Here is a 54828-nt window from a genome sequence, read left to right as displayed (position 1 = left end):
AGTCGAAGTTGTCCGCGATGAGCGCGGCGGTGGGCAGACCGAGGGCGCCGCCGACACCGAGGGAGGCGCTCATCAGGGCGGTGGCGGAGCCGAGCCGTTCGGCGGGCAGTTCGTCGCGCATGATGCTGATGCCGAGCGGGATCACACCGGCCGCGAGCCCTTGCAGCACTCGCCCGACGATCATCGGCACCAGCGTGCCGCTCAGCGCGCACACCACCGAGCCGATCACCAGCAGTACGACGCTGACCAGCAGCATCTTTCGCTTGCCGTACATGTCGCCGAGCCGGCCCATCACCGGCGTGGCGACGGCGGCGGCGAGCAGCGTGGCGGTGACGGCCCAGGCCGTGTCCGACGCCGGGGCGTCGAGCAGCTTCGGCAGCTCCGGGATGATCGGGATGACCAGGGTCTGCGTCAGCGCGGCGGCGATCCCGGCGAAGGCCAGCACCGCCACGACGGCGTTCGGCTTCGGCGGAGCGGCGCCTCCGGCCTCGGCGGGACGGGTCGGGGCGTCGGACATTGCTGGGCCTCCGTCGGGACACAGAAAGTGTGATTGACCCAGGCAACTTTAAGTCAGTTGATTGACTTACTCAAGCACCCAGGTCGCCGGCCCCCAGCTCACCCCCGCCTCTCCACGAACGCCCTCATCTGCTCCTCGTCCACCTCGTACGCCGTCTCGTGCGCCCTGGGATCGCGCGCGTGGAAAGTGTGGAACATGGGCCCCGTCGGCCCGCCCAGCTCCACCCATGACGCCGACGCCCCGCGCACCGCCCGTTCCGTCCCCGGTGCCGCCGTCAGGTCGACGCGGTTCACGACACCCGGCGTCACCCACACCGGAACCGACGCCAGGAAACCCAGGATCTGGAGGTGGAAGTGCCCCGTGAGGACGACCCGTACGTCGCTGTCGCGGATCACGTCCGCCAGGGCCTCGGGGTTGCGCAGGCCGAAGAGACGCTGGACCTCGACGTCGAGCGCTATCGGGGGGTGGTGGAAGGCGAGGACCGTTCCCTGCTCGGCCGGTGTGCTCAACACTCCTCGCAGCCACTCCAGTTGGAGTTCGCTCAGCTGTCCGTGCACCCCTCCCGGCACCAGCGAGTCCAGCGTGACGAAGCGATGGCCACCGACCGTGCTCACCGCCGCCCGCTCCCCCGCCGCGGACTCCAGCACGGTCTCGGCGCGCTCCTCCCCGTCGACCCCCAGATGCCCGCTGCCCAGCACCTTGGCGAAGGCTCCGCGCTCGTCGTGGTTGCCGGTCGTGAAGAACACCGCCGCCCCCAGGCTCCGCGCGAACGCGCCGATCAGCTCGCGCGCGGTCGTGTACGCCTCCACCGCCCCCTCGTCGGCGATGTCGCCGGTGACGACGACCGCGTCGACGTCCCGCTGGTGCCGCAGCTCGGCGAGCATCAGACGCAGGGACTCGGTGGCGTTGACGCCGTACGTGTTGGGGGCGTCGGTGCGGTCGATGTGGGTGTCGGAGAGATGCAGGATTCTCATCTCCCCGACGGTAGCCGGGAGTTGGGACGCCATGGCCTAGCTCAGTGACGTCAGCGAAGCCGCGTCGTACGCCGTCAGCTCCGCCGACCTCCCGTCCAGCACCTTCGCCGCCCACTCCGGATCCTGCAGCAGCGCCCGGCCGACGGCCACCAGGTCGTACTCGCCGGCCTCCACCCGGTCCAGGAGATGGTCGAGGCCCTGGAGCGGGGCGCCCTCGCCCAGGAAGGCCGCGAGGAAGTCGCCGTCGAGGCCGATCGAGCCGACGGTGATGACGGGTTTGCCGGTGAGCTTCTTCGTCCAGCCGGCCAGGTTCAGTTCCGAGCCGTCGAACTCGGGGATCCAGTAGCGGCGGGTGGAGGCATGGAAGGCGTCCACTCCGGCCTCCGACAGCGGCGCCAGGATCGCCTCCAGCTCCGCGGGCGTCTCGGCGATCCGCGCCTCCCACCCCCACAGCTTCCACTGCGAGAAACGGAACACGACGGGGAACGACGGCGAGACCGACTCCCGTACGGCCGTCACGATCTCCGCCGCGAACCTCGTACGGGAGAGCAGGTCACCGCCGTACGCGTCGGTGCGGCGGTTGGTGCCCGCCCACAGGAACTGGTCGATCAAGTAGCCGTGCGCGCCGTGCAGTTCGACCCCGTCGAAGCCGAGCTGCTCCGCGGTCGCCGCCGCCCGCCCGAACGCCGCGACCACGTCGTCCACGTCCTGGAGCGTCATCGCCTTGCCGGTGCCCTCGGTGCCGTCGATGCGGATGCCCGAGGGGCCGATGTCCGGTGCCGTGGCGTAGCTGCCTTCCGGCTTGTCGCGGATCATGCCGACGTGCCAGAGCTGCGGCATGATCCGTCCGCCCGCTGTGTGCACGGCCTCGACGACTCCCGCCCAGCCGGCCTGCCGTTCCGCCCCGTGCAGGCGCGGGATGCGGTCCGACTCTCCGGCCGACGCGTGATCGACGTACACCCCCTCGGTGACGATCAGCCCCACCCCGGCGGCGGCCCGCCGCGCGTAGTACGCCGCGACGTCCTCGCCGGGCACACCGTCCGGGGAGAATCTGCGTGTCATCGGCGCCATCACGATCCGGTTGGGGAGCGTGAGCCCGTTCAGGCCGAGGGGGCGGGACAGGACCTGGGCGGCGCGGGTGGCGGAGGGGGTGACAGTCACGCGAGGGCTCCTGAGGAGGGGGGACCAGTACGGTCGTACCGTCGCTTTCAACTGCCGCTCCCCGCAAGGAGTTCCCGCGCCAACGCCCGAGGGCGGCACCCCGGTCGGAACAGGGGTGCCGCCCTCGTCGTACAGCTGTGAACTCGCGATCCTCGGGAGGATCAGAAGTCCATGTCACCGCCCGGCATACCGCCACCGGCGGGCGCGGCGGTCTTCTCCGGCTTGTCGGCGATGACGGCCTCGGTGGTGAGGAACAGCGCGGCGATGGAGGCGGCGTTCTGCAGGGCAGAGCGGGTCACCTTCGCCGGGTCGATGATGCCCTCGGCGATCATGTCGACGTACTCACCGGTCGCGGCGTTCAGGCCGTGGCCGACCTGGAGGTTGCGGACCTTCTCCACGACGACGCCACCCTCGAGACCACCGTTGACGGCGATCTGCTTGAGCGGGGCCTCCAGGGCGAGCTTCACGGCGTTGGCGCCGGTCGCCTCGTCACCCTCGAGCTCGAGCTTCTCGAAGACCGCGGAGGCCTGGATGAGCGCCACGCCACCACCGGCGACGATGCCCTCCTCGACGGCCGCCTTGGCGTTGCGGACGGCGTCCTCGATGCGGTGCTTGCGCTCCTTGAGCTCGACCTCGGTGGCGGCACCGGCCTTGATGACCGCGACACCGCCGGCGAGCTTCGCCAGGCGCTCCTGGAGCTTCTCGCGGTCGTAGTCCGAGTCGCTGTTCTCGATCTCGGCGCGGATCTGGTTGACGCGGCCCGCGACCTGCTCGGAGGAGCCGGCACCGTCGACGATGGTGGTCTCGTCCTTGGTGATGACGACCTTGCGGGCCTTGCCCAGGAGGTCGATGGAGGTGTTCTCGAGCTTGAGACCGACCTCCTCGGAGATGACCTCGCCACCGGTGAGGATGGCGATGTCGTTCAGCATCGCCTTGCGGCGGTCACCGAAGCCCGGGGCCTTGACCGCGACGGACTTGAAGGTGCCGCGGATCTTGTTGACGACCAGGGTCGACAGGGCCTCGCCCTCGACGTCCTCGGCGATGATCAGCAGCGGCTTGCCCGACTGCATGACCTTCTCGAGGAGCGGGAGCAGGTCCTTGACCGAGGAGATCTTGGAGTTGGCGATCAGGATGTACGGGTCGTCGAGGACGGCCTCCATACGCTCCATGTCGGTGGCGAAGTACGCCGAGATGTAGCCCTTGTCGAAGCGCATGCCCTCGGTGAGCTCCAGCTCCAGACCGAAGGTCTGGGACTCCTCGACGGTGATGACGCCTTCCTTGCCGACCTTGTCCATCGCCTCGGCGATGAGCTCGCCGATCTGGGTGTCGGCGGCGGAGATGGAGGCCGTGGAGGCGATCTGCTCCTTGGTCTCGACGTCCTTCGCCTGCTCGAGCAGGGCGGCGGAGACGGCCTCGACGGCCTTCTCGATACCGCGCTTGAGGGCCATCGGGTTGGCGCCGGCGGCTACGTTGCGCAGACCCTCGCGCACGAGCGCCTGGGCGAGCACGGTCGCCGTGGTCGTACCGTCACCGGCGACGTCGTCCGTCTTCTTGGCGACTTCCTTGACCAGCTCGGCGCCGATCTTCTCGTACGGGTCCTCGAGCTCGATCTCCTTGGCGATGGACACACCATCGTTGGTGATCGTGGGGGCGCCCCACTTCTTCTCGAGGACGACGTTCCGGCCCTTGGGGCCGAGCGTCACCTTGACGGCGTCCGCGAGCTGGTTCATGCCGCGCTCGAGGCCGCGCCGCGCCTCCTCGTCGAACGCGATGATCTTGGCCATGTGAAGTGGTCCCTCCAGGACTGGGGGTGATTCCTTCGGACCGCGCCCGCGCCCGCGACGGACGGCTCGCATGCCCCGTGGTTCCTTGCCCCACTTGGCCTGCGGGCCTCACCGACCCGGTCCTTCGTTGTCACTCTCACCTTCAGAGTGCTAACGCAATGATTAGCACTCGACCCCGTCGAGTGCAAGGTGCGCCCGCGGAGCGGGCTCGTTGAGGGGCACAGCGAAGGGCCCGCACCCCGGGGGTGCGGGCCCTTCGAAGAAGAACGTCGCTGCAGTCAGTCGGCGCGTGCTTCAGCCGGCCGCCAGCCGGACCATGTCCGCCTGCGGCCCCTTCTGGCCCTGCGAGATCTCGAAATCGACCCGCTGACCTTCTTCCAGGGTGCGGTAGCCGTCCATCTGAATCGCGCTGTAGTGGACGAAAACATCCGCACCACCGTCGACCGCGATGAAGCCGTACCCCTTCTCCGCGTTGAACCACTTGACGGTGCCCTGAGCCATGCCTAACTCCCCTATTACTGGCCCTTGCACAGATCCACACTTCGCGGATCCGGGTCAGACCTCACCCCCCACGGTTTGGGGGCGTGCGCCGGAACGCGTCGACCGCGGCCGAATGTATCTGCCCAACTGCCGTCTGCAACAGGTCAATCGGACGAGAATTCCGGGCACGACCGGTCGGGAATGTATGGACAATTCCCCTGAATTCCGGTCAAGTCGGGCCCCATAAAGGGAGCAAAAGACTTAAAAGACCTGCACACTTTGGCTACTTCTCATCGCAAGCGGAGCCGGAACTCATATGCATCCGGCATGCCGGGCGCAGCAGGTTCCCCAACTGTACCTCGCTCAACCATGCAGAATTGCCCCCTCCGTTTCTCTCACGGAGGGGGCAATTCGATGAACTCTCAGTAATCGACGTTACCGACGGTTACTACCGGCGGGTATCAACCACCGGCGACGGCCGGAATGATGGAAACGCCGGCACCGTCCGGGGTGGCGGTCTCCAGCCCCTGCTCAAAGCGGACGTCGTCGTCGTTGACGTACACGTTGACGAACCGACGCAGCTTGCCCTGGTCGTCGAGAACCCGGGCGGCGATCCCGGTGTGGTTCTTCTCCAGGTCGGAGATGACCTCGGCGAGGGTGCCGCCTTCGGCGCTCACTTCGGCCTGGCCACCCGTGTAGGTGCGCAGGATGGTCGGGATGCGGACGGTGACGCTCACGGTTGAAACCTCCGGTCAGGTAACGGGCTCAGGGGCGCGGGGCTGTGTTGAATCTGCGGCTACCGCCGCGTGGGCGCGACCAGCCCCCACCGGCCCGCAGACGAGAACGACTAGACGAGACCAGCCTCGCGGAACGACTCAAGGTTGGGGCGAATGGTCGCAGTAAGCCCGGTCCCGGCCACCGCATCCAGCGTCTTCAGACCATCCCCGGTGTTGAACACGACGGTGGTCCTGGTCGGGTCGAGCAGCCCGTTCTCGATCAGCTTCTTCGTGACACCGACGGTCACCCCACCCGCGGTCTCCGCAAAGATGCCCTCGGTCCGCGCAAGCAACTTGATCGCATCGACGACCTGCTCATCGGTCACGTCCTCCACCGCACCGCCGGTACGACGCGCGATGTCGAGCACATACGGACCGTCGGCCGGGTTACCGATGGCCAGCGACTTGGCGATGGTGTTCGGCTTCTGCGGCCGGACGACATCGTGGCCGCCCTTGTAGGCCACCGACACCGGCGAGCACCCCTCGGCCTGCGCACCGAAGATCTTGTACGGCTTGTCCTCGACGAGCCCCAGCTTGATCAGCTCCTGCAGGCCCTTGTCGACCTTGGTGAGCTGCGAGCCGGAGGCGATGGGGATGACGATCTGGTCCGGCAGCTGCCAGCCGAGCTGCTCGCACACCTCGTACGCCAGGGTCTTGGAGCCCTCGGCGTAGTAGGGCCGCAGGTTGACGTTGACGAAGCCCCAGCCCTCGCCGGCCGGGTCGCCGATGAGCTCGGAGCAGAAGCGGTTCACGTCGTCGTAGTTGCCCTCGATGCCGACGAGCTCACCGCCGTAGACGGCGGCCATGACGACCTTGCCCTGCTCCAGGTCGTGCGGGATGAACACGCAGGAGCGGAAGCCGGCCCGGGCGGCGGCGGCGCCGACGGCGCCGGCGAGGTTGCCGGTGGAGGAGCAGGAGAGGGTGGTGAAGCCGAAGGCGCGCGCGGCCTCCAGGGCCTGGGCGACGACGCGGTCCTTGAAGGAGTGCGTCGGGTTGCCGGAGTCGTCCTTCACGTACAGGCCGCCGGTCACGCCCAGCTCGCGGGCGAGGTTGTCGGCCTTGACGAGCTTGGTCCAGCCCGGGTTGATGTTCGGCTTCTCGGCGACGTCGGCCGGGACGGGCAGGAGCGGCGCGTAACGCCAGATGTTCGCGGGGCCCGCTTCGATGCGCTTGCGGAGCTCCTCGGTGTCGTAGGCCGAGAAGTCGTACGCGATCTCCAGCGGGCCGAAACACTCCTCGCAGGCGAAGACCGGTCCGAGGGGAACCCGGTGGCCGCACTCGCGGCAGGAAAGCGCCGCGGCCGGGCCGAGGTCTACGGTGGAGTCGGTGGTGCTTGCAACAGTCTGCGCAGCCATGTGAGGCGAGGCCCTTTCTCCTCATCTTCCTCACGACGCATCTCGCCGTGAGACGGATTTGGCACCTTCCCTAGCCGGGAGCCTCGCGGTGCGATCGTCAGTGATCGCTACGAGACCGGCTGGAGGGTTGCCGGGGCTTCATCGGGCCGTATCCCTCTGCCCCTCTGGATGAGCGCTATGTGGTTGTAAACGGATGACGACCCCCGACATGCGATGGTCATCAGCGTTGTTCAAGACTGTAACCGACGGCCAGGACAGTTGAGATAGCCGTCCGAACCGCGAGATGGATCACAGTGATCAGTGATCCGCCGAGTCTCGCCGAAAGTACGCAGAGGAGCCGCGCACTGTGCTGAACGAAGTCGAGCGCTGGCTGACCACCCGCTCCTGGTCCGTGACAGATCGCCCGCTCCACAAGATCCTGGCCGCGAAACGCGCCTCGGGCCAGTCGGTCAGTGTGGTGCTGCCCGCGCTCAACGAGGAGGAGACGGTCGGTGACATCGTCGCCGTGATCCGTCACGACCTCATGATGCAGGTCCCGCTGGTCGACGAGATCGTCGTCGTCGACTCCGGGTCGACCGACCGTACGTCGGAGGTCGCCGCGGCGGCCGGGGCACGGGTCGTCCACCGTGACGACATCCTGCCCCGCATCCCGACGGTCCCCGGCAAGGGCGAGGTGCTGTGGCGCTCGCTGCTGGTGACGAGCGGTGACATCGTCGCGTTCATCGACGCGGACCTGAAGGAGTTCAAGTCGGAGTTCGTCTCCGGGATCGTGGGGCCGCTGCTCACCGATCCGGAGGTCGACCTGGTCAAGGCGATGTACGACCGTCCGCTCGGCGCCGAGTTGAATTCGCTCGCCTCCGGCAAGACCGCCGGCCAGGGCGGGAGGGTCACCGAGCTGATGGCCCGCCCGCTGCTGAACATGCACTGGCCGCAGCTGGCCGGTTTCGTACAGCCGCTCGGCGGCGAGTACGCGGCCCGCCGTTCACTGCTGGAACAGCTGCCGTTCCCGGTCGGATACGGCGTCGAGCTCGGCATGCTGGTCGACGCCCTCCACCTGGTGGGGCTCGACGCACTGGCCCAGGTCGACGTCGGCGTCCGTAAGCACCGGCACCAGGACGGACAGGCCCTGGGCCGGATGTCCGCCGCGATCTACCGCACGGCCCAGCTGAGGCTGGCCCGCGGGCACCTGATCCGCCCGTCGCTCACGCAGTTCGAGCGGGGCGAGGACGGCTTCGAGCCGCGGACGTACTCCGTGGACACGGAGGAGCGGCCGCCGATGGCGGAGATCACGGAGTACCAGTCACGCAAGGTGGCGTAAACGCCCTGTACTGGCCGTATACGGACCACCCACGGAGCGGAACCGTACGTTTGAGCGTTTCCGGGCCTGGCTAGGGTGAGGCGTATGGCGTCAACGAGTGGTGCTGCACAGGTGCTGGTCGCGTCCAATCGCGGCCCGGTCTCCTACGAGGTACGAGAGGACGGCTCGCTGCGGGCCAAACGCGGCGGCGGCGGGCTGGTCTCCGGACTGTCGGCGATCGGGCCGGACGCGGGTGCCCTGTGGGTGTGCTCGGCGCTGGGCGACGGCGACCGGGAGGCGGTGCGGCGCGGCGTCGGCGAGACCGGCGTCCGCATGCTCGCCATCCCGGCCGACGTGCACGCCGACGCGTACAACGGCATCGCCAACTCGGTCCTCTGGTTCGTGCACCACATGCTGTACCAGACGCCGCTGGAGCCGGTCTTCGACGCGGAGTTCCGGCGCCAGTGGGCGTCGTACGAGACGTACAACCGCGCCTTCGCGGAGGCGCTGGCGGAGGAGGCGGCCGAGGGCGCGGCGGTGATCGTCCAGGACTATCACCTCGCCCTGGTCCCCGGAATGCTCCGCGACCTGCGACCGGACCTCCGCATCGGCCACTTCTCCCACACCCCCTGGGCACCGCCGGAGTACTTCCGGATGCTGCCGGACGACATCGCCGGCCAGCTGCTGCGCGGCATGCTGGGCGCCGACCGGCTCGGCTTCCTCACGCACCGCTGGGCGGACGCCTTCACGGCGTGCTGCGCGGAGTTCGCCGGCGGCCTCGGGGACACCCGGATCGGTGTGCACGGGCTGGGCGCGGACGCGGACTTCCTGCGCAGGCGGTCGCACGAGGCGGACGTGACCGAGCGGATGGCGGCGCTGCGGCAGGAGATCGGCGAGGGTCGGAGGGCGATCGTCCGGGTCGACCGCACCGAGCTGTCGAAGAACATCGTCCGGGGCCTGCTGGCGTACGGGCAGCTGCTCGACGACCACCCCGAGTGGCGTGAGCGGGTGGCGCACGTGGCGTTCGCGTACCCGTCGCGGCAGGACCTCGCGGTGTACCGGGACTACACGGCCGAGGTGCAGCGGGTCGCCGAGGAGATCAACGAGCGGTACGGGACGCCGGGCTGGACCCCGGTCGTACTCCACGTGAAGGACGACTTCGCCCGCTCCCTGGCGGCCTACCGCCTCGCGGACGTGGCCTTGGTCAACCCCATCCGGGACGGCATGAACCTGGTCGCGAAGGAGGTGCCGGTGGTCTCCGACGAGGGGTGCGTGCTGGTGCTGTCGCGGGAGGCCGGGGCGTACGAGGAGCTGGGCGAGGACGCGATCGCCGTGAACCCGTACGACGTGACCGCGACGGCGCGGGCGCTGCACGCGGCGCTGACCATGGGCCCGGAGGAGCGGGCGGAGCGGACGAAGAGGCTGGTCGCGGCGGCCACGGCGCTCCCTCCGGCCCAGTGGTTCCTGGAGCAGCTGCAGTCGCTACGGGCGGCGGTTTAGCGTTTAACGGCGTTTAACGGACCTGATCCGCGAGCCCTCGCATCAGCTGTACGACACCGGCGGGCCCGTCCACGACGAGGTCCGCGCGTTCGGCGAGCTCGGTCACCTCGGTGCTGCCGCTGCATACGAGGAGCCCCGGGACACCTTCGGAACGAAGCTTGTCGACGGCGGCGAAGGCGGGCAGATCACCGAGATCGTCCCCGGCGTAGAGGACGGCCTCGGCACCGACACCCCGCACGTACTCAATCAGGGCGACACCCTTGTCCATCCCCGGCGGCCGGAGTTCCAGCACCATCCGGCCGGGTTCGACGATGAGTCCGTGGCGGGCGGCGAGGTCGGTGAGAGGTCCGCGGAGGGCGTCGAAGGCGGCCTGGGGATCCTCGGCCCGCCGGGTATGCACGGCAACGGCCCGCCCCTTTTCCTCGACCCAGGTCCCTTGCGAGGCCCCGACCCGATCGAGAACCCCGGGGAGTTCGGCCCGGACAGCCGCAACGCCGGGATGCGGCGCCGGCGCGGTGATGCTCCCGCTCCTCGCATCCCACCGCTCGGCCCCGTAATGCCCGAGCACGACGAGATGCTCCAGCCCGTCGGCCCCTGCGAACCCTCCATACCGCACGGCCACCTCGGCCGGCCGGCCGGTGACCACGGCGACGGCGGCCACCTTGGGGGCGAGGGCGGCGAGCGCGGGTACGGCGTCCGGGTGGGCCCGGGCCTGCTCGGGGTCGGCCACGATCGGTGCGAGGGTCCCGTCGAAGTCGAGGCCGATCACGGCGTGCGCCGACCGCGTGAGGATGGCGTCGAGGCCGTCTCTGCCGGCCGGGGTGACGGGGGTCGGGAGGGGATGGTGGGAGTACGAATGGCTGCCCATGCCCCGACCTTACCGAGGGAACGTCACCGTCCCCGGCCGGGTCAGCGCTCACCCCGCCGCGCGTCCCTCACCCGCCGCAGCCGATTGACCGTCACCGGATCATGAGCCAACGCCCGCGGATCATCCAGCAGCGCGTTGAGCAGCTGGTAGTAGCGCACAGGAGCCAGCCCCAGTTCCTCACGTATCGCCCGCTCCTTCGCACCAGGCCCGGAAAAGCCCCGGCGTTCGAGCGCGAGGATCACCTGTTCCCTGTACGGCAGCCGGCCCCCGTACGCCTCATCCATGCCCCGCACGGTAACGCCCACCACCGACAACCGGACAACCGGACAGCCGGCGACTACTCGTCCGCGTTCTCCTCCCGCACCGCCGTCGTCTGCAGCTGATCCAGAACCGTCGCCGGACTGGTCCCGGACGTGACCGCCTGCCCGATGCGCTTCTTGATGTCCGCGCTGACCGAGGCCCAGGAGGTCTTCGAGACGGGATACAGCTCGGAGAACGGCAGCTCCTCCAGGAACGGCTTCAGGTCCGCGTCCTGCTTCGCCGTACTCATCACCGCGGACGCGGAGTCGGTGACGGGCAGCAGCTCGTACTCCCGGGAGAAGGCCAGGACGTTCTTCTCGGAGTACACGAAGTTGAGGAACTCACCGACCTGCTCGGCGTGACCGTTCTGCTTGAAGGCCATCATCCAGTCGGCCACCCCCATGGAGATCTTGCTCTTGCCGTCGATCCCGGGCATCGGCACCATGCCGAACTCGACGCCTTTCTTGGCGGCGATCTTCATCAGCGAGGGATGCCCGTTCAGCATCCCCACGTCCCCGGACGCGAACGCCGCGAACGCGTCCGCCCGGTTCAGCTTCCCCGGCGCCACCGGCCCGGTCAGCCCCTTGCCGACCAGGTCGTCCTTGAGCCAGTCGAAGGTCGCGACGTTCTGCGGCGAGTCGAGGCCGTACGTCCCGAGGTTGGCGTCGGTGTAACCGCCCCCGCCGCTGAGCAGCCACTGCATCGTCTCGGCCTGCGCCTCCTCCGCCCCGAGGGGCAGGGCGTACGGGTACTTCACCCCGTCCGCCTTGAGTGCCTCCGCGTCCTCGGCGAGCTCCTCCCAGGTGGTCGGCGGGGTGATACCGGCGTCCTCGAACAGGGCCTTGTTGTAGAAGAGCAGGCGCGTGGACGCGGCGAACGGCATCCCGTACTGCACCCCGTTCACCTGCCCCGCGTCCGCGAGCTGCCCGGGGAAGTCGGCCTGGACGGGGATGGAGAGGAGGTCGTCGGCCTTGTAGAGCAGGTCCTTCGCGGCGTAGTCGGCGTACGCGCCGATCTGTGCCAGGTCGGGCGCCTCCCCGGCGTCGACCATGGCCTTGACCTTGGCGTCCACGTCGTTCCAGGAGTACACGGTGACGTCGACCTGCACGCCGGGATGCTTCCCCTCGTACTCCTTGACGAGCTTGTCCCAGTACTTCTGGGAGCTGTTCGCCGCGCTGTCGCCGTAGTCGGCGGCGACCAGCTTCAGAGTCACGTCACCCGAGTCGCCGGCCGGCCCGCAGCCGCCGAGGGCCGCCGTCAGGCCCAGTGCGGACACCACCGCGATCGTTACCGTCCTACGCCGCTGCACTGCTCTTCGCCCCAAACCGGTGCTCGAAAACTTTTCGAAACGTCATACATAACGCCCGAAGATAAGGTCTACACCACGTAAGTGGACTAGACCTCTCGAGGGTACGCGGGCCACACTGTCTTTGTGAGACATGTCATCGCCCTCGATGTGGGCGGCACCGGGATGAAGGCCGCCCTGATCGGCGAGAACGGCGAGCTGCTCCACCAGGCCCGCCGTCCGACCGGACGGGAACGCGGCCCGGACGCGGTAGTCGACGCCATCCTCGACTTCGCCGCCGAGCTGCGCGCACACGGCGCCGAACACCTGGGCGAACCCGCGTCCGCCGCCGGCGTCGCCGTTCCCGGCATAGTCGACGAGCAGCAGGGCATCGCCGCCTACGCCGCCAACCTCGGCTGGCGCGACGTACCCCTGCGCGACCGTCTCACCACCCGCCTCGACGGCATCCCCGTCGCCCTCGGCCACGACGTCCGCACCGGCGGACTGGCGGAGGGCCGGATCGGCGCGGGCAAGGGCGCCGACCGGTTCCTCTTCGTCGCCCTCGGCACCGGCATCGCGGGCGCCATCGGCGTCGACGGCCGGGTGGAGGCGGGCGCGCACGGCTTCGCGGGCGAGATCGGCCACATCGTCGTACGCCCCGGAGGGACCCCCTGCCCCTGCGGACAGCGCGGCTGCCTGGAACGGTTCGCGTCCGCGGCGGCGGTGAGCGAGGCGTGGGCGGTGGCGACCGGCGACCCGGAGGCGGACGCGGCGGACTGCGCGAAAGCCGTCACGTCCGGAGACCCGAACGCCGTACGAGTCTGGCAACAGGCGGTGGACACCCTCGCCGACGGCCTGGTCACCGCCCTCACCCTGCTGGACCCGCGCACACTGATCATCGGTGGCGGCCTGGCCGAGGCGGGGGAAACCTTGTTCACACCGCTACGGGACGCCGTCCGGCGGCGGGTCACGTTCCAGAAGCTGCCGTTGATCGTCCCCGCGGCGCTGGGGGACACGGCAGGATGCCTCGGTGCCGGCCTCCTGGCCTGGGACCTCCTAGACAACACCGACCGTACGGAGGTAACCGCCTGATGGCCAACGCCCCAGGGGCGCGGGGAACTGCGCGACCAGCCACGACGCACCCGCACCCCGCGACCGGCACAGCGCCCCTGATCCTCTCCGGCGCCGACGTGGTCATGCCCACAGGAACCGTCAAACAGGGCCAAGTGATCGTCGACGGCACCCGAATCGCCGGCACAGCTCCAGAAAACGCCCAGGTCATCGACGTAACCGGCCACTACCTGGTCCCCGGTTTCGTGGACATCCACAACCACGGTGGCGGTGGAGCCTCGTTCACTTCGGGCACCGCAGACGACGTGGTCAAGGGCATCCACACCCACCGCCTGCACGGCACCACCACCCTGGTCGCCTCAACCGTCACCGGCGACATGGACTTCCTCGCCCAGCGCGCCGGCCTCCTCTCCGAGCTGGCCGAGCAGGGCGACCTCGCCGGCATCCACTTCGAGGGCCCGTTCATCTCCCCGTGCCGCAAGGGCGCACACTCCGAGGAGCTGCTGCGCGACCCGGACCCGGCGGAGGTCCGCAAGCTGATCGACGCGGCACGCGGCACGGCGAAGATGGTCACCCTCGCCACCGAACTGCCGGGCGGCATCGACTCCGTACGCCTCCTCGCCGAGCACGGCGTCATCGCGGCGGTCGGCCACACGGACGCGACGTACGAGCAGACGGTCGAGGCCATCGCCGCGGGCGCCACGGTCGCCACCCACCTCTTCAACGCGATGCCACACCTCGGCCACCGCGCCCCGGGCCCGATCGCCGCGCTGCTGGAGGACGAGCGGGTGACGGTCGAGCTGATCAACGACGGCACGCATCTCCACCCGGCGGCCCTGGAGCTGGCGTTCCACCGTGCGGGCGCGGGCCGGGTCGCCTTCGTCACGGACGCGATGGACGCGGCGGGCTTCGGCGACGGGCGTTACATGCTCGGCCCGCTGGAGGTGGAGGTCGCGGACGGCGTGGCCCGCCTCGTCGAGGGCGGCTCGATCGCGGGCTCCACCCTCACCCTGGACCGCGCTTTCAAGCGGGCGGTGACGATCGACAGGCTGCCGGTCGAGGACGCGGTGGCGGCCCTGTCGGCGAATCCGGCGAAGCTGCTGGGCATGTCGGACACGATCGGATCGCTCGAACCCGGCAAGGACGCGGACCTGGTGCTGCTGGACTCCGACTTCGACCTCAAGGGCGTGATGCGCCGCGGCGAATGGGTGGTTGAGCCCCAACTGGGGTGAAGTGTCCTGCTGTTGAGGGCGGCGGTTGTCCTGCGAGACTGGGACGACCGCCGCCCGTTTGGCATGATCGGCCCTCCGGAAAGCCGGACGGCAAGCGCATTCAGAGAATTTCTGCGGGGGAGGTCGGCCCAGGTGATCCTCACGGTCACGCTGAACACCGCTCTCGACATCACCTATCGCGTACGGGGCCTGCGCCCGCACGCCTCCCACCGCGTCTCCGAGGTGACCGAACGCCCCGGCGGCAAGGGCGTGAACGTCGCCCGCGTCCTCGCGGCCCTCGGCCACGAGGTGACGGTGACGGGCTTCACGGGCGGCGCGACGGGCCGCGTCGTCCAGGACCAGCTCACGGCGACACCGCGCGTGGTGGACGCGCTGGTCCCGGTGACGGGCGCGACACGGCGCACGATCGCGGTGGTCGACGAACACACCGGCGACACGACCCAGCTCAACGAACCCGGCCCGACCGTCACCCCCGCCGAGTGGTTCGCCTTCCAGGAGGCCTACGAGGGCCTGCTCACGTCGGCGACGGCGGTGGCCCTGTGCGGCAGCCTGCCGCCGGGGGTGCCGGTGGGGGCGTACGCGGGCCTGGTCCGTACGGCGAAGGCGGCGGGCGTCCCGGTGCTGCTGGACACCAGCGGCGAACCCCTGCGCCGCGCGGTCGCCGCCCGCCCGGACCTGATCAAACCCAACGCCGACGAACTGGCCGAACTCACCGGCTCCCACGAGCCACTGCGCGCCACCCAGGACGCGCGTCGCCGGGGCGCCCGCTCAGTGGTCGCCTCCCTGGGCACGGAAGGCCTCTTGGCGGCGACCCCCGAGGGCCGCTGGCGCGCCGTCCCCCCGGCCCGCCTGCACGGCAACCCGACGGGCGCCGGCGACTCGGCGGTCGCGGGCCTGCTGTCGGGACTGGTGGAACAACTGCCGTGGCCGGACCGGCTGGTACGGGCGGCGGCCCTGTCGGCGGCGAGTGTGCTGGCGCCGGTGGCCGGGGAGTTCGACGCGGGGACGTACGAGGAGTTGGTGGGGCGGGTGGCGGTGACGGGGGAGGTCAGCGCGGCGTGATCTAGCTGTCCACGTCCTCGGTGATCGAGAACTGGTCAAGATTCGCGTTGCACTGATTGCCGTCGTTACAGGCGAGCTCGATGGTGTTCGTGCCCTTGGTCAGGTTCACGTTGGCCCACGTGGTCTGCCAGCCCTTTTCCCAGTCCCCCTCGGGCGTCTTGCCGAAGTTCTCCATGTTCAGCGGCCGCGAGTTGGCCGTGCCGTTGACCACCAGCGTCGCGTTGGCGTCCACGCCCGGGATGCCGTAGCGCACATAGAGCCGGTAGGTGCCCTTCTTCTCGATGCCGTCGACGGTCCAGGTGACCTTGGCACCGACCTGGTTGAAACCCGCTACGTAGACGCCGCCGTCCGCCTTCGCGCCCTTCACGTCCGACGCCGTGACGGGACCGCCCTGAAGGCGCAGCGCCTTCGCGTCGATCGCCGGCAGGTCCGTCTCGCTCTCCGCACTACTGCTCGCCGACGGACTCGACTCCGCGCTCTGCTCGACCGACGGCGTGCTGGACGGGTCGCTACCGGCGGAGTCCTTGTCGCCGTCGCCGCCCAGCATGGCCACGCCGATGCCGATCACGACGGCCGCGACCACCGCGATCGCGCCGATCAGCAGCCCCTTGGTGTTGGGCCCAGGGCCACGACCGTTGCCGTTGCCCCCGCTGTACGCCGGCTGCTGGGGAGCCGTCGGTGCCCCGCCGGGGAACGTCTCCGGCGCCGCGTAGTGGGTGTTCGACTGACCGTACGTGCCCTGCTGCGGCGGGACCTGCCCATGCGGCGCCGCCGGCTGCTGCTGGCCGTACTGGCGCTCCCCGACCGCACGCACCCGGTTGACGGACCCGGGATAGCCGTAGCCACCGGACGGCGGCTGGGCCCCGTTGGCCTGGCCGTCCGCGTAGAGATAGCCGAACGGGTCGTCGTCCTCGGGCGGCGTGCTCGCGCCGTTGTTACCGGACGTCATCCCAGGTACTCCTAGCAGGTGCGGATCACAGGTGGCGATCGGATGCGGTACGTATGGGTGGTGAGAAGGGCGAGCCTACCCGCTCCTGCTGGCCCAAACAGGTGACTCGGATCGCATCACATCGCTGACCTGCGGGTTACCCCGCGCGTCGGTGTTGTTTGGGACGAGATCGTTTCTCTATGTACATCCGCTCGTCAGCGGACTTCAACACTTCGTCCGCCGTCATCCCGCAGTGTGCCCATCCGATGCCGAAGCTGGCGCCGACCCGCATGCCGCGGCCGTCGACGCGGATGGGCTGGATGATCTCGTTGCGCAGCCGTACGGCGAGATCCTGGGCGTCGGCGCGGCCGAGCCCGTCGGCGAGGACGACGAACTCGTCGCCGCCGAGCCGGGCCACCGTGTCGCCGTCGCGGACGCCGCGGGTGAGCCGTCGGGCGACCTCGATGAGGACCGCGTCCCCGGCGTTGTGCCCGAACCGGTCGTTGATCGACTTGAAGCCGTCGAGGTCGCAGAAGAGGACCGCGAGCCCCTTGGTGCCGTCGTCGCGCTCGCCCTCGGGGGCGACGGTGTGCACATGGTGGTCGTAGGCGTCGAAGGCCTCGATAACGCCCGGCCGGAAGTCGAAGCCGTGGCCGTTGGCGTCGAAGGCGGGGTGGCCGTAGGCGGTGTCGATCGACTCGAGGACGCCGGGCTGGGTCTGGCGCCGGCACAGCCGGGAGGAGAGGCGGGCGCGCAGTTCGGCGGAGTTCGGCAGGCCGGTCAGGGAGTCGTGGGAGGCACGGTGGGCGAGCTGGAGCTCGCGGCGCTTGCGGTCCTCTATGTCCTCGACGTGGGTGAGGAGGAAGCGGGGCCCGTCGGCGGCGTCGGCGACGACGGAGTTACGCAGGGACACCCAGACGTAGGTGCCGTCGCGGCGGCCGAGGCGGAGTTCCGCGCGGCCGCCTTCCGCCGAGGTGCGCAGCAGTGTGCCAATGTCCTCGGGGTGGACGAGGTCGGAGAAGGAGTAGCGGCGCATCGCGGAGGCGGGGCGGCCGAGGAGGCGGCACAGGGCGTCGTTGGTGCGCAGGATGCGGCCGTGCTGGTCGCCGCCCATCTCGGCGATGGCCATGCCGGAGGGGGCGTACTCGAAGGCCTGCCGGAAGCTTTCCTCGCTCGCCCGCAGGGCCTGCTGTTCCCTTTCGAGCCTGACCAGTGCGCGCTGCATGTTGGCACGTAGACGCGCGTTGCTGATCGCGATGGCGGCCTGGAACGCGTACATCTGGAGGGCCTCACGCCCCCACGCGCCCGGCATCCGGCCGTTGCGCGGCCGGTCCACGGACAGGACGCCGATCAGCTCGCCGCACGCGCCGCCCGGCACGCCGGGTGTGTACATCGGCGCGAAGAGCCGGTCCGAGGGGTGCCACTCGTCCTCGAAGCGGGGTGCGGGCCCGTCGGTGTACCACTGCGGGACGTCGTCGTCGTCGAGGACCCAGCCCTCGGTGTGCGGTATGAAGCGCAGGTCGCCCCAGGCCTCGCCCATGCCGAGCCGGCGCTCCCAGGACTCGCGCGAGCCGACGCGGCCGGTGATGAGGGCCTCGGCGGCGGGGTTCCCGGCGAAGGCGGCGACGACGAGGTCGCCGTCCGGCCGTACGAGGTTGACGCATGCCAGCTCGTACCCGAGGCCGTTGACCACGCCGTCGGCGACGGTCTGCAGTGTGTCCGCGAGGCTGCGGGCCGTGTTCATGTCGGCCATGACCTGGTGCAGCTGTCGCAGGGTCGCAAGACGGACGTAGGGTTCCGACTCGGTCTCCATGCTCGCCCTCCCCCCGAGACCTCGCAGCGAATCAAGGGTTCTCTTCGGCGTATCGTCCTAGCAGCTTCCCTGCCACTGAATCACAGCGCGCTGCCCACTCGGTACACAGGGTCAACAATTAATGCCCCTTGTGACTCAAGTCACAACGAAACGTGAACAATTGAGCAGTGTTTCTGCGTTTTTCCTGTGCGTTCACTGAACGCAAACTTTGTGCGCGTGTCGAGATCATGCCCGCCGACAGGCCGGGAGACGGATAGGCCGGGAGACCTAGGTCCGTTCTCGGCCCGAGGGCCGATGTGGTGCGTGCGCACCGGAGATTAGCGTTTCCGGCGTGCCGAACACTCCCCCCGCCGCGCCGCCCCTGTCCAGTCCCCGGTCCCCCGCCGGGCATGCTGAGGGGGTGAGCAACGACGAGTTCCGCGCCGCCATGACCCGGCTGGCCGCGGGCGTGGTCCTGGTGACGGCCCGAGAAGCCTCGCTCGACCCGGACGACCCGCGGGCGCCGGTGGGCGAGGACGTCGGCATGACGGCGACGGCGTTCATGTCAGTCTCCCTCGACCCGCCCCTGGTCCTGGTCAGCCTGCGCAACGGCTCCCGCATGGACGACCTGCTCGACGAGCAGCCCCTGTGGGCGGTGTCGGTGCTCTCCGAGAGCCAGCGGCACATCGCCGGCCGCTTCTCGATGAAGGGCCGCATCAGCGACCGGCTGCTGTTCGAGGACATCCCGTACGTCCGCGGCGAGGCGTCCGGCGCTCCCCTGCTCGGCGGCGCCCTGGCGACCCTGGAGTGCCGGACCGAGCAGCGGGTGGTCGCCGGGGACCACACCCTGGTGATCGGGCGCGTGCTGACGGCCACTCTGCCGAGCGCGGACGGGGGACCGCTGGCGTATTTCCGGGGCAGATACCGGCAGTTGGGCTGACCCGAAATCGTTGGCGAACCACTGACGGCCGTCCTACGGTGCGCGGATGACGTCGACTTCCGCACTCCGCCTCGAAGACATCACGCCTGAGAACTTCGAGGCCGCGACCGGTATACGGGTTCGCCCCGAGCAGGAATTCGCGGTCTCCCCGGTGATGCAGTCCCTAGCCGAGGCGTACGTCCACCCCGCCGGCGTCGCCTGGCCGCGCCTGATCGTCGACGGCGACCGTCCCGTCGGCTTCCTGATGGCCTTCTTCGACATCGACTGGCGCGACGACGGCACCCTCTTCCGCTCCGGCCTGTGGCGGTTGAACATCGCGGCGGACGAACAGGGCCGCGGATACGGCCGGTTCGCGGTCGAGTCGGTCGCCGCGGAGATCCGCCGCCGGGGCGGCAAGGAGCTCTACGTCACCTGGCATCCCGGCCCGGACGGCCCCGAGGGCTTCTACCTCGGGCTCGGTTTCCGCGCGACGGGGGAGCTGGCCGAGGGCGAGAGGGTGGGCGTACTGGACGTCTCCTAGTCACGAGTTGCGGAGATCTCCGGTCACGGTCTACCAGGTTCATCGGTAGTGCTCCGCCGTTCACGGCGGAGGTGAAGCCGACCCGGTCGTAGCGGCGCGGAGCGCCGCGGCATCTGGTGCTGTCATGAACCGGCGCGGAGCGTCGGGGCGGCATTCCGGCGGAGCCGGAGTGAGCGTGGTCAGGTCGGGCGTTGCTGCTGCCGGATGTACTGCTTGACGACGGTGAGGGGTGCTCCGCCGCAGGACGCGGCGAGGTAGGAGCCGGACCAGAAGCGACCGCCCCACAGATAGCGGCGCACGTGGGGTTCGAACTCCTGGCGCAGGCGGCGTGAGGAGACTCCCTTGAGGGAGTTCACCAGCTTCGACAGGGCGACCTTGGGCGGATAGTGCACCAGGAGATGGACATGGTCGTGTTCGCCATTGAACTCACGCAGTTCGGCCTCGAAGTCCGCGCAGACTTCCCGCATGATCTCCTCGCACCGGTCCAGCATCGCCTCCGTGAACACTCCACGACGGTATTTGGTCACAAACACCAAGTGGGCATGGAGGTTGTAGACCACATGACGACCGGTTCTGACATCTCTGTTCGGCTTCCAACGAGGTGACATAAACCAAATGCTAGCGTCGACGCCCATGGGGCAACAGGACAGCCGGCAAGGGCTGGTGAAGCGGCAGTTCGGGCATCGTGCCCGGCTGGCGCTCGACCCTGCCCAGGTGGCGGTCCTGGACACACAAGGGCATGCGGCGCGTACCACCTGGAACCTGCTGCACGACTGGTGGACGATGCTCCCGAAGGCGAAGCGGACCCTGGCGGCGGCCGACGCGGTCATCCGCCAGGGCCGCAGGGAGCTGGACTGGCTCGGCGCGCTGCCCGCGCAGGCCGCCCAGGCGGTGCTGAAAACCTACTTCCAGGCGTGGAAGAACTGCTGGGAGGGCCGGGCTCAGGCACCTGAGTTCAAGGCCCGCTTCCGCACGAGGATGAGCATCGACATCCCGCAGGGCCGCGACCTGCACGTGGTGCGGGTGCACCGCCGGTGGGGCATGGTCGACATCCCCGAGCTCGGCCGGGTCCGCTTCTGCTGGACCAAAGACCTCCCCGTCGGCAGGCACGCGGACAAGGACAACAAGATCACCGGGGCGCGGCTGGTCAAGGACGCCCTGGGCTGGCACATCGCCTTCCGCGTCACCACCCTGGCCCCCGCCCCCGGCCCGCATCCCGGCCCGGAGGCCGGCATCGGCGCCGGCATCACCGTCCCGCTGGCCCTGTCCGACGGCGAAACCGCCGAACACGGCCCTTGGCTCAGCAAGAAGGAAGAAGCCCGCCTGCTCCACCACGAGCAGCGAGCGGCCCGCCGCAAGAGCCACCGTAAGAAGGGCGAGCGCACCAGCCGCCGCCTGAGCAAGACCTATGACCGGATCGCTCGTATCCGCGCGACAGCCAAACGCCGACGCGAGGACTGGCAGCACAAAACCACCACCGCCATCGCCGACACGTACGGCACGGTGGTCGTCGAAGCACTGCACATCACGAACATGACCAAGTCCGCGAAGGGCACCGTCGAGCAGCCGGGCAGGCAGGTCGCGCAGAAGGCCGGCCTGAACCGCTCCATCCTCGGCGAAGCCTGGGGACGGACCGTGCACCTCCTGGCCTACAAGCTCGCCCGCCGGGGCGGACTCCTGGCCGAGGTCTCCGCCCCGGGCACCTCCCAGGAATGCGCCCAGTGCCACACGGTGACCCCGGGCAGCCGGAGGAACCAGGCCGAGTTCGTGTGCAACAACCCCGCGTGCGGCTGGGAAGGCAACGCCGACACCAACGCCGCCCGCACCGTGCTTCACCGATACCGGACGGGCCACGCGCTCGTCCCGGCTGCCGGGAGGGCAGTCGTCAGGCGCGCTTCGAACGGCGTCAAACCCGCCACCGCAAGGTAGGCAGGAATCTCCCGGATTCATCCGGGAGAGAGCTTCAACCCCAGTCCCGGCCGGACCGCCCCCGCTTGGTCTGGGACCGCTGCTTCTTCACCCGAAGCCGCCGTTCGTTGATCCCCCGGGGGATCCGGGTCGGCTTGCGGGGCTTGGGCGGGGGTGCGGTGGCCTCGGCGAGGAGGGCCGCGAGGCGTACGGCGGCGGTCTCGCGGTTGCGCCACTGGGAGCGGTGCTCGGAGGAGCGGACGGTGACGACGCCGTCGACGAGCCGCGACGCGAGCCGCTCCAGCGCCCGCTGCTTCCACACCTCGGGGAGCGCCTCGGTGTTCGCGAGGTCGAAGCGCAGCTCCACCTGCGAGTCGCTGGTGTTGACGTGCTGCCCACCGGGCCCCGACGACCGCGAGAAACGCCACATGAGCTCGGCCTCGGGGAGCGAGACGGAGCCGCGGATGACATGGGGACCGGACATGTCCCCCATGGTCGCGCGGATGTCCGGTCCACGTCACGCGAATATCGCCCGGGCGGCCCGTTTGCCGACGCATCCGAGTAAAGAAAGTAAAGAGAGCAGGAACCTCTGGTGCCCCCCTTCGCGTTCATAGGGGTAGCTGTAGCTTCTAGCCGTAGCTTGTATGCCGTACTGCCGTACCGAAACGAGGGAAGGGACTCCCAATGGCTGTAAGCCTGTCCAAGGGTGGCAACGTCTCGCTCACCAAGGAGGCTCCGGGCCTGACCGCCGTCACCGTGGGCCTCGGCTGGGACGTCCGCACCACCACCGGCACGGACTTCGACCTCGACGCCTCCGCGATCGCGGTCAACCCGCAGGGCAAGGTCTACTCCGACGGTCACTTCGTGTTCTTCAACAACAAGCAGACCCCGGACCAGACCATCGTCCACACCGGTGACAACCGCACCGGCGAGGGCGCGGGCGACGACGAGGCGATCAACGTCAACCTGGCGGGCCTCCCCGCCGACGTCGACAAGATCGTCTTCCCGGTCTCGATCTACGACGCGGAGAACCGCTCGCAGAACTTCGGCCAGGTCCGCAACGCCTACATCCGCATCGTCAACCAGGCCGGCGGCACCGAGATCGCCCGCTACGACCTCTCCGAGGACGCGGCCACGGAAACGGCCATGGTCTTCGGCGAGCTCTACCGCAACGGCGCGGAGTGGAAGTTCCGCGCGGTGGGCCAGGGCTATGCGTCGGGGCTGGTGGGGATCGCGCAGGACTTCGGTGTGAACGTCTGACGTCCACCTGCGTTTGCTTCACGGGAGCCCCTCGCCGCGGTGCGGCGGGGGGCTCCGGCTCATCGGTCCCACCCCGTGGGGCATCAGGGCACGGGCGTGGGTGAGTACTCCGCCTGCGGGACGGCTCGCTCCCACACCGCTTCGAATGCGCTGACGCAGAGACGGAGCAGCTCTGCGTCCTTCGTGAGTTCCCACCAGTCCTCCGGGCTTTCACCGTCCCCGGTGAAGTGAAGGACCAGAACAAGCTCGTCGTCGAACACCCAGAAGTCGTTGCCCGGGAAGGCGATGTCCGTCGCCCGCCGCCGCGACAGCCGGCGGATCTGCTCGCCCGCCTGCACGTTGGCGTCCGACACGTGGTGCTCGAAGCGGATGTACTCCGACTCGGGGACAGAGAAGACGCGGGCCCGGCGGATCGTGACACTGCGGTCTGTGGCGTCTCGGACCCACCTGAGCCAGGGCCGGGCTGCGGGGGCATTGTCCTCAGGAGCATTGCGTACGCCATTCCGCCAGGCGACGTAGCGGGGATCGGAAGTCATATAGCCGTCCCGCATCTCCAAGTGCACGGCAGAGCGACGGGTCTTGCCCAGCAAGTCCTCGAACGACGGCTCCGTTGTCAACCTTCACCTCCATGGCGACAAGGACAGTGCAGCTCGGGCTTCGCACGGTTCGGCGAACACGTCACCAGAGCCAGGGACAGGTACGCGGGGCGTTCCAGATAGAAACCGAGCGACACGTCCCCGCCCCACCCCAGCCGCTCCACAGCGGCGTTGGTCAGGGAAGCCAGGTGAGTGGTGTCCCACTCCCTCTCGGCAGTGAAGCGGGGCGCGTACTCCGCCAACCGTTCTCCGAGCCACGCCGCCGCTTCCTTCGGCTCGTCCCATGTCCCCCGAACCAGCGTCCTGGGCTTGACCAACCAGTAGGCCGTCTCCAGAGGCGGCAGGTCCACCACGGAGAACTCCGCCGCCACCTCGCGATACCGCTGGATCACTTCCGGCTTGCTTCCGGCCGGTGGAGGTTCGGGGTGCGGGGGCCGCCGTAGGGCGTCATCGTCGAAACGCCGTTTCGGGCCCGCCCACAGATAGCCGTGATGGTGCAACGTGCGTCCCGTTCCTACGCAATGGGGATGGGAAATGGCCGGCCCCGACCCGATGGACAGAGCAGGTCGGGGCCGCCGACGAGCAATGACCGTCAGGCCGAGAGCCCGAACCTCGCCGGATCGATACCGGCCGCCGTCAGCTCTGCCGACGTGAAGCGCAGTGGCTCCATGTCCGGTCGTTTGCTGTCGCCGAGAGCCCAGGCGTCCGCTCCGATCCGGGCGAGGACCACGCACCCTTCGGTGCACGGGCCGCCACACGCCTGGACGAAGTCGACCGCGTTGAGGTCGAGTGCGTACAGGTCGGTTCCGTTCTGCATCGTTGTGCCTCCTGATCGCTGTAGCGGCCATGGACAGGCCGCCAACCGCCCCCGGATGGGCGGAAGTTCATGAGGAGTGGCAGTGGATCCGATGCGGAGTGCTACGCCCCTGTATCCGAAGCGGTAGCGGTCGGGCGCCGCCCTTCGGCGGCAGTGCGAAGCGCCTCCGCGATCTGTTCCGCATGTTCGGCGCCGAGTATTCCCACGTGTACGAGCGGCTTGCCTGAATGGGTGACCACTGGCCGCAGCCGCTCCGGTACCCGTGCCGAGATGCCGAGGGCGGCCAGCGCCTTGCAGAGTGCCTCGGTGGCGTCATCTGCCCTACTGCGACTGTGCCGCCACGTCTGCATGTCCATCAGTGCGCTGCTGCCTGGTGATGACGCAGTTCCACATTGCGGTCCGACGCAGCGCTGTGATCACCGCTGGAGCGGGCGTTGCGTCTGGCGACCACGAGGGACAGGCACTCGGCACAGCCCGGCTCGGCGGCAGGCTCGGCCGGGAGCTCGGTCAGGGCGTAATCCTGCGGCTTCTGCGTCTCCATACGTGACCTCCCGGCATGCTCAGCTCGTCCCAACGACCGTAGGAAGGCGGGAAGTCAGTGGTCCACGACGTTGCATGAGATTGCACGGCAATCACCCGAGCGAGTCCATGGCTCCCGTGATCAGAGCGCGAGCACTCGCACCGTAGACGGCCAGTTCAGCCAGTTCCGCGAAGGTGTCGGCGTACGCACCCACCTCGCTGGGCTGAGTGATCGTGAGATAGCCAGAAACCAACTCGACGTTCACCTGCTCCGCATCGAAGATCCAGAACCCCTCTACCGGCATCCGCGAACGATCGGGGCGCATGGGCACCACACCCAAGCTGACGTTGGGCAACGACCCGACCGTGAGCAAGTGGCCAAGCTGTCCGATCAGAGCGTCTGCTCCACAGAGTCCGTTGCGCAGGACCGATTCCTCGATCAAGAACGCGAACTGCCTGCCGCCCTCGTACAGCACACGCTGACGCTCCATACGGGCAGTCACCGCCTCCCCCACGTCGTCCACCTCGACCCTGCGGCGCTGAACAGCGCGCAGCACGGCTTCGGTGTAGCCGTACGTCTGGATCAAGCCCGGAACGAGCCAGGACGAGTACGAGCGGAAGCGGTGCGTGCGCTCGAAAAGAGGCGAGCGGGCTTCTTGCGCCTGCTTGAGACCGGTGCGCTCCATACGGCGCCAACCGATCCACATACCCTCGGCAGTCCGCAGCGAGGCAATCAGATCGGCCATCTGATTCTCCGCCCCGCACGCCCGGCACCATGCCTGAATGTCGTCCGCCGATGGGGGCGTGCGGCCATTCATAATCCGTGACGACTTGGACGGATGCCAGCCACAGCGCTCTGCGATTTCACGTCCGGTCAGCCCAGCATCCCGACAGAGATCAGCGAGACGATCCGCTAGAACCTGCCGGGCCTGCTGGGCACTGGAAGACGGAGAGACAGCCATGGTCGCGACAGTCAGCGAGGCCGGTACTCCTCGTGAGGAATCGCGCGTTGCCACACGGCCTCAAAGGCATCGGCGCACAGTTTCACCCGCGCAGGATCGTCCGTGTACTCCCGACCGTCTTCGTCCAACTGCCCATCCCCTGTGAAGTGGTGGAAGAGCGCCTGCGCGTCGTCGAATACCCAAAAGTCCGTACCGGGCAACGCAAGATCGGTCACCTTCCGCCTCGGTAGCCAACGGACCAGTTCACCTGCCGCGATGTTGGTGAACGTGCCGTCGTACTCGTACCGCACATAGTCGCTGACCGGCTCGGAAACAATGCGAGCACGTCGGACGACGACGCCACGGGCGACCGCATCACGCACCGCGTCATGCCAGCCGCCCCACCACGAAGAGCGGTCAGCGGGGTTGGGCCGCTTGCCCTGCTGCCACGCGATGAATTCGGGGTCATCCAGCATGTAGCCGTCACGCATCTCAAGGTGCACCGCTGAGCGTTGGGCTTTCGCCAGGGCGTTACGCGCTGGTGGCTGCACGTGCAGTCTCTCCGGTCTCGTCGTCCGGGCGGGGGATGTACTTCAGCATGACCGCCGGCAACCTGATGATCGTCTCGTGGTCCGGGACGTCCGTGGAGTGGCCGGGGATCGAACCGACTTCCTGGCACTGCTTCACTTCGTCTTCAGTCGCCTTGTACGACTGGACGAGAAGGTCTCCCGTCTCCTCATGAAGCCAGATCGTCGGAGACTCGTCGGTCGGCGTATTGGGGATGATGCCGAGGAACTTCAGCGTCACGGTCGCTCCCGCTGTCGAGTGGCTTGCACCAGCTTGCACGAGCCTTGGCTTTGCGGGGTATCAGCGTCAAGGGAGGCCAGTAGGGCGCACGGGAGCACGGTGGCCGGAACCATCGGACTGCCGACCACTCACTGGTACTTGCTTCTGTAATGACGTATCAGGCCCAGCACGCCTTGAGGTGCCATGTTGAGTACGTCCTCAGGTGCGTCGCTCTCGCGGAGCAGGAGGCGGGTTTCGGCTCGGGCGAGTTCGACGCAGTTCTCGCCCCCCGCGCCCGAGAAGGAAGACTTCTGCCACTGGATCGGCGTCGGCTGGGGCATGCTCACAGCTCTCTGGTGATGGTGTGGATGAGTTGACGGGAATCCGCCGCGTCGAGGGACGAGCCTTCCGCGGTGTCAAGCAGTTGCCGGTACTTCTTGAGCTCGACACCGCCGCCCAGAAAGAAGCCGCCGACCACGGTGTCCACCTGGACGGTGTCGAGCTGCGGGACGACTCCCTCGGCGTAGAGCACAGGTTGATTCGCCTCGATGAAGTTCTCGCTGGCGAAGGGGATGACCCGCAGAGTGACGGACGGCGACTCCGAGACCTCCAGCAGGAATTCAAGCTGGTCCTTGGTGACTTTGCGGCCCCCGAAGCGCATACGCAACGCCGCCTCGTGGAGGATCACCTCAAACGGTGGAGGTACATCCCGTTCGAAAATCCGGCGTCGCTTCAACCGGAACTCCACCCGCACGTCTGTCTCTTCGCTCGGCAGCGCAGGGATGTGACCGGCATAGATGGCCCGTGCGTAGTCCTCGGTCTGGAAGATGCCCGGCAGGTTGACTGCTTGGACGGAACGCATGCGTGTGGCGTGGTGCTCCAGTTCGGCCATGTCGAGGAAACCGGGAGCGAGTACCCCTCGGTACTCGTCCCACCATCCCTGCCCGCGGTGTTCTCGGGCGATCGCGCAGAGTGCGTCGACCAACGCCGAGTCGTCGCAGGAGTAGAAGACCGCCAGCCGCCGAATGCGTTCCTCACTGATACCGATCCGGCCGGCCTCCATGTGGCTGATCTTGGCCTGGTCGCTGGAGATCAGTCCGGCGGCCTCGCGCGCCGTCTTACCTGCTGCTTCACGCAGCTTTCGCAGCTCGGCGCCAAGGCGGGCCTGCCGTGCGGTCGGGTTCTCTCTGGGCGGCATGTTTCCTTCCTCTGTTCACCTTGAGTCTGCCGTTCGGCAGCGACCCGGGTCCACTCACCCAACAGCAGGCTATGGCCCAACATTGCCACGGGGCATACATGCCACTACCTTCGATCGGGCAACAAGCTGCGCACCAGTAAGACCGCAGTGCAGCCAAGCCAGTTGGCGCGGCCGAGCCATGGCGGTGTGCAGCACAGAGCCTCGTACGACCACGCCTGATGAAGGAGCCCCCATGGACCCCAGCCCACTCGCCACCCACCCCCCGCAGCTCTACCGCCTCCGCGCCCCCAACACCGCCACCAGCCCCAAGATCTGCCGAGACATGGTCGCCCTGCTCCTTGAGGCCACCGGGCACGGCGAACTCGCCGACACCGCCCGCCTGTTGGTCTCCGAGATGGTCACGAATGTCGGCCTGCACACCGCCTCCCTCGACGTCCGGCTGGAAGCAGTCGTCCGGCATGACCGCGTACGCGTCGCCGTGTACGACGACGCCCCCGACGCCGAGCCTCACCCGAAGAGCCCCGGCCCACAGGCAGAAGACGGACGAGGCTTACTCCTGCTCGCCGGGCTCGCACAGGACTGGGGCGTGGCCCGGGCCGACAGCTGTCGCATGGGCGGCAAGGAGGTCTGGTTCGAGTTGCACGCGCCATCCCCCAACTGACCTGCGCGCATGCGCGGCCTTCGTATGCTGCCGGAACAGTCGGAATCGAAGACTCCCCTCCCCTTCGGGAGCGCCGCCGGCCGAAGGAACACCGTCGAGTCAGCCTCGTCAACCTCCAACTCTCCAGCATGACACCGCATTTGGGCGTGGCTAGCGTGAGAGCGTCAGAAGAAACCACGACGAACCACGAGACGATCACATCGGGGGATAGATCATGAGTTCACGTATGCGAGCAATCGGCCTGGCGGTGGCCACAGCGGCGTTGGTCGGGGGAGGTGTCGCGGCGGCACCTTCGGCCGGTGCCGCGGCCCAGTGCGAGACCGGCGAACTCTGCCTGTACACCGGGGCGAACTACACCGGCGCCACCCTCAAGCTCACCAAGTGCGAGTACGTAGACCTGGGAGACAAGGGCTGGGCCGGAGCGATCCGCTCCTTCGACAACAACCAGACCGGCGGACAGGTGGCCACCTTCTACACCACCACCCCGCTGGGCCGGACGATCGTCGCCACGTCCACGGCACCCGAGCAGATGCCCGTCTTCGCACAAGGCTCCCTCGTGGACGGCGTCGACGTCTGCTGACCGGATCCTGGCTGAAGCCTCCGGCGCCGAAAGCGCCGGGGGCTTCGGCGTACCCCGCGATAAGTTGCCCCGCGTGATCCTCACCCCCCTCCCCCTCACCCCCGACCACGACATCCCCGCCCCCCTCCTCACCGAACTCACCGCCCTCTACACCTCCAACCGCCACTTCCACGCCCTCAGCGGCGACTTCGCCGACCCGGATGACATCCGCCCGGAGCAGGTGGCGGCCGCGCTGGCGGAGGACCTCGCGCATCCGGACGCGGACGTGCTGCTCGCCCGTAGCGAGGGGCGGCTCGTCGGGATCGCGGTCACGCTTGCATCCCGACCCCGGCGACCCGGATCCGTGGATCGGCCTGCTGATGGTGGACGCGGCGGCGCAACGCCGGGGATACGGGAAGCAGATCGCGTCCCTTGTGGAGCATCGCTTCCGGGGCGCGGGGCGTGGTGCCGTGCGTCTCGCCGTTCTCGGCAACAACCCCAGGGGCCTGGCCTTCTGGACCGCGCTCGGGTACGAGGTCATCGATCAACGCGAGGATCGTCAACTCGGCCGACCGTGCGCCGTGCTGCGCAAGGAACTGTGAGGGGGCGTCAGGGCCTCTCCGGCTTCCCGTCCCCGTACAACCACGCCTCCCACACCGCCCCGAAGTCCTCGTCCGGCGCCATCTCCTCCACGTACGCCGTGAAGTCGTCGGTGTCCGCGTTGCCGTGGCGGTGGGTGGCTGCCCAGCCCTGGACGATGTCGTAGAAGGTGTCGTCGCCGACGGTCTGGCGGATCTTGTGGAGGACCATCGCGCCGCGCAGATAGACGGGGTTGTCGGAGATGTGCGCTGCGCTCGTCGGGTCGGCCGGCGGGAAGGACCAGAGGTCCTCGTGGTCGTCCTCGCCGTGGTCGTAGAGCGCGTCGAAGGTCTCCTGGGCGGTGTCGCCGCCGTGGTCCTCCTGCCACAGCCACTCCGCGTACGTCGCGAAGCCCTCGTTGAGCCACATGTCCCGCCAGGTCCTGGGCGTGACGGAGTTGCCGTACCACTGGTGGACGAGTTCGTGGACGAGGAGCTCGGTGTCGGGGATGCCGGGGAAGACGGGGCGGTTCTGGGTCTCCAGGGCGTAGCCGGCGGCGTCGGCGGGGGCGATGACGGCGCCCGTGGAGGCGAAGGGGTACGGGCCGAAGTTGTACTCCGCCCATTCGATGACCTCGGGGATCCTGGCAAGGACCGTGCGGCTCGCCTCGGCCTGTTCCGGGGTGACGGCGGTGTACACGGGCAGGCCGTCGGCGGTGGTGGAGCGGTGGATGTCGTACGTCCCGATGGCGAGTGCGGTGACGTAGCTCGCCATGGGCTCGGGGGTGTGCCAGTGGTAGGTCGTGCGGCCGTCTCGGGTGGACTGGTCGGTCAACTCGCCGTTGGAGACGGCCTGGACGCCCTCCGGCACGGTGACGTCGATGTCGTACGACGCCTTGTCGGACGGGTGGTGGTTGCCTGGGAACCATGCCATGGACCCCGTCGGCTCCCCGAGCGCGAGCGCGCCGTCCCCGGTGGGCAGCCAGCCCTCTTCGGAGCCGTCCGGGTCGGTGATCGTCTCCGGGGTGCCGGAGTAGCGGACGGTGGTGCGGAAGGTGTCCCCGTCGTCGAGGTCGTCGTGCGGGCGGACGGTCAGCTCCTGGCCGGTGCGGTTCCAGCGGGCGCGTTCGCCGTCGACGGTGACGCTGCCGACGTCCAGCCCTTCCAGGTCGAGGTCGAAGGCGGAGAGGTCCTTGGTGGCGCGGGCCGTGATCGTCGTGGTCGCGGTGAGGTGGCGGTCGTCGGGGGTGTAGGTGAGGTTCAGGTCGTAGTGGGTGACGTCGTAGCCGCCGTTGCCGGCCTTGGGGAAGTACGGGTCGCGCAGGCCGGGGCCGCCGGGGGTGCCGTGGACGCCGGTGGTGCAGGCGGTGAGGGTGAGGGCAAGCAGGACGGTCGGGACAACGGGCGCGGAACGGGACACGCCGGTGATCCTACGAGGCCGGGCGTGACACCATCCCTACGTGCTCGACATCGGCTACGCCCTCTCCAACCGCTTCCCGGACCCCCCGCAGACGGATTACCGCCGGGCTGACGTCCGCGCCCTTCGCCATGATCTGTTCTGCGGGGACGTCTACCTCGCCGACAGCAAGGCGGACCGGGAGTTGTCCACAGCCTGGGGATGGGTGCCGGTGCTCGACTTCGCGTGGGCGCTGTGCGACATCGTGGAGCAGTTGGACCGCGACCCGGCCGGTTCCCGCGCCGCCCGCCCCCAGCGCGCGGAACTGGACTTCACCGAGTCCACCGACCGGATGCTCTTCGAACGCCGCTTCGGCTGGGTCGACATCGAGGCCGACTGGATGCCGGCGGAGGAGGCTCCGCTGAGCTTCTCGCATGCGGAGCTTCGACGGGAGGCGCGGGACTTTCTGCACGATCTGATCGCCGACCTGGTCGATCTGCATGAGTCGCTGGGCGAGAACCCGGCGATCTGGACGCTGCAGGCACGGTTTCCCCGGGTCTCCTAGGAGGCAACAAAGGAGCCCCTCCCGTGTCGTACGGGAGGGGCTCCTTGCCAGAGCGCCGGGCAGGCCTTGCACCTACATCTCCCCGCAGGAAGCGGGGCGTCTTTCCTTGGACCACCAACGCAGCACCGGTTGCCGGGAGTTCCGGCGTCGGCGACAAGATCAATCGTAGCGGATCCGGCGGGGCGCTTGCGCCGCCCTACTCCTCCGCCTCCACCCGCACCCCCAACTCCGCCGCCAACACCGGTGCCAGATCCAGCAGTTGCCCCGGACTGATCACCGCCCCCCTCAGCCGCTCCACCCCCCGCGCGATCTCCAGCTCCGCCGCTCCCCGCAGGTCCACGTCCGTGAGGGTCACGCCGGTGAGGTCCGCGCCCTTCAGGGTGCAGTCCGTGAACGCGACCCGCTCCAGCCGCGCACCCCCGAAGTCCGGCTCGGCCAGGACGCAGCCCTCGAAGACGACGTCCCTGAGCCTGGCCTTGCGGAGGTTCAGGTAGTCGATCTTGCCGCCGCGGATCAGGACCCGTTCCAGTACGGCGCCGTGCAGTTGGACCCCGCCGAGGCGGGCGTCGACGATCTCGACGTCACGCAGCGTCGACTCGGCGAGGTCGGTGCCCACACCCCGCAGCCCCGTCAGGACCGAGTCGAGGAAACGGGCGTGATGCAGACGTGTCTCGTCCACCGCGCACCCCGTCAGCGCGCAGTCCATGAAGCGGGCGCCTCCGCCGTCCTGCCCGGCGAAGTCCTCGTCCTGGAACCGCAGCCCGTCATAGTCACCGTCCGGCTCCAGTCCCCCGCCCCTGTACGCCTCCAGCGGCGGCAGCCGCACCTCCGGACGCCGCGCGCCCTTCGCCCCCGCCCTCACCCCGGCCTTGCCTGCCGCCCCGCCTGTCGCCCGTGCTCCGCCCACCGCTCTCCTCGCCATGCCCCCATGCTGCCCCCCGCCACTGACAATCGACCTGACCTGCGAAGTCGCGCCCGATGTCACATTCCGGGCCGCTCAGGCCGTCGTACTGGCAGAAAGGCGACCCCAATCCGAGGGAGACCCCCAGCCATGCACCACATCACCGTCATCGGCGGCGGCTTCGCCGGGCTCACCGCCGCCGTCACCGCCGCCGAGGCGGGCGCCAAGGTCACCGTCCACGAAGCCCATCACACCCTCGGCGGGCGGGCGCGGACCGCCGAGGGACCGTACAGGACGAACGAGGGACCGCACGCCCTCTACAGCGGCGGCCCGCACTGGTCCTGGCTCAAGCAGCGTGACCTCATCGGCCCGCTCGCCCCGATCCCGCCCCTGGAGGCGGCCCGGCTGCGGCTCCGGCACCATGGCGTCCTGCGGCGCACCCCGCCCTTCGCCATGCTGAAGCTGCTGCGCCGCGGGCTTCCACAGGCGCCGGCGGACGCCGACTTCCTCACCTGGGCCACCGGCATCGCCGGCGAGGAAGGCGCCCGCGCCGCCGCCCACTACTCCGCCGTAGCGCTCTTCCACCACGACCCGGGTGCCCTGTCCGCCGCGTTCGTGCAGGAACGCCTGCGCCGTGCCACCAAGCTCCCGCCCGAGGCGCACTACCCGCGCGGCGGCTGGGCGAGCGTCATCGACCGCATGGCCGCCCGTGCCTGGAATCTGGGCGTCCGGATGGAGACCCTGTCCCGGGTCGACCGTCTCCCCGCCGACACCCCCGTCATAGTCGCCACCTCCCTCGACGCCGCCCGGCGACTCCTCGGGGACGACTCCCTGACCTGGACCAGCGGGCGTACGACACTCATCGACCTCGCCGTGCGCACGCGGCGCGGCGACGCCTTCGCGGTGTCCGACCTCGACTCGCCGGGCTGGATCGAGCGGTTCACCGCGCAGGACCGCAGCCTCGCCCCGGCCGGCGAGCAGCTCATCCAGGGGCAGATCCCGATCGCCCCGCACGAGTCGAAGGCCGACGGCGTCGCGCGCGCCGAGCGGCTTCTCGACCTCGCGTTCGACGGCTGGCGCTCGCGCGTCACCTGGCGGCGCGAGGCCGTCGCGAGCGGGCGTACCGGGGCCGTGGACCTGCCGGGTACGAGCTGGCGTGACCGGCCCGCCGTCGATCGCGGCGACGGCGTCTATCTCGCGGGCGACCAGGTCGCGGCGCCCGGCGTCCTGTCCGAGGTGTCCTTCAACAGCGCCCTCACAGCGGTGTCGTTGGCCCTGGGCAGGCGGACCCTTGACCTCAAGCATGCTTGAGGTTGAAAAGTGGGTGCCCAGCCACCGAGTTCACCGCCGATCACCAATAGGGGACCCCGCATGCACGCCATCCGGCTCCACACCTTCGGCCCCGCCGACCACCTCACCCTCGAGGAGGTCGACGCCCCGGTCCCCGGCCCCGGCCAGGTCCGCATCGCCGTGGAAGCGGCCGGCGTCCACCTCCTCGACACCGCCCTGCGCGAGGGCATCCAGGGCCCGCTGCCCGCACCGGTGACCCTGCCGACCACCCCGGGCCGCGAGGTCGCCGGCGTCGTCGAGTCCCTCGGCGAGGGCGTCGCCGCGCTCTGGCTCGGCAAGCGCGTCGTCGCCCACCTCGGCTTCGCCCCGGGCGGGTACGCCGAGCTCGCCGTCACCGATGTCGACCGCGTCCATGAGATCCCCGCCAACCTCGATGCCGCCCAGGCCGTCGCCATGATCGGCACGGGGCGTACGACGATGGGGATCCTGCAGTTCGCCGAGCTGGGGCCCGACTCGGTGGTCGTCGTCCCGGCGGCCGCCGGCGGCATCGGCACCCTCCTCGTGCAGTACGCCAGGAACGCCGGCGCCGACGTCATCGGGCTGGCGGGCGGTCCCGAGAAGGTGGCCCGGGTGCGGGAGAACGGCGCCGACCTCGCCGTCGACTACAAGGACCCCGACTGGGCGGAGAAGGTCCGCGCCCACCTCGGCGGGCGTACCGCCACCGTCGTCTTCGACGGGGTGGGCGGCGACGTGGCCCGCGAGGCCGTGGCCATGCTCGGCCCCGGCGGCAGTCACATCGTCTTCGGCTGGTCGGCCGAGGGCATCAAGGGCGGCCAGCCCTACCTCGTCGACGGCGTCTCCGAGCAGGTGCTCGGGCCGGTGATGATGCAGAAGACCGGCGGCCCCGACCCCGTACACACCCTTGAGCTCCGCGCCCTCGCCGAAGCCGCAGAAGGACGCCTCGTCCCGGCCGTGCAGCGCTTCCCACTCGCCGAGGCCGCGGCCGCGCACCGCGCCCTGGAGACACGCGGGACCACGGGGAAGGTGGTGCTGGAGCCATGAGCCAGCCGGACCCGTACCGCGGTGAATCCGCCGGGTGAATCCGCCGTCGGCGCCGACCCCCGCCGCTGGTGGGGCCTGGTGTTCATCGCCACCATTGGCAGCGCCTCCTACCTCACCGCCCACCTCTTGCACATCATGTGCAAAGGCTTCGTCAGTGACGTCCCGGGAGCGCTGCGCGCATACGCGGCCATCGCCGCCGGACAGGCCCTGATTGGCATGAGCCGATTCGCCCACGCCGGTATCGTCCGGATCGTGATCGACATCCCGGACGAACTGGCCGCATCACAGACGGAGTACAACGGCGAGGCGGGACGCGCCTTCATCGCCGGACTCCCGGAACTGACCGCCGAGTTCCTGGACCGCTGGGACCTGACAGCCGACGGACACCCCATGCACGGCGTCTGCGCCCTGGTCCTGCCCGTCGTCCGCGCGGACGACACACCGGCCGTACTGAAACTCCAACTCCTGGACGAGGAGAGCGAGGGCGAACCGGTCGCCCTGCGCATCTGGGACGGCGACGGAGCGGTCCGCCTCCTCGACCACGACGAGCAGACCGGCACCATGCTCCTCGAACGCCTCGACCCGTCCCGCATGCTCTCCCACCTCCCCGACACCCGCGAGGCCGTCCAGGTCATCGCCCACCTGCTCGCCCACCTCACCACCACCCCCGCCCCACCATGCATGCGCCGCCTCGGCGACATCGCACAGGCCATGCTCGACCAGACACCCCTGGCCCTGGAACACATCCCGGACCCGGAGACCCGCCGCCTCGTCGCCGACTGCGCCGCCGCCGTACGCGAAGTCGCCGCCGAACCCGGCGACCGCCTCCTCCACTGGGACCTCCACGACGAGAACGTCCTCGCCTCCGACCGCGCCCCCTGGCTCGCCATCGACCCCAAACCCCTCGCCGGCGACCCCGGCTTCGAGCTCTGGCCCGCCCTCGCCAACCGCTTCGACGCCGGCGAGATCACCTGGCGCTTCGACGCCATGACGGACGTCCTCGCCCTGGACCGCGCACGCGCGCGTGCCTGGACCCTCGGCCGGCTCCTCCAGAACGCCCTGTGGGACATCGAGGACGGCCGCCCGCTGGAACCCCGCCAACTGGAAATCGCCCACCGCCTGCGCACCCACAGGAGCTAACCCCCACCCAACGCCTCGCCGAGGTCACCGCCGGCGCCGTCTTCCACGACGGCCTCCACACCCTCGGCCCCTTACGCACCACCCTGAGATGGTCCCGCCGGGTGCGAACCAACCCGCCTTCCTTCGGACCGCCGGGCTCGGGTCATGGGCGTGGGATGCCTCCAAGGCGGCGATGGCGCGGGCATCGGTGTGGACGAACTTCCCGACGAGTTCGGCGGCCGTCTCCGGACATGCGGGTCAGGGTCGGAGGACAGATGCCGCAGCGCGGGCTGAAGGACCCGGTCCGGGCCCGGTGCACAGGTGTCGCCCTTACACCGGTCGCAGGCCAGGGCGTGAAAGGCGGAGATCCTGCCCCGGGCGTCGGGATCGTCGGCCATGGCGACGAGCACGTCCATGGAATCGGTGTCGACCAGGTGGTCGAGGAGGCGGCATCAGCCCTCACGGACCGCCGGATCCCCGCCTGACGCAGGCCGACGCGGATGGCGCTCAGCGCACCCTCGCCACGCCGCAACAATGCGCGGTAGGCCGCAACCGCGCACTGTGGGTCACCCAAGCAGGAGACGAGGGCCTTGTTGCCGGTCCTGACGAATCCAAGCATGACCTCGGTGTCGAGCCACGTCAGGAGGCCCGGCAGAAGGGATTTCCCATCCGCAGCGGGCAACGAAAAACCCCAGGTCAGAGGCGTCTGACCTGGGGTAGCGGAGCCCCCTGTCGGATTCGAACCGACGACCTTCGCTTTACAAGAGCGGCGCTCTGGCCATCTGAGCTAAGGAGGCATCGCGCACGACAACGCCGTACGCGAAGGCGGCTCCACTGTACACAGAGCCCGTTTCCCCAAGCCACGAAGTTCCCCACTCCACACGATCGCAAAACCGTGCGTAACCATCCGTGCACCCGTTCGTTGATCGGTCTGACGTGCTGTTCCGAAGATCGGTTCGTCGGGGAGGGGTCCATGGGGGAATCGGTGGAGAAGCCGAAAGCGCAGGGTGCGCCGCGCGGCGAAGAACCGCGCCGCCCGAGCGGTCGCCGCTGCGACCGGAGAGGGCCCTGAGCCCTGATCGGCACGTTCTGCCCGAACAGGACCGCGTACGCCGTGCTCGCACCCGTCCCGAACTGAGAGAGGAGGTCCAGTGCGATGAAGAAGTTCAAGCCGCAGCCCGGGTTCGTGGTCCAGGCGTACCGGTTCGCTCTGGACCCGAACGCCGCTCAGGAACGTGCGCTGCGTTCGCACTGCGGTGCCGCGCGTGCCGCGTACAACTGGGCCGTGGCCCGGGTCGAGGCGTCGTGGTGGCAGCGCCGCGCGGAGGAGTCCTACGGGATTCCCGAGGCGGAGCTGACGCAGTGGCGGCCGTGGTCGCTGCCCGCGCTGCGGAAGGCGTTCAACGAGGGCAAGCACAGCGACCCGCGGTGCGCGCACTGGTAGGAGGAGAACTCCAAGGAGGCGTACAGCACCGGTCTCGCGAATGCGGCTGCCGCGTTCGACAACTACGCCAAGTCCAAGCAGGGAGTTCGGTGCGGCGGGGGTGCGGGCGCTGGAGAGTGCGGGGCCGCCGGACGGCGAGGGGTGGGTCGAAGTGGAGATGTCGGTCGAGGCGGAGGCCGTCGCTGTGAGCGATCTGCTGAGGCTCGGTACGGAGGCGGAGGCGCTGGGTCCGGCCGGGCTGAGGCGGGCCGTCGCGGGGGCGGTGGCGGTGCTGGCGGAGCGTTACGCCGTGGGGTTCTGACCTGGCCGTAACATCGCCCGTCGAAAATTTCCGCGAAGTTCACAGGGGTCCGGGTACTGACAGACCAGGTGAACGCCAGGTACCGTCCTGACCCAGTTCACCCTCGTGGACTACACCATCGCGGATACGTCCGTGATGGCCCACCACCTTCCTACAACGGATCGTCCGGCACGTTCCTGCCGGTAGAAGGGGGCCCTTTCACCATGGCCACTGTTTCGTTCGACAAGGCGACCCGGATCTACCCGGGTTCCGACAAGCCCGCCGTCGACGGCCTGGACATCGAGATCGAGGACGGCGAGTTCCTCGTCCTCGTCGGTCCGTCCGGCTGCGGCAAGTCCACCTCGCTCCGCATGCTCGCGGGGCTCGAGGACGTGAACGCCGGCGCCATCCGCATCGGTGACCGCGACGTCACGCACCTGCCGCCGAAGGACCGGGACATCGCCATGGTGTTCCAGAACTACGCGCTCTACCCGCACATGACGGTCGCCGACAACATGGGCTTCGCGCTCAAGATCGCCGGCGTGCCGAAGGCGGAGATCCGCCAGAAGGTCGAGGACGCGGCGAAGATCCTCGACCTCACCGACTACCTGGCCCGCAAGCCGAAGGCGCTCTCCGGTGGTCAGCGTCAGCGTGTCGCCATGGGGCGCGCCATCGTGCGTGAGCCGCAGGTGTTCCTCATGGACGAGCCGCTGTCCAACCTGGACGCCAAGCTCCGTGTGTCCACGCGTACGCAGATCGCGTCGCTGCAGCGCCGTCTCGGCATCACCACCGTCTACGTCACCCACGACCAGGTCGAGGCCATGACGATGGGCGACCGGGTGGCCGTGCTGAAGGACGGTCTGCTCCAGCAGGTCGACTCGCCGCGCAACATGTACGACCGCCCGGCCAACCTCTTCGTCGCCGGCTTCATCGGCTCCCCGGCCATGAACCTGGTCGAGGTCCCGATCACCGACGGCGGTGTGAAGTTCGGCAACAGCGTGGTGCCCGTCAACCGCGAGGCGCTCAAGGCCGCCTCCGACAAGGGTGACCGTACGGTCACGGTCGGCGTGCGTCCCGAGCACTTCGACATCGTCGAGCAGAACGGCGACGCCGCCTCGTCCCTGTCGAAGGAGTCCGAGGACGCCCCGGCCGGTCTCGCCGTGTCCGTCAACGTCGTCGAGGAGCTCGGCGCCGACGGTTACGTGTACGGCAGCGCCAAGGTCGACGGCGAGCTCAAGGACCTGGTCGTCCGTGTCAGCGGCCGCGCGGTCCCGGAGAAGGGCGCCACGCTGCACGTCGTCCCGCGTCCGGGCGAGACCCACGTGTTCTCGACCTCCACGGGCGAGCGGCTCTCCGACTGACGCTCCGGAACAGGCAGTACAACCCGGGTAATTCACCCGGGTTGATGAGAAGGGCCCCGCAGGCTGCTGCGGGGCCCTTCTCGTTGTCGACAAATACCCCGGCAGACCGGTCATTTCGAGCAGTGTGCGTCAACCCACTACCCAAAAAGAGGCACTACTTCATCCCCCGAACCGGTGACTAAATGTCGCCAAATCATTACCCCGCGCTACCCTCACTCGCGTGAAGCACTCCACTACCCAACAGACGCGACGCGGCCGGGGCCCCGCCCGCCGAATCGGCCGTACCCTCGCTTTCGTCCTGCCCGTCGTCCTGGTTCTCTCCGGGACCCTCGCGGTCACCCGAGTCAACTGGTCGGGGAACCCCTCGAACTCGGTGCTCACCGCGGCGGACGCCGCAACGGCGTCCGGTGCCTCCTCGCGCGCCGTACGCCGGGCGCCACAGGACGTGCTGCGCGACACGCTCCTGACCGAGTTGCAGGAGCGGGACCCGGGCGTCGCCCTCACCCACCTCCAGCAGGCCGTCCACGACCGCCCGTCGCTCACCAGTCACTGCGTGTCCATCGCCCGCGCCCTGGGCCGCGCCGCGGTCCGTGTGTACGGTCCGACGCGCGCCCAGGCGTACTCCAGGCCCGTCTGCGACACGTCCTTCGCCTCGGGGGTCGCCGCGGCACACCGCTGAGCAATGACCGACGGCACAAGGCCGTGAGCGGGGCGCCGCGTACAGTTCGGGCATGACCGATCCGAGCGCCGCGTCCCGTCCTTCGCCTCGGGGGTCGCCGCGGCACACCGCTGAGCAATGACCGACGGCACAAGGCCGTGAGCGGGGCGCCGCGTACAGTTCGGGCATGACCGATCCGAGCGCCGCGTCCCGCCCCGTTCAAGCCGTCATCCTGGCCGGTGGCCAGGGCTCCAGGTTGCGCCCGTACACCGACGACCGGCCCAAGCCGATGGTCGAGATCCCCGGCACGGGGACACCGATCATCGGCCATCAGCTTGCCTGGCTCGCCGAGGAAGGCGTCACGGACGTGGTGGTCAGCTGCGGCCATCTCGCGGACGTCCTGACGAAGTGGCTGGAGACGGCCGACCTGCCGGTCCGTGTGCAGACGGTCGTCGAATCGGAACCGCTCGGCCGAGGCGGCGGCCTCAAGTACGCCGCCACGCATCTCCCCCACCCCGACCGCCCCTGGTACGCCACGAACGGTGACATCTGGACCCGTTTCTCGCTGCGCGACATGGCGGACTTCCACACCGAGCGGGACGCGGTCGCGACCCTCGCGCTGGCGCGGCCGCGGATTCCGTGGGGTGCGGTGAAGACCGACGGGTTCGGGCACATCACGGACTTCATCGAGGCGCCGCCCACGACGTACGAGATCAATGCGGGCGTCTACGTCTTCTCCCCTGCGTTTGCGGGGCTGTTGCCGGCGCGGGGGGACCATGAGCGCACCACGTTCCCTCACCTGGCCCGTGAGCGGCGTCTGGCGGGGTTTCCGATTCCGCAGGGGGCGTATTGGCGGGCCATCGACACCGCCAAGGATCTGACTGAGGCGGCTAAGGAGTTGGCGGCGCTGGGGCGCTGAAGGCCGCGCACGTCAAAAGATGGGCCCCGCACGGTAGGTACCGTGCGGGGCCCATCTCATCGTCGGAGTCAGCCGGTGGACGACGGGTTGCCCAAGAGGCCGCCCACCGGCTCAGTTACCCCAACAGGCCGCCTACCAGGCCCGGTTCGGAGGAGCCTTCGCCTGAGCCGCCTGTGGAGCCGGTGCCGCCGGAGGGGCCGCCGGACGTCGGGCCGGAGCTGGTGCTGGGGGCCTGGTCGGCCGGGGTGGACTGCTGCGGCGGGGCCTGGCCGGCCGTGCCCTGCGTCTGGCTGGGCGTGCCGACGCCCGCGGTGGCGGTGTCGCGGGTCGCGCCCGGCGTGCTCGCGGCGCCCGCGCTGGGCGTCGTGGACGCTCCCGACGTGGCGCCCTGCGTGGGCGAGGTGACGGCCGACGGCGTCCGCTTCTGCCGCTGGCGGGGCTCCTCGGGGAGCGGCGAGCCCGGCAGTTCGTTGCGCGGGGCCTCGCCGGGGCCGGGGACGACGATCCGGTCGGCGTCGCGGACGGCGCCGCCGAGGAGCGAGCCGACGAGCAGCGTGAGCCCGGCGACGACGGCGCTGACGAGGGCGCCGCGGCGCAGGACGTAGCGGCGCAGGTCCCAGATGTCGGCGCGGGGGCCGAGCCGCCGCCAGGCCATGCCGGCGAGGCGGCCGTCGATGGAGTAGACGGGGGCGCCGGCGATGATCAGCGGGGACCAGGCGGCGAGGTAGATGATGTCGGGGGCGTCGTAGGCGGGGACGCTCTTCCAGCTGACGGTGACGAGCAGTGCGGCCGAGAGCAGCGCGCCGAGGATCGCGGCGACCCGCTGCCAGCAGCCCAGGACCGTGAGGACGCCCACGATGACCTGGAAGAAGGCGATGACGAGTCCGGCGCCGACGGGGTGTTCGAGGGCGAACTGCCGCAGTGGCTCGGCGACTTCCCAGGGGTGCAGGGTGTTGAGCCACTTGACCATGGAGCCGCGCTTGCCGCCGTCGAAGTAGACGGGGTCGCAGAGCTTGCCCATGCCGGCGTAGATGGAGATGAAGCCGAGGAAGATGCGCAGGGGGAGGAGGACGACGCCGAGGTTCATCCGGCGGCCGGGGTAGTAGGCGTGCCGGGCCGGGTCGTCGCCGTGGCTCCTGCCGGGCGCCCCGTACACGTCCGTCTGCTGGGAGTCCTCGAACTCCTCGTCGCCGTAGGCGAGTTCCTCGTCGTAGGCGCTGCCGACGGTGGGCATGTCGGGCAGCAGCCGGGCCTGGTCGTGGGTGCGCTGGGCGCCGACGACGGGCGTCTGCATGGTCTGGGCCAGCGCGTCGTCGTAGCCGCCGTAACCGGCGTCGATGCGCGGAATGACCTGGGTGGCTCCGGCGTTGGCAGTCGGCTCCTCGCCGTGCAGGACGCTGCCGCCCCGCACGGCCTGGAGGAGCCGGTGGGCGCCGGTGTCGTCGGGCGCGGACTTGCCGCTCCAGACGACGGGCCGGCGGCGCGCGCCGGAAGCCGTGCCGGTCATGCCTGCTCTGTTCGCCGCACCCACGAGGGGGATGCGCGCGGTGTCCTCGGTGGCGGTCAGGTGCGGTGCGATCCGCCGGGACGGGGTGCGCCTCGTCGACGCGCCCAACTGCACGCGGAAACTCGCATGATTGACGATGACCTGCGCCGGATCGCTCGGCACCTTCACCATGCTCAGCGCGGGAGCGTCGTCGAATCCCGACGAGCGGTCCCCCGTGGGTGTGCGGGGTGTTCTGGTGTCCACACTCATCTAACCGAGTGACGTGTGTTTAGGACACTGCTATGACTGGGCGGATCTGTCCGGACCGCGTCAAGCTCGCCCTGTACGCCAGGATTGGCCCGTACGGGTGAAGAAGTGGACGCGTGTTCAGCGGCGTCGGCGCGCCGCCTCGTACAGCACGATGCCCGCGGCCACACCGGCGTTCAGCGACTCGGCGCCACCCGGCATCGGGATCCGCACCCGGTGGTCGCAGGTCTCCCCGACGAGCCGGGACAGCCCCTTGCCCTCACTCCCGACGACGATGACGACGGGCCCGCCGAGCGCCGGCAGCTCCCCGAGCTCGACCTCCCCGTCGGCGGCGAGCCCGACGACGACGATCCCGGCCTTCTTGTACGCCTCCAGGGCGCGCGTCAGGTTGGTGGCGCGGGCGACGGGCGTACGGGCGGCGGCGCCGGCGGACGTCTTCCACGCACCGGCGGTCATGCCGGCCGCGCGCCGCTCGGGTACGACGACGCCGTGGCCGCCGAACGCGGAGACGGACCGCACGACGGCACCGAGGTTGCGCGGGTCGGTGACGCCGTCGAGGGCGACGATGAGGGGGTCCACGCCGTCGTCGTAGGCGGCGTTGGCGAGATCCTCGGGATGGGCGTACTCGTACGGCGGGACCTGCAGCACAAGCCCCTGGTGGTTGAGCCCGTTGGTCATCCGGTCGAGCTCGGGGCGGGGCGCCTCCATGAGGTTGATCCCACCGCGCTCGGCGGCGAGCTGCAGCGCCTCGCGCACCCGCTCGTCGTTGTCGATGAACTGCTGGACGTAGAGCGTGGAGGCGGGCACGCCCTCGCGCAGCGCCTCGACGACGGGGTTGCGCCCGACGACGAACTCGGAGGTCCCCTTGCCGCCGCGGCCCCGGGGTGCCGGCCGGCGCATGGTCTGCTTCGCCTTGGCGCCGGCGATGCGGTTCTTCTTGTGTCCCTTGCGCATCTCGGCGGGCGGGGTCGGGCCCTTGCCCTCCAGGCCCTTGCGCCGCTGGCCGCCACTGCCGACCTGCGCGCCCTTCTTGCCGGACATGCGGCGGTTGTTAGCGGCCATGACCTACCTGTCTGTGTGGAGCGGTGGAGTGCGTACGTCTTTGTTATGTCTATGCAGTGTGCCGCCCGGAGGCCCGGGCGGCACAATCGATCACGCGGATCGTGGGTGTTTCAGCGCGGCCCGAGGCTCCAGCGCGGCCCCTGCGGGCTGTCCTCGATGACGAGGCCCGACTGCTTGAGCTGGTCGCGGATGGCGTCGGCGGTCGCCCAGTCCTTGCGGGAGCGGGCGGCCTCACGCTGGTCGAGGACGAGGTGCACGAGGCTGTCGACGACGCCGTGCAGGTCCTCGCCCTTGCCCGCCTCGCCGGCCCAGTGCGGGTCGAGCGGGTCGAGCCCGAGGACGCCGAGCATGGCCCGCACCTCTGCGAGCCGCGCGACGGCGGCTTCCTTGTCGTCGGCGGCGAGGGCGGAGTTGCCCTGCCGGACGGTGGTGTGGATGACGGCGAGCGCCTGCGGGACGCCCAGGTCGTCGTCCATGGCCTCGGCGAAGGAGAGCGGCACCTCGGGGGCGGGCTCGACGACACAGCCGGCCATCTCGACGACGCGCTGGGCGAAGCCCTCGATGCGCGTGAACGCCGACTCGGCCTCGCGCAGGGCCTCCTCGCTGTACTCGATCATCGAGCGGTAGTGCGGCGTACCGAGGTAGTACCGCAGCACGATGGGCCGCCAGTGCTTGACCATCTCGGAGACGAGGACGCTGTTGCCCAGCGACTTCGACATCTTCTCGCCGCTCATGGTGACCCAGGCGTTGTGCACCCAGTATCGGGCGAACTCGTCGCCGTAGGCCTTGGCCTGGGCGATCTCGTTCTCGTGGTGCGGGAAGATGAGATCGAGCCCGCCGCCGTGGATGTCAAAGGCGGAGCCCAGGTACTTGTGAGCCATGGCGGAGCACTCGAGATGCCACCCGGGCCGTCCACGCCCCCACGGCGTCTCCCAGCTGGGCTCGCCCGGCTTCACGGCCTTCCACATGGCGAAGTCACGCGGGTCCCGCTTGCCGGTCTCGCCCGCTCCGGAGGGCTGCTGGAGGTTCTCCAGCTCCTGGTTGGACAGCCGCAGGTACTCCGGGAACGACTTCACGTCGAAGTACACGTTCCCGTCGGACTCGTAGGCGTGCCCGCGCTCGATGAGCCCGCGCATCATCTCGACCATCTCGGTCACATGCCCGGTGGCACGCGGCTCGTAGGTGGGCGGCAGGCAGCCGAGCGCGCGGTAGCCGTCGGTGAAGGCCCGCTCGTTCTCGTACCCGATGGACCACCACGGGCGGCCCTGCTCGGCGGACTTGGCGATGATCTTGTCGTCGATGTCGGTGACGTTCCGGACGAACGTCACGTCGTATCCGCGGTACGCGAACCATCGGCGCATGATGTCGAAGTTGAGGCCGGAGCGGATGTGCCCGATGTGCGGTGCGGCCTGCACGGTGGCACCACACAGGTAGATCGAGACACAGCCCTGCGTGAGCGGGACGAAGTCACGGATCTGCCGGGCGCTGGTGTCGTACAGGCGAATAGTCACGGGTCCAGGGTAGTAGGCGGAGGAGGGTGCCTCGCGACCTTCGGCCGATCGGGTCGGGGCAGCGGCCATCAGCGGGTCTCCTCAGACCCGCGCACCGGCACCCCGGGCGAGGCCCACCGCTCTCCCGACCGTAAACGGGTGGTGGGTGGGCAAAAGGGAGGCTCAGACCACCCGCACCACCAGCGCCGTCGCCACCGCCATCAGGCCTTCGTCCCGCCCCGGGAACCCCAGCCCATCCGTCGTCGCCCCCGACACCGACACCGGCGCTCCGGCCGCCTCCGACAGAACCTTCTGCGCCTCGTCACGCCGCTTGCCGATCTTCGGTCGCGGCCCGACGACCTGCACCGCGATGTTGCCGATCCGGAAGCCCGCCTCGCGGACGATACGGGCCGCCTCCGTCAGCAACACGACCCCCGACGCCCCCGACCACTCAGGACGCCCCGTACCGAAGTGCTGGCCCAGATCCCCCAGCCCCGCCGCCGAGAACAACGCGTTGCACGCGGCGTGCGCGACCACGTCCGCGTCGGAGTGGCCGGCCAGCCCCGGCCCCTCACCCTCCCATTTGAGTCCCGCGCACCACAGTTCACGGCCTTCCTCGAAGGCGTGGACGTCGGTACCGATACCGACCTGCGGCAGCGGCGGAAGCGCGTCGAAAGCCTCAGAAACCTCAGAAGCCATCGTTCAGCCTCCTCCGCGCCAGGACCGCCTCCGCAAGGACCAGGTCCAAGGGCCGCGTCACCTTGAACGCCTCCTCATGCCCCGGCACGACCACGACCGTCAGCCCGAGCTGCTCCACCATGCTGGCGTCGTCCGTGACATCGTCCGTCACCGTCTCGTGCGCCCGGATCAGCGTCGCCCGGTCAAAGCCCTGCGGCGTCTGCACCGCCCGCAGTCGCGCCCGCTCCGGCGTAGCCACCACCGGCTCCGGAGCCCCCGGCTCCGCTGCCGCCGCGACCTCCTTCACCGTGTCCGCGAGCGGCAGCGCCGGCACCACGGCCGGCGCTCCCTCCCGTACCGCCTCGATCACCGCGTCCACGGTGTCCACCGGCACCAGCGGCCGCGCGGCGTCATGCACCAGCACGATGTCGAAGTCGGGCGGCAGCGCGTCCAGGCCGAGCTTCACGGACTCCTGCCGGGACTCACCGCCGGGGACGACCAGGAAGTCGGTCCGTTCGGGCAGCGCGTGCGCGTCGAGCAGGGACTTGACCTCGGCGGCCCCGTCGGGCGGCGCCACGACGACGACCAGGGACACGGCACGGGACGCGGCCATCGCGCGTACCGCGTGGATGAGCATGGGAGTGCCGTTCAGCGCACGAAGCGCTTTGGGGGCGCCCGGACCGAGCCGCACGCCCCGGCCGGCGGCCGGGATGACGACGGCCGTACGGGCTGCCGTACGGGCTGCCGTACGGGCTGCCGTACGGCTTTCAGTGCGGGCCTCCGCGGGCGAAGGGCGCGAATCGTCAGACATCGGTTCCTGTCAGGTTTGTGTGCTCGGCCTACGTGGGTATGGCCTCAGCGTGCCGGGTGCGACGGCTTGACCGGACCCTTCCGTGACATGGTCGAGCCAGCAACCCGGACCCGGCACACCAAGTATTCCGGGGGCTCCCCGGAAGATGAACACGCGTACGGCGTCGAAACGCGAACATGCCGCAGCGCCCGGCGACAGAAAATACGTCATCGGGCACCGCGGCATTTCAGTGTGCTGAGCTTGAGCGGGCTGGCTGCCTGCCGTCTGCGTCAGGACGCGAGAACCTCGTCGAGCAGGGCCTCGGCCTTGTCCTCGTTGGTGTTCTCCGCGAGAGCGAGTTCGCTCACCAGGATCTGGCGTGCCTTGGCGAGCATGCGCTTCTCACCGGCGGAGAGTCCGCGCTCGCGCTCACGACGCCACAGGTCACGCACGACTTCCGCGACCTTGATGACATCGCCGGAGGCGAGCTTCTCCAGATTTGCCTTGTAACGACGCGACCAGTTCGTGGGCTCCTCGGCGTACGGCGCGCGCAGCACCTCGAAGACCCGGTCCAGCCCGTCCTGACCGACCACATCACGCACGCCGACGAACTCCGCATTGTCCGCTGGCACACGCACCGTCAGGTCACCCTGGGCGACCTTCAGCACCAAGTAGGTCTTGTCCACGCCTTTGATCTGGCGAGTTTCGATGGCCTCGATCAGCGCGGCCCCGTGATGGGGATAGACCACGGTGTCGCCAACCTTGAACGTCATGTGACAGGTACCCCTTCCGTGGCTATCCAGGGTAACACGGATACGGCGTCTTCTGAATGGCGTTTTCGCAGGTCAGGGCATATCTCGGGGCTTGACAACAGCAACAGGAACGTGCTTCGCGGGCCGACCGGAAGAAGGTATTCGCAGGTCGGAGCCGCTCTCCGGGGCAGGTGAAACCCGCACGTTACACACATCCGGAGGCCCGTCCAGATGGCTGAACGTCCCCATATGTCTGGTTCCATGCGTGCGACTTCCGCTACTCCGTTCGATGTCCGGAAGTCGAGTGCCGGACGATTCCGGAATTGATCACGAGCGTCCGTCGGATCGACTGCCGGATCGACTGCCGGATCGGCTGTTGATCAATTCCGGGGACGGACGCGCATTCCTTCACGGAAAATCTGCGTGCGGATGCCAGACACACTCCGGGGACTCTTATGTGAATGCCGGACGAGTGCACGGCCAAAGTGACGCGCGGATCACCTGTTCCCCCGGAGTGCCCCGGAGTACCTCCGGAGCCACACCCCGCTGAACGAAGACGGCCTCTTGGGGAGGGTCGGGTGCGGCCGCGCGGGAACGGCTCGGTAACCTGAGGCCGCTGACAGACACTTAGGGCGGCTTTATGCGCCCGCCCCGTTCGAGTCAAGGAGTTGCCGCCGCCGTGAGCAGCAGCCTTCGACGCGGTGGCCTCGCCGCCGCCGCCATCGTGTTCTCGATCGCCTCGCTCGCCGCGTGCGGCGCCGGCAACAACAGCCAGACTCTGGAGATCAAGCCGGACAACGCCGCGACCTCGGTCGGCGACATCAAGATCCAGAACGCGGTCGTCATCACCCAGCCCGACCTGGAGTCCACCGGCCCGGCGGTGATCTCCGCGACCCTGTTCAACTCGGGCAGCACCGCCCAGACGCTGGAGTCCATCACCGTGGACGGCGTCGGCAAGGCCGCCGAGCTCACCCCCGCCAAGGGCCAGAGCATGTCCATCCCGGCCGGCGGCTCGCTCGTCCTCGGCGGCAAGGACAACGCCTCCGCGGTGCTGGCCGGCAGCCGTGAGGCCCTCCAGGACGGCAACGCGCAGAAGGTCACCTTCACCTTCAGCAAGACCGGCGACGTGAGCCTGCGCGCCTTCGTCGTCCCGGCCGAGGGCTACTTCGAGGGCTGGGGCCCGACCGAGGTCCCGACGGCGCCGCGTGCCACGCCGACCCAGGAGCCGGGCACCACCACCGAGCCCACCGACCCGGCCGCGACCACGTCGCCGACGCCGACCGACGGGACCGGGACCGAGGCCGGTACGGAGGCGGGTACGGAGGCCGACGCCGGTGCCGCGACCGCCTCGCCCGCCGCCGGCCACTGAGCAGCCGTACGGCGACCTGACAGTCGTGGAAGACGAAGGGCGGGACCCCCGGAAACGGAGGTCCCGCCCTTCGGCGTAGGAGCGATGGTGTTTACGGCTCGAACTTGTAGCCGAGACCGCGCACCGTCACCAGATACCGCGGTGCGCCCGGGTCCGGCTCGATCTTGGCGCGCAGGCGCTTCACGTGGACGTCCAGGGTCTTGGTGTCGCCGACGTAGTCGGCGCCCCAGACGCGGTCGATGAGCTGCATACGGGTCAGGACGCGGCCGGCGTTGCGCAGCAGCATCTCCAGGAGGTCGAACTCCTTGAGAGGGAGGTCGACCTTGGAGCCGGAGACCGTCACCACGTGGCGGTCGACGTCCATGCGGACCGGGCCGGCCTCGAGGGCGGCCGGGGTGACCTCCTCGGGCTCCCCGCGGCGGCGGAGCACGGCGCGGATGCGGGCGACCAGTTCGCGAGAGGAGAAGGGCTTGGTGACGTAGTCATCGGCTCCTATCTCCAGCCCGACGACCTTGTCGATCTCGCTGTCCTTGGCGGTCACCATGATGACGGGGACGTTGGAACGGCCGCGCAGCTGACGGCACACCTCGGTGCCCGGCAGGCCGGGCAGCATCAGGTCGAGGAGGACGAGGTCGGCGCCGTTGCGCTCGAACTCGTCGAGTCCGTCGGGCCCGGTGGTCGCGACCGCGACCTCGAAGCCCTCCTTGCGGAGCATGTACGACAGGGCGTCGGAGAAGGACTCCTCGTCCTCGACGACGAGCACTCGGGTCACGGAAGGACCTCCGGGGCGGAAAGCGTTTCGTACGCGGATGAGTCGGGGCGTGTGTCGTGGTGGGACGGTTGGTCGGACTGTCCGGCCTGGTCGTCGAGGGCGGCGTGCTGCTGTGCGCGGTCGCGGGCCGCACCCGCCTCCGGCAGTCTCAGGGTGAACGTGGAGCCCTGTCCCTCGGAGCTCCACACCGTGACCTCCCCGCCGTGCGAGGCGGCCACGTGCTTGACGATCGCCAGGCCGAGGCCCGTACCACCGGTGGCACGGGAGCGGGCCGGGTCGACGCGGTAGAAGCGCTCGAAGATGCGCTCCTTGTCCTTGTCGGAGATGCCGATGCCCTGGTCGGTGACGGCGATCTCGATCAGGTCACCGCCGGGGGCGGTCACCCGGCGGGCGGCGATGCCGACGCGGGTGCGGGCGGGCGAGTAGTTGACGGCGTTCTCGACGAGGTTGCCGAGAGCGGCGGCCAGCTGGCCGCGGTTACCCCAGAGTCGCAGATCGGCGGTGCCGCCCGCCCGTCTCGCACCACCCCCCTGATCGAGCCCTTCGGGCGCCCATACATTCGAAGCCATGGTGATCTGCTTGCTGGCGGCGGGCTGGCGGCAGCGGTCGACGGCTTCGGCGACGAGTTCGTCGACTCGGACCGGTTCGGCGTCCTCCAGCGGGTTGTCGTTCTGGACCCGGGAGAGGTCGATGAGCTCCTGGACCAGGTTGGTCAGGCGGGTCGCCTCGATCTGCATGCGTCCGGCGAAGCGCTCCACGGCCTCGGGGTCGTCGGAGGCGTCCATGACGGCTTCGGAGAGGAGGGAGAGCGCGCCGACCGGGGTCTTCAGCTCGTGGCTCACGTTCGCGACGAAGTCGCGCCGTACCGCCTCGATGCGCCGGGCTTCGGTGAGATCCTCGACGAGGAGCAGCACCAGCCGGGAGCCGAGGGGCGCGACACGTGCGGAGACGGCGAGAGCCTCCCCACGCCCGGTTCCGCGCCTGGGGAGGTCCAGCTCGACCTGCCGTATCTCGCCGTCCCGTCTCGTGTCCCGCGCCATCTGGAGCATGGGATCCACGGAGAGCTTGCCGCCCCGGACCAGGCCGAGGGCGTACGCCGCCGAGCTGGCCTTGACCACCGCGTCCGCCTCGTCGAGGACGACGGCCGAGGACCGGAGCACCGACAGGACCGTGTCCACGCCGGGCGGCAGGACCGGGTCGGTGTGCAGGGAGGTGCGGGTGGGCCGCTTCAGGTCGCGTTCGCTCCAGCGGAACGCCAGCATGGCGATGACGCCGGTGAGTGCACCGGCAATCGCAGCCACTGCGGCGACCGCCGCGTTCACGTCCATGCATCCAGGTTAGGCACGGGATCGCTCCTGGCCACAGCCATCGATGTGCGACCTCGAACACTCGTCGCCCAGAGTTCACCTTGGAGCCAGTAGTGGTTCATTTGGGGTGACGGAAACGGACGCGTACGGGCCGGAACGTGGGAGCGTGGGGTTCACACCGCCGGTTTTGCGACCGTCTTCCGCCGGTTGTACGACGGTCTTCCGGCCCCTGGAACTCCCAAGGCTGCAGTAAAGAGAGGGACCCCTGATGCGGGACGCGTACCACGAGGAACTTGATTCGATCGGCGACGGTCTGGTGGAGATGGCCCGGCTGGTCGGGTCGGCGATCGGGCGCGCCACGACGGCCATACTCGACTCCGACCTGAAGCTCGCCGAGAGCGTGATCGAGGCCGACCAGAAGGTCGACGATCTCCAGCACGACCTGGAGGCCCGGGCGATAGCCCTGCTGGCCCGCCAGCAGCCGGTGGCGACCGACCTGCGGATCGTCGTCACCTCGCTCCGAATGTCCGCCGACCTCGAACGCTCGGGCGACCTGGCCCAACACGTGGCCAAGCTCACGCGGCTGCGTTACCCCGAGCGGGCGATCCCGCACGACCTGCACGCGACCATCCTGGAGATGGGCCAGCTCGCGCAGCGCCTGATGGCGAAGGCGGCCGAGGTGATCGTGACGAAGGACGTCGACCTGGCTCTCCAGCTGGAGCAGGACGACGACGAGATGGACCTGCTGCACCGCACCCTCTTCCAGCACCTGATGGACGACCGCTGGAAGCACGGCATCGAGACGGCCGTCGACGTGACGCTGCTCGGCCGCTACTACGAGCGGTTCGCCGACCACGCGGTGTCGGTGGCGAAGCGTGTGGTGTACCTGGTGACGGGTGAGCACGCGGACGAGATCCAGGCCGACCTCCAGCCGGAGATCCAGCCGGCGGAGGGCGTCTGACCCAGTCCCTTCATGGGGTCTGACTCAGTCCCTCCATGGGGGTACGGGCCCTGTCCGGGGTGTGCGCAAGCCTCTGTGCGCCGTTGATGCGCCCAGCTGGGCGGGCATCCAATGGGCACAGGCATCCAGCCTCGAGGAGGGACCCATGGCCGAATCCCCCATGACCACGCCCGACCCCACACAGGACCACGACACCGACCAGCCCGCCGAGATCAGGAGCCTCCCGCTCTCCGGCGCGTGCGGCTGCGGCTCGGGCTGCGGCTGCGGGTGCCAGTCCGGCAGTCCCTGTCAGTGCGGGTGAGGACGTACGACGCCGTAGACCGCGTACGACGGTGAGGGGCCCCGGCGGGATGCCGGGGCCCCTCGTCGTGCGCTAGCCCGGGCGCCCGCAGAGGCGCAGCATGGAAGCAGAAGCAGAGGTAGGAGTAGCAGGGGAGGTGCGAGGCCATGGCTCAGTACATGGACGTACACCACGGGATGAAGGGCATCACCCGCGAGCAGCTGGAGGAGGCCCACAAGGCGGGCCTCGCGGTCGAAGGGGACGAGGGCGTGCACTTCGAGCGGGCGTGGGCGGACCCGGACTCCGGCGTCGTCTACTGCCTCTCCGAGGCCCCCTCGGCCGACGCGGTCAAGCGCATCCACGAACGCACCGGCCATCCGGCCGACGAGATCCATCCGGTTCCGCTGTCGATCTGGTGACCTGGTGACGTGACCCGGCCCACCCTCTCCGAGGGGGACCAGCGGTTCTCTCGGGGTGCAGTCACCTGCACCCTCGATCCGGTGGGGCACTCCATGGTTCCGGCGAGCCGGCGACGGCATCGTTGAGCCATCGGATCCCAGAGGTTCACAGTCCCCCTCCGGAAGGAAACCTCATGAAGTCGCAGCTTTCCTCACAGACGAGCCCCTCTCCGGACGAACTGACCGAGACCCCCGGCGAGAGCAGCCTCGACCCGCTGCTCACCGCCTGGGACCTGACCCACCCGGCTCTCGCCGACCCCGAGTGGCGACACCTGCTGGACGAGATCGCCCACCCGCGCACCACACGGGCGTTCCAGCGCCTGGCCCAGGCTGGGGCGTGAGCAACGACGGGCCGATGGCAAGACTTCTACGCGCCAGGAGCCCGGTACTGGACTTGCTCGGCTGTGCGCAGGGCCTCCATCGTTTCATCGACGGTCAGGAGAACAGTCGTCTCAAACAAGCTGAGCGCGCCGCCTCCGCTGATCGCCAGCGCAACCGAGGCCATGGACACGTTGTCCGGAGCTTCCCACAGGTTGTAACCGTCGTGCGTGCCGAAGGCGTACCAGAAGCCATGGAGGTTCCCGCCGACGGACTCGATGTACGACTGAGCGGCCTGCGCACGGTCCTCCGGATGGCCGATCAGCCTGGCCCAAGTCTCCGGCGTGTAGCTGAACCTCGATAGATAGAGCGGCATCGTGTCTCCCTTTCGTTCCGTCAAGGGATGCCCCCGCGGGGCGGGAAACGCGTCGGCGGCGGCCCGCATATCCCCGAACGGCCGGGACGATGACCGGCACTACGGCAGGCGGCGGGTGGGCGACCCCACCCGGGCGGTGTGACGGCCCAGAGACGGCCCCAGCACAGCGACAAGCCCCCTACCTACGGGAAACCGCAGGCAGGGGGCTTGATCAGTACGGATTACTTCTTCTTGCCCTGGTTCTTGACCGCCTCGATCGCCGCCGCGGCCGCCTCGGGATCGAGGTACGTGCCGCCGGGGTTGACCGGCTTGAAGTCCGCGTCCAGTTCGTACGACAGCGGAATGCCCGTCGGGATGTTCAGCCCCGCGATGTCGGCGTCGGAGATGCCGTCCAGGTGCTTGACCAGGGCGCGGAGGCTGTTGCCGTGGGCCGCGACCAGGACCGTGCGGCCGGCCAGGAGGTCGGGGACGATGCCGTCGTACCAGTACGGGAGCATGCGGATGACGACGTCCTTGAGGCACTCCGTGCGGGGGCGGAGCTCCGGGGGGATCGTCGCGTAGCGCGGGTCGCCGGACTGGGAGAACTCCGTGCCGTCCTCGAGCGGGGGCGGCGGCGTGTCGTAGGAGCGGCGCCACAGCATGAACTGCTCCTCGCCGAACTCGGCGAGGGTCTGGGCCTTGTCCTTGCCCTGGAGGGCGCCGTAGTGGCGCTCGTTCAGGCGCCAGCTGCGATGGACCGGGATCCAGTGGCGGTCCGCGGACTCCAGCGCGAGCTGGGCCGTGCGGATCGCGCGCTTCTGGAGGGACGTGTGGACCACGTCGGGCAGCAGGCCGGCGTCCTTGAGCAGCTCACCGCCGCGGACTGCCTCCTTCTCGCCCTTCTCGTTGAGGTTGACGTCCACCCAGCCGGTGAACAGGTTCTTCGCGTTCCATTCGCTCTCGCCGTGGCGGAGGAGGATCAGCTTGTACGGTGCGTCGGCCATGCGTATGAGCGTAATCCAAGCCGTTGATCCCTTGTGCGTCCGCTCGGCAGCCGGACAGTTGACTGGATCTGTTAATTGGGTGGCCTGCGGCGACGCCCGAATCGTAAGTCACACGTACCGCATGAGCCACTTACATCCAGACGCATCCGTGGGGGATCCCGTATGTCCGTCGCCGCCCTGAGACGTGCCGTCCGAGAGTCCGTCTCCGGGCTTCCCCGCGAGTTCTGGTGGCTGTGGACCAGCACGCTGGTCAACCGGCTGGGTGCCTTCGTCGCCACCTTCGTGGCGCTGTATCTGACCCTCGACCGCGGCTACTCCGCCTCCCACGCTGGCCTCGTCGCCGCGCTGCACGGGCTCGGTGGTGTCATCTCGTCCCTCGGCGCCGGTGTCATGACCGACCGGTTCGGGCGGCGGCCCACGCTCCTGGTCGCGCAGGCCTCGACCGCGCCGTCCGTGGCGCTGCTCGGGTTCATGCGCGACCCCGTCGCCATCGCCGCCGTCGCCTTCCCGGTCGGCATGGCGTCCAACGCCTCGAGGCCCGCCGTGCAGGCAATGATGACCGACATCGTCCGGCCCGAGGACCGCGCACGGGCCTTCTCCCTCAACTACTGGGCCATCAACCTCGGTTTCGCCGTCTCCGCCATGACCGCCGGCTTCATCACCGAGTACACCTATCTCGCCGGGTTCCTGATCGAAGCCGGGATGACGATGGCGTGCGCGGTCGTCGTGTTCCTGAAGCTGCCCGAGTCGCGGCCGGAACAGGCCCTGACGGAGAAGGCCATCGAGCAGGTCGGCCTCGACACCGTGCTGCGCGACGAG

General features: G+C 69.4%; 61 protein-coding genes, 1 tRNA gene, 1 pseudogene and 1 riboswitch (1 of these 64 only partly in view). Of the genes and pseudogenes, 27 read left to right on the top strand and 36 right to left on the bottom strand.

The window, feature by feature from the left end; translation table 11 throughout:
- From AQJ91_RS14250 to thrC, 7 genes are all read right to left on the bottom strand, one after another.
- A protein-coding gene (locus AQJ91_RS14250; RefSeq protein WP_067020699.1) for an MFS transporter crosses the window boundary here: on the bottom strand, positions 1-517 show its 5' portion. Its footprint begins 962 nt before the window's first position; 517 of the gene's 1479 nt are visible here — the first part of the coding sequence; its start codon is at positions 515-517; its stop codon lies off the left edge, out of view.
- Positions 518-615: 98 nt separating this feature from the next.
- Positions 616-1491, bottom strand: a complete 876-nt coding sequence (locus AQJ91_RS14245; protein ID WP_067021088.1) for a metallophosphoesterase family protein — start codon at positions 1489-1491, stop codon at positions 616-618.
- A 36-nt stretch (positions 1492-1527) separates the two neighbouring features.
- Positions 1528-2652, bottom strand: coding sequence for an NADH:flavin oxidoreductase (locus AQJ91_RS14240; RefSeq protein ID WP_067020696.1), 1125 nt, complete (start codon positions 2650-2652; stop codon positions 1528-1530).
- A 161-nt stretch (positions 2653-2813) separates the two neighbouring features.
- Positions 2814-4436, bottom strand: coding sequence for a chaperonin GroEL (groL, locus tag AQJ91_RS14235; RefSeq protein WP_067020693.1), 1623 nt, complete (start codon positions 4434-4436; stop codon positions 2814-2816).
- Between the two features lie 294 nt (positions 4437-4730).
- A complete protein-coding gene (locus AQJ91_RS14230) occupies positions 4731-4937 on the bottom strand; it encodes a cold-shock protein (RefSeq protein ID WP_016436693.1) in 207 nt (68 codons plus the stop codon).
- Between the two features lie 440 nt (positions 4938-5377).
- Positions 5378-5653 carry a MoaD/ThiS family protein gene (locus tag AQJ91_RS14225; RefSeq protein ID WP_067020690.1) on the bottom strand — a complete coding sequence of 92 codons (276 nt, stop codon included), beginning with the start codon at positions 5651-5653 and terminating at the stop codon, positions 5378-5380.
- A gap of 110 nt (positions 5654-5763) precedes the next feature.
- Complete coding sequence (gene thrC, locus AQJ91_RS14220) at positions 5764-7047, bottom strand: threonine synthase (RefSeq protein WP_067020687.1); 1284 nt, start codon at positions 7045-7047, stop codon at positions 5764-5766.
- A gap of 18 nt (positions 7048-7065) precedes the next feature.
- Positions 7066-7222, bottom strand: a riboswitch (SAM riboswitch).
- Between the two features lie 171 nt (positions 7223-7393).
- Between thrC and AQJ91_RS14215 the strand changes: the two genes are divergently transcribed.
- Both AQJ91_RS14215 and AQJ91_RS14210 read left to right on the top strand, forming a co-directional pair.
- Positions 7394-8365, top strand: coding sequence for a glucosyl-3-phosphoglycerate synthase (locus AQJ91_RS14215; protein WP_067020684.1), 972 nt, complete (start codon positions 7394-7396; stop codon positions 8363-8365).
- 84 nt (positions 8366-8449) lie between these two features.
- Positions 8450-9844 carry an alpha,alpha-trehalose-phosphate synthase (UDP-forming) gene (locus AQJ91_RS14210; RefSeq protein WP_199847931.1) on the top strand — a complete coding sequence of 465 codons (1395 nt, stop codon included), beginning with the start codon at positions 8450-8452 and terminating at the stop codon, positions 9842-9844.
- Between the two features lie 13 nt (positions 9845-9857).
- On the opposite strand, the gene otsB is transcribed toward AQJ91_RS14210, so the two are convergent.
- Genes otsB through AQJ91_RS14195 form a run of 3 tightly spaced genes read right to left on the bottom strand, consistent with a single transcriptional unit; the run spans position 9858 to position 12321 of the window.
- Entirely contained in the window at positions 9858-10712 is an 855-nt protein-coding gene (gene otsB, locus AQJ91_RS14205; RefSeq protein WP_067020678.1) for a trehalose-phosphatase, read from the bottom strand.
- A gap of 41 nt (positions 10713-10753) precedes the next feature.
- A complete protein-coding gene (locus AQJ91_RS14200) occupies positions 10754-10996 on the bottom strand; it encodes a DUF3263 domain-containing protein (protein ID WP_067021085.1) in 243 nt (80 codons plus the stop codon).
- Between the two features lie 53 nt (positions 10997-11049).
- Complete coding sequence (locus AQJ91_RS14195) at positions 11050-12321, bottom strand: ABC transporter substrate-binding protein (RefSeq protein ID WP_079084903.1); 1272 nt, start codon at positions 12319-12321, stop codon at positions 11050-11052.
- Positions 12322-12444: 123 nt separating this feature from the next.
- Here AQJ91_RS14195 and AQJ91_RS14190 point away from each other — a divergent pair, with 123 nt between their 5' ends.
- The 3 genes from AQJ91_RS14190 (at position 12445) to AQJ91_RS14180 (ending at position 15662) form a co-directional block, all read left to right on the top strand.
- Entirely contained in the window at positions 12445-13389 is a 945-nt protein-coding gene (locus tag AQJ91_RS14190) for an ROK family protein (protein ID WP_067020672.1), read from the top strand.
- 104 nt (positions 13390-13493) lie between these two features.
- On the top strand, positions 13494-14600 hold the full coding sequence (gene nagA, locus AQJ91_RS14185) for an N-acetylglucosamine-6-phosphate deacetylase (protein WP_067021082.1): 1107 nt from the start codon (positions 13494-13496) through the stop codon (positions 14598-14600).
- Positions 14601-14732: 132 nt separating this feature from the next.
- Positions 14733-15662, top strand: a complete 930-nt coding sequence (locus AQJ91_RS14180) for a 1-phosphofructokinase family hexose kinase (RefSeq protein WP_067020669.1) — start codon at positions 14733-14735, stop codon at positions 15660-15662.
- Between the two features lies 1 nt (position 15663).
- Here AQJ91_RS14180 and AQJ91_RS14175 read toward each other — a convergent pair whose 3' ends face one another.
- Both AQJ91_RS14175 and cdgB read right to left on the bottom strand, forming a co-directional pair.
- Positions 15664-16611, bottom strand: a complete 948-nt coding sequence (locus AQJ91_RS14175) for a CBM35 domain-containing protein (RefSeq protein WP_067020666.1) — start codon at positions 16609-16611, stop codon at positions 15664-15666.
- Positions 16612-16747: 136 nt separating this feature from the next.
- Positions 16748-18403, bottom strand: coding sequence for a diguanylate cyclase CdgB (gene cdgB, locus AQJ91_RS14170; RefSeq protein ID WP_067020663.1), 1656 nt, complete (start codon positions 18401-18403; stop codon positions 16748-16750).
- Positions 18404-18734: 331 nt separating this feature from the next.
- Between cdgB and AQJ91_RS14165 the strand changes: the two genes are divergently transcribed.
- Together AQJ91_RS14165 and AQJ91_RS14160 are read left to right on the top strand one after the other, a co-directional pair.
- Positions 18735-19322 carry a flavin reductase family protein gene (locus AQJ91_RS14165; RefSeq protein ID WP_079084902.1) on the top strand — a complete coding sequence of 196 codons (588 nt, stop codon included), beginning with the start codon at positions 18735-18737 and terminating at the stop codon, positions 19320-19322.
- 46 nt (positions 19323-19368) lie between these two features.
- On the top strand, positions 19369-19842 hold the full coding sequence (locus AQJ91_RS14160; RefSeq protein WP_067020659.1) for a GNAT family N-acetyltransferase: 474 nt from the start codon (positions 19369-19371) through the stop codon (positions 19840-19842).
- A 179-nt stretch (positions 19843-20021) separates the two neighbouring features.
- On the opposite strand, the gene tnpA is transcribed toward AQJ91_RS14160, so the two are convergent.
- A complete protein-coding gene (tnpA, locus tag AQJ91_RS14155; protein ID WP_079084901.1) occupies positions 20022-20450 on the bottom strand; it encodes an IS200/IS605 family transposase in 429 nt (142 codons plus the stop codon).
- A gap of 25 nt (positions 20451-20475) precedes the next feature.
- On the opposite strand from tnpA, the gene AQJ91_RS14150 reads away from it, so the two are divergent.
- Positions 20476-21771: an RNA-guided endonuclease InsQ/TnpB family protein gene (locus tag AQJ91_RS14150; RefSeq protein WP_079084900.1), complete on the top strand. Its 1296-nt coding sequence runs from the start codon at positions 20476-20478 to the stop codon at positions 21769-21771.
- A 34-nt stretch (positions 21772-21805) separates the two neighbouring features.
- Here AQJ91_RS14150 and arfB read toward each other — a convergent pair whose 3' ends face one another.
- Positions 21806-22243 carry an alternative ribosome rescue aminoacyl-tRNA hydrolase ArfB gene (arfB, locus tag AQJ91_RS14145; RefSeq protein ID WP_067020656.1) on the bottom strand — a complete coding sequence of 146 codons (438 nt, stop codon included), beginning with the start codon at positions 22241-22243 and terminating at the stop codon, positions 21806-21808.
- 191 nt (positions 22244-22434) lie between these two features.
- Between arfB and AQJ91_RS14140 the strand changes: the two genes are divergently transcribed.
- Positions 22435-23010 carry a TerD family protein gene (locus AQJ91_RS14140; RefSeq protein WP_067020654.1) on the top strand — a complete coding sequence of 192 codons (576 nt, stop codon included), beginning with the start codon at positions 22435-22437 and terminating at the stop codon, positions 23008-23010.
- 83 nt (positions 23011-23093) lie between these two features.
- On the opposite strand, the gene AQJ91_RS14135 is transcribed toward AQJ91_RS14140, so the two are convergent.
- From AQJ91_RS14135 to AQJ91_RS14095, 9 genes are all read right to left on the bottom strand, one after another.
- Positions 23094-23627 carry a DUF6879 family protein gene (locus AQJ91_RS14135; RefSeq protein WP_067020652.1) on the bottom strand — a complete coding sequence of 178 codons (534 nt, stop codon included), beginning with the start codon at positions 23625-23627 and terminating at the stop codon, positions 23094-23096.
- On the bottom strand, positions 23624-24106 hold the full coding sequence (locus AQJ91_RS14130) for a hypothetical protein (protein WP_067020651.1): 483 nt from the start codon (positions 24104-24106) through the stop codon (positions 23624-23626). The genes AQJ91_RS14135 and AQJ91_RS14130 overlap by 4 nt, the downstream gene beginning before the upstream one ends.
- Positions 24107-24198: 92 nt before the next feature.
- Positions 24199-24423 (bottom strand): DUF397 domain-containing protein, encoded by a 225-nt coding sequence (locus tag AQJ91_RS14125; protein WP_067020649.1) that lies wholly within the window; start codon positions 24421-24423, stop codon positions 24199-24201.
- Positions 24424-24778: 355 nt separating this feature from the next.
- Positions 24779-24964 (bottom strand): hypothetical protein, encoded by a 186-nt coding sequence (locus tag AQJ91_RS14120; RefSeq protein WP_067020647.1) that lies wholly within the window; start codon positions 24962-24964, stop codon positions 24779-24781.
- Positions 24965-25055: 91 nt separating this feature from the next.
- Positions 25056-25904, bottom strand: a complete 849-nt coding sequence (locus tag AQJ91_RS14115; RefSeq protein WP_067020644.1) for a helix-turn-helix domain-containing protein — start codon at positions 25902-25904, stop codon at positions 25056-25058.
- 11 nt (positions 25905-25915) lie between these two features.
- Positions 25916-26434 (bottom strand): DUF6879 family protein, encoded by a 519-nt coding sequence (locus AQJ91_RS14110; protein ID WP_199847929.1) that lies wholly within the window; start codon positions 26432-26434, stop codon positions 25916-25918.
- On the bottom strand, positions 26415-26690 hold the full coding sequence (locus AQJ91_RS14105; RefSeq protein ID WP_067020641.1) for a hypothetical protein: 276 nt from the start codon (positions 26688-26690) through the stop codon (positions 26415-26417). Before AQJ91_RS14105 ends, AQJ91_RS14110 begins: the two co-directional genes overlap by 20 nt.
- A 128-nt stretch (positions 26691-26818) precedes the next feature.
- Complete coding sequence (locus AQJ91_RS14100) at positions 26819-27010, bottom strand: DUF397 domain-containing protein (protein WP_067020639.1); 192 nt, start codon at positions 27008-27010, stop codon at positions 26819-26821.
- Between the two features lie 2 nt (positions 27011-27012).
- Positions 27013-27867 (bottom strand): helix-turn-helix domain-containing protein, encoded by an 855-nt coding sequence (locus AQJ91_RS14095; RefSeq protein WP_067020635.1) that lies wholly within the window; start codon positions 27865-27867, stop codon positions 27013-27015.
- A 232-nt stretch (positions 27868-28099) separates the two neighbouring features.
- Here AQJ91_RS14095 and AQJ91_RS53560 point away from each other — a divergent pair, with 232 nt between their 5' ends.
- The 3 genes and pseudogenes from AQJ91_RS53560 to AQJ91_RS14080 all read left to right on the top strand — a co-directional run.
- The gene (locus tag AQJ91_RS53560) at positions 28100-28528 is read left to right on the top strand and encodes an ATP-binding protein (protein ID WP_067020632.1); all 429 of its coding nucleotides are present in this window, start codon (positions 28100-28102) and stop codon (positions 28526-28528) included.
- Positions 28529-28742: 214 nt separating this feature from the next.
- Positions 28743-29108 (top strand): peptidase inhibitor family I36 protein, encoded by a 366-nt coding sequence (locus AQJ91_RS14085; RefSeq protein WP_079084896.1) that lies wholly within the window; start codon positions 28743-28745, stop codon positions 29106-29108.
- Between the two features lie 73 nt (positions 29109-29181).
- Positions 29182-29686 (top strand): annotated as a pseudogene (locus tag AQJ91_RS14080) (GNAT family N-acetyltransferase); the annotation flags it as partial.
- 10 nt (positions 29687-29696) lie between these two features.
- Here the strand turns inward: AQJ91_RS14080 and AQJ91_RS14075 are convergent.
- The gene (locus AQJ91_RS14075; protein ID WP_067020627.1) at positions 29697-31085 is read right to left on the bottom strand and encodes a M1 family metallopeptidase; all 1389 of its coding nucleotides are present in this window, start codon (positions 31083-31085) and stop codon (positions 29697-29699) included.
- 40 nt (positions 31086-31125) lie between these two features.
- On the opposite strand from AQJ91_RS14075, the gene AQJ91_RS14070 reads away from it, so the two are divergent.
- Positions 31126-31626 carry a hypothetical protein gene (locus AQJ91_RS14070; RefSeq protein WP_067020624.1) on the top strand — a complete coding sequence of 167 codons (501 nt, stop codon included), beginning with the start codon at positions 31126-31128 and terminating at the stop codon, positions 31624-31626.
- A 196-nt stretch (positions 31627-31822) separates the two neighbouring features.
- On the opposite strand, the gene AQJ91_RS14065 is transcribed toward AQJ91_RS14070, so the two are convergent.
- Positions 31823-32548 (bottom strand): pentapeptide repeat-containing protein, encoded by a 726-nt coding sequence (locus AQJ91_RS14065; RefSeq protein WP_079084895.1) that lies wholly within the window; start codon positions 32546-32548, stop codon positions 31823-31825.
- 129 nt (positions 32549-32677) lie between these two features.
- On the opposite strand from AQJ91_RS14065, the gene AQJ91_RS14060 reads away from it, so the two are divergent.
- The 3 genes from AQJ91_RS14060 (at position 32678) to AQJ91_RS14050 (ending at position 36019) form a co-directional block, all read left to right on the top strand.
- Positions 32678-33838, top strand: coding sequence for an NAD(P)-binding protein (locus AQJ91_RS14060; RefSeq protein WP_067020618.1), 1161 nt, complete (start codon positions 32678-32680; stop codon positions 33836-33838).
- A 60-nt stretch (positions 33839-33898) separates the two neighbouring features.
- Complete coding sequence (locus AQJ91_RS14055; RefSeq protein ID WP_067020616.1) at positions 33899-34879, top strand: zinc-binding dehydrogenase; 981 nt, start codon at positions 33899-33901, stop codon at positions 34877-34879.
- Positions 34880-35095: 216 nt separating this feature from the next.
- Positions 35096-36019, top strand: coding sequence for an aminoglycoside phosphotransferase family protein (locus tag AQJ91_RS14050; RefSeq protein ID WP_067021073.1), 924 nt, complete (start codon positions 35096-35098; stop codon positions 36017-36019).
- A gap of 702 nt (positions 36020-36721) precedes the next feature.
- Here AQJ91_RS14050 and AQJ91_RS14040 read toward each other — a convergent pair.
- Positions 36722-36795 (bottom strand) — tRNA-Thr (locus AQJ91_RS14040).
- A 359-nt stretch (positions 36796-37154) separates the two neighbouring features.
- Here AQJ91_RS14040 and AQJ91_RS14035 point away from each other — a divergent pair.
- The 5 genes from AQJ91_RS14035 to AQJ91_RS14015 all read left to right on the top strand — a co-directional run bounded on the left by AQJ91_RS14035 (position 37155) and on the right by AQJ91_RS14015 (position 40660).
- A complete protein-coding gene (locus tag AQJ91_RS14035) occupies positions 37155-37442 on the top strand; it encodes a helix-turn-helix domain-containing protein (RefSeq protein WP_067020611.1) in 288 nt (95 codons plus the stop codon).
- A 40-nt stretch (positions 37443-37482) separates the two neighbouring features.
- Entirely contained in the window at positions 37483-37743 is a 261-nt protein-coding gene (locus tag AQJ91_RS14030; RefSeq protein WP_079084894.1) for a WCX domain-containing protein, read from the top strand.
- A 203-nt stretch (positions 37744-37946) separates the two neighbouring features.
- Positions 37947-39083 (top strand): ABC transporter ATP-binding protein, encoded by a 1137-nt coding sequence (locus tag AQJ91_RS14025; RefSeq protein WP_067020604.1) that lies wholly within the window; start codon positions 37947-37949, stop codon positions 39081-39083.
- Between the two features lie 220 nt (positions 39084-39303).
- Positions 39304-39762: a hypothetical protein gene (locus AQJ91_RS14020; RefSeq protein ID WP_067020601.1), complete on the top strand. Its 459-nt coding sequence runs from the start codon at positions 39304-39306 to the stop codon at positions 39760-39762.
- A 166-nt stretch (positions 39763-39928) separates the two neighbouring features.
- Positions 39929-40660, top strand: coding sequence for a nucleotidyltransferase family protein (locus AQJ91_RS14015; protein ID WP_067020599.1), 732 nt, complete (start codon positions 39929-39931; stop codon positions 40658-40660).
- A 115-nt stretch (positions 40661-40775) separates the two neighbouring features.
- Here the strand turns inward: AQJ91_RS14015 and AQJ91_RS14010 are convergent, their stop codons facing one another.
- The 6 genes from AQJ91_RS14010 to AQJ91_RS13985 all read right to left on the bottom strand — a co-directional run bounded on the left by AQJ91_RS14010 (position 40776) and on the right by AQJ91_RS13985 (position 47206).
- Positions 40776-42416 (bottom strand): DoxX family protein, encoded by a 1641-nt coding sequence (locus AQJ91_RS14010; RefSeq protein ID WP_079084893.1) that lies wholly within the window; start codon positions 42414-42416, stop codon positions 40776-40778.
- A 117-nt stretch (positions 42417-42533) separates the two neighbouring features.
- Complete coding sequence (rlmB, locus tag AQJ91_RS14005) at positions 42534-43475, bottom strand: 23S rRNA (guanosine(2251)-2'-O)-methyltransferase RlmB (RefSeq protein WP_067020595.1); 942 nt, start codon at positions 43473-43475, stop codon at positions 42534-42536.
- Between the two features lie 110 nt (positions 43476-43585).
- Positions 43586-44986 carry a cysteine--tRNA ligase gene (gene cysS / locus AQJ91_RS14000; protein ID WP_067021070.1) on the bottom strand — a complete coding sequence of 467 codons (1401 nt, stop codon included), beginning with the start codon at positions 44984-44986 and terminating at the stop codon, positions 43586-43588.
- Positions 44987-45148: 162 nt separating this feature from the next.
- Complete coding sequence (gene ispF, locus AQJ91_RS13995) at positions 45149-45664, bottom strand: 2-C-methyl-D-erythritol 2,4-cyclodiphosphate synthase (protein WP_067020591.1); 516 nt, start codon at positions 45662-45664, stop codon at positions 45149-45151.
- On the bottom strand, positions 45654-46454 hold the full coding sequence (gene ispD, locus AQJ91_RS13990) for a 2-C-methyl-D-erythritol 4-phosphate cytidylyltransferase (protein WP_067020589.1): 801 nt from the start codon (positions 46452-46454) through the stop codon (positions 45654-45656). The genes ispF and ispD overlap by 11 nt, the downstream gene beginning before the upstream one ends.
- A gap of 269 nt (positions 46455-46723) precedes the next feature.
- Positions 46724-47206, bottom strand: a complete 483-nt coding sequence (locus AQJ91_RS13985) for a CarD family transcriptional regulator (protein WP_003953493.1) — start codon at positions 47204-47206, stop codon at positions 46724-46726.
- 658 nt (positions 47207-47864) lie between these two features.
- Between AQJ91_RS13985 and AQJ91_RS13980 the strand changes: the two genes are divergently transcribed.
- The gene (locus AQJ91_RS13980; RefSeq protein ID WP_067020586.1) at positions 47865-48554 is read left to right on the top strand and encodes a copper chaperone PCu(A)C domain-containing protein; all 690 of its coding nucleotides are present in this window, start codon (positions 47865-47867) and stop codon (positions 48552-48554) included.
- 91 nt (positions 48555-48645) lie between these two features.
- On the opposite strand, the gene AQJ91_RS13975 is transcribed toward AQJ91_RS13980, so the two are convergent.
- Together AQJ91_RS13975 and AQJ91_RS13970 are read right to left on the bottom strand one after the other, a co-directional pair.
- Positions 48646-49326: a two-component system response regulator PhoP gene (locus tag AQJ91_RS13975; RefSeq protein ID WP_015659563.1), complete on the bottom strand. Its 681-nt coding sequence runs from the start codon at positions 49324-49326 to the stop codon at positions 48646-48648.
- Positions 49323-50654 carry a two-component system sensor histidine kinase PhoR gene (locus AQJ91_RS13970; RefSeq protein ID WP_067020582.1) on the bottom strand — a complete coding sequence of 444 codons (1332 nt, stop codon included), beginning with the start codon at positions 50652-50654 and terminating at the stop codon, positions 49323-49325. Before AQJ91_RS13970 ends, AQJ91_RS13975 begins: the two co-directional genes overlap by 4 nt.
- 247 nt (positions 50655-50901) lie before the next feature.
- Here AQJ91_RS13970 and phoU point away from each other — a divergent pair, with 247 nt between their 5' ends.
- The 4 genes from phoU to AQJ91_RS13955 all read left to right on the top strand — a co-directional run bounded on the left by phoU (position 50902) and on the right by AQJ91_RS13955 (position 52673).
- Positions 50902-51594 (top strand): phosphate signaling complex protein PhoU, encoded by a 693-nt coding sequence (phoU, locus tag AQJ91_RS13965; protein ID WP_067020579.1) that lies wholly within the window; start codon positions 50902-50904, stop codon positions 51592-51594.
- Between the two features lie 145 nt (positions 51595-51739).
- Entirely contained in the window at positions 51740-51895 is a 156-nt protein-coding gene (locus tag AQJ91_RS54425) for a hypothetical protein (protein ID WP_199847928.1), read from the top strand.
- Positions 51896-52041: 146 nt separating this feature from the next.
- Positions 52042-52293, top strand: coding sequence for an SCO4226 family nickel-binding protein (locus tag AQJ91_RS13960; protein ID WP_067020576.1), 252 nt, complete (start codon positions 52042-52044; stop codon positions 52291-52293).
- Between the two features lie 173 nt (positions 52294-52466).
- Entirely contained in the window at positions 52467-52673 is a 207-nt protein-coding gene (locus AQJ91_RS13955) for a hypothetical protein (RefSeq protein WP_067020574.1), read from the top strand.
- A 26-nt stretch (positions 52674-52699) separates the two neighbouring features.
- Here the strand turns inward: AQJ91_RS13955 and AQJ91_RS13950 are convergent, their stop codons facing one another.
- Positions 52700-53026 carry a GYD domain-containing protein gene (locus tag AQJ91_RS13950; RefSeq protein WP_067020571.1) on the bottom strand — a complete coding sequence of 109 codons (327 nt, stop codon included), beginning with the start codon at positions 53024-53026 and terminating at the stop codon, positions 52700-52702.
- A gap of 221 nt (positions 53027-53247) precedes the next feature.
- Positions 53248-54009: a phosphoglyceromutase gene (locus AQJ91_RS13945; protein ID WP_067020567.1), complete on the bottom strand. Its 762-nt coding sequence runs from the start codon at positions 54007-54009 to the stop codon at positions 53248-53250.
- Between the two features lie 162 nt (positions 54010-54171).
- On the opposite strand from AQJ91_RS13945, the gene AQJ91_RS13940 reads away from it, so the two are divergent.
- On the top strand, positions 54172-54828 hold a 657-nt coding region (locus AQJ91_RS13940), incomplete at its 3' end, for an MFS transporter (RefSeq protein ID WP_159054558.1).

Source organism: Streptomyces dysideae, from assembly GCF_001514305.1.
Lineage (GTDB): Bacteria > Actinomycetota > Actinomycetes > Streptomycetales > Streptomycetaceae > Streptomyces > Streptomyces dysideae.
Note: the sequence above shows the minus strand (reverse complement) of the source record. Positions and strands in the feature narration are given on the sequence as shown.

Bases quoted from the DNA above. Each gene is read 5' to 3' on its own strand.
- AQJ91_RS14245 (WP_067021088.1), bottom strand. From the start codon at position 1,491: ATGAGAATCCTGCATCTCTCCGACACCCACATCGACCGCACCGACGCC.
- groL (WP_067020693.1), bottom strand. From the start codon at position 4,436: ATGGCCAAGATCATCGCGTTCGACGAGGAGGCGCGGCGCGGCCTCGAG.
- AQJ91_RS14230 (WP_016436693.1), bottom strand. From the start codon at position 4,937: ATGGCTCAGGGCACCGTCAAGTGGTTCAACGCGGAGAAGGGGTACGGC.
- thrC (WP_067020687.1), bottom strand. From the start codon at position 7,047: ATGGCTGCGCAGACTGTTGCAAGCACCACCGACTCCACCGTAGACCTC.
- AQJ91_RS14210 (WP_199847931.1), top strand. From the start codon at position 8,450: ATGGCGTCAACGAGTGGTGCTGCACAGGTGCTGGTCGCGTCCAATCGC.
- otsB (WP_067020678.1), bottom strand. From the start codon at position 10,712: ATGGGCAGCCATTCGTACTCCCACCATCCCCTCCCGACCCCCGTCACC.
- AQJ91_RS14200 (WP_067021085.1), bottom strand. From the start codon at position 10,996: ATGGATGAGGCGTACGGGGGCCGGCTGCCGTACAGGGAACAGGTGATC.
- nagA (WP_067021082.1), top strand. From the start codon at position 13,494: ATGCCCACAGGAACCGTCAAACAGGGCCAAGTGATCGTCGACGGCACC.
- AQJ91_RS14175 (WP_067020666.1), bottom strand. From the start codon at position 16,611: ATGACGTCCGGTAACAACGGCGCGAGCACGCCGCCCGAGGACGACGAC.
- cdgB (WP_067020663.1), bottom strand. From the start codon at position 18,403: ATGGAGACCGAGTCGGAACCCTACGTCCGTCTTGCGACCCTGCGACAG.
- AQJ91_RS14160 (WP_067020659.1), top strand. From the start codon at position 19,369: ATGACGTCGACTTCCGCACTCCGCCTCGAAGACATCACGCCTGAGAAC.
- tnpA (WP_079084901.1), bottom strand. From the start codon at position 20,450: ATGTCACCTCGTTGGAAGCCGAACAGAGATGTCAGAACCGGTCGTCAT.
- AQJ91_RS14150 (WP_079084900.1), top strand. From the start codon at position 20,476: ATGGGGCAACAGGACAGCCGGCAAGGGCTGGTGAAGCGGCAGTTCGGG.
- arfB (WP_067020656.1), bottom strand. From the start codon at position 22,243: ATGGGGGACATGTCCGGTCCCCATGTCATCCGCGGCTCCGTCTCGCTC.
- AQJ91_RS14140 (WP_067020654.1), top strand. From the start codon at position 22,435: ATGGCTGTAAGCCTGTCCAAGGGTGGCAACGTCTCGCTCACCAAGGAG.
- AQJ91_RS14125 (WP_067020649.1), bottom strand. From the start codon at position 24,423: ATGCAGAACGGAACCGACCTGTACGCACTCGACCTCAACGCGGTCGAC.
- AQJ91_RS14120 (WP_067020647.1), bottom strand. From the start codon at position 24,964: ATGGAGACGCAGAAGCCGCAGGATTACGCCCTGACCGAGCTCCCGGCC.
- AQJ91_RS14115 (WP_067020644.1), bottom strand. From the start codon at position 25,904: ATGGCTGTCTCTCCGTCTTCCAGTGCCCAGCAGGCCCGGCAGGTTCTA.
- AQJ91_RS14100 (WP_067020639.1), bottom strand. From the start codon at position 27,010: ATGCCCCAGCCGACGCCGATCCAGTGGCAGAAGTCTTCCTTCTCGGGC.
- AQJ91_RS14095 (WP_067020635.1), bottom strand. From the start codon at position 27,867: ATGCCGCCCAGAGAGAACCCGACCGCACGGCAGGCCCGCCTTGGCGCC.
- AQJ91_RS53560 (WP_067020632.1), top strand. From the start codon at position 28,100: ATGGACCCCAGCCCACTCGCCACCCACCCCCCGCAGCTCTACCGCCTC.
- AQJ91_RS14085 (WP_079084896.1), top strand. From the start codon at position 28,743: ATGAGTTCACGTATGCGAGCAATCGGCCTGGCGGTGGCCACAGCGGCG.
- AQJ91_RS14065 (WP_079084895.1), bottom strand. From the start codon at position 32,548: ATGGCGAGGAGAGCGGTGGGCGGAGCACGGGCGACAGGCGGGGCGGCA.
- AQJ91_RS14060 (WP_067020618.1), top strand. From the start codon at position 32,678: ATGCACCACATCACCGTCATCGGCGGCGGCTTCGCCGGGCTCACCGCC.
- AQJ91_RS14055 (WP_067020616.1), top strand. From the start codon at position 33,899: ATGCACGCCATCCGGCTCCACACCTTCGGCCCCGCCGACCACCTCACC.
- AQJ91_RS14050 (WP_067021073.1), top strand. From the start codon at position 35,096: ATGAGCCGATTCGCCCACGCCGGTATCGTCCGGATCGTGATCGACATC.
- AQJ91_RS14035 (WP_067020611.1), top strand. From the start codon at position 37,155: ATGAAGAAGTTCAAGCCGCAGCCCGGGTTCGTGGTCCAGGCGTACCGG.
- AQJ91_RS14030 (WP_079084894.1), top strand. From the start codon at position 37,483: ATGCGGCTGCCGCGTTCGACAACTACGCCAAGTCCAAGCAGGGAGTTC.
- AQJ91_RS14025 (WP_067020604.1), top strand. From the start codon at position 37,947: ATGGCCACTGTTTCGTTCGACAAGGCGACCCGGATCTACCCGGGTTCC.
- AQJ91_RS14015 (WP_067020599.1), top strand. From the start codon at position 39,929: ATGACCGATCCGAGCGCCGCGTCCCGCCCCGTTCAAGCCGTCATCCTG.
- AQJ91_RS14010 (WP_079084893.1), bottom strand. From the start codon at position 42,416: ATGAGTGTGGACACCAGAACACCCCGCACACCCACGGGGGACCGCTCG.
- rlmB (WP_067020595.1), bottom strand. From the start codon at position 43,475: ATGGCCGCTAACAACCGCCGCATGTCCGGCAAGAAGGGCGCGCAGGTC.
- ispF (WP_067020591.1), bottom strand. From the start codon at position 45,664: ATGGCTTCTGAGGTTTCTGAGGCTTTCGACGCGCTTCCGCCGCTGCCG.
- ispD (WP_067020589.1), bottom strand. From the start codon at position 46,454: ATGTCTGACGATTCGCGCCCTTCGCCCGCGGAGGCCCGCACTGAAAGC.
- AQJ91_RS13985 (WP_003953493.1), bottom strand. From the start codon at position 47,206: ATGACGTTCAAGGTTGGCGACACCGTGGTCTATCCCCATCACGGGGCC.
- AQJ91_RS13970 (WP_067020582.1), bottom strand. From the start codon at position 50,654: ATGGACGTGAACGCGGCGGTCGCCGCAGTGGCTGCGATTGCCGGTGCA.
- phoU (WP_067020579.1), top strand. From the start codon at position 50,902: ATGCGGGACGCGTACCACGAGGAACTTGATTCGATCGGCGACGGTCTG.
- AQJ91_RS54425 (WP_199847928.1), top strand. From the start codon at position 51,740: ATGGCCGAATCCCCCATGACCACGCCCGACCCCACACAGGACCACGAC.
- AQJ91_RS13960 (WP_067020576.1), top strand. From the start codon at position 52,042: ATGGCTCAGTACATGGACGTACACCACGGGATGAAGGGCATCACCCGC.
- AQJ91_RS13955 (WP_067020574.1), top strand. From the start codon at position 52,467: ATGAAGTCGCAGCTTTCCTCACAGACGAGCCCCTCTCCGGACGAACTG.
- AQJ91_RS13950 (WP_067020571.1), bottom strand. From the start codon at position 53,026: ATGCCGCTCTATCTATCGAGGTTCAGCTACACGCCGGAGACTTGGGCC.
- AQJ91_RS13945 (WP_067020567.1), bottom strand. From the start codon at position 54,009: ATGGCCGACGCACCGTACAAGCTGATCCTCCTCCGCCACGGCGAGAGC.